Origin of the sequence: Streptomyces sp. NPDC097617, assembly GCF_044761485.1 — a bacterium.
GTDB lineage: Bacteria > Actinomycetota > Actinomycetes > Streptomycetales > Streptomycetaceae > Streptomyces.
Map to the genome: position 1 here is coordinate 56324 of NZ_JBIWCL010000031.1, position 46629 is coordinate 102952.

General features: G+C 71.9%; 70 protein-coding genes and 1 pseudogene (1 of these 71 running past the window's edge). 61 read left to right on the plus strand and 10 right to left on the minus strand.

The genetic code is table 11. From position 1 onward, the window contains the following. The 4 genes and pseudogenes from ACIQZO_RS34795 to ACIQZO_RS34810 all read right to left on the minus strand — a co-directional run. A protein-coding gene (locus ACIQZO_RS34795) for an O-methyltransferase (RefSeq protein WP_403634276.1) crosses the window boundary here: on the minus strand, window positions 1-43 show its start. Its footprint begins 620 nt before the window's first position; the window shows 43 of its 663 coding nt (coding positions 1-43); it begins with the start codon at window positions 41-43; its stop codon lies off the left edge, out of view. 54 nt (window positions 44-97) lie between these two features. Then, window positions 98-1519 carry an amidase gene (locus ACIQZO_RS34800; RefSeq protein ID WP_403634452.1) on the minus strand — a complete coding sequence of 474 codons (1422 nt, stop codon included), beginning with the start codon at window positions 1517-1519 and terminating at the stop codon, window positions 98-100. A 207-nt stretch (window positions 1520-1726) separates the two neighbouring features. Next, a pseudogene (locus ACIQZO_RS34805) lies at window positions 1727-2323 on the minus strand (alpha/beta fold hydrolase); the annotation flags it as partial. A 130-nt stretch (window positions 2324-2453) separates the two neighbouring features. Next, a complete protein-coding gene (locus ACIQZO_RS34810) occupies window positions 2454-3704 on the minus strand; it encodes an MFS transporter (protein WP_403634278.1) in 1251 nt (416 codons plus the stop codon). Between the two features lie 313 nt (window positions 3705-4017). Between ACIQZO_RS34810 and ACIQZO_RS34815 the strand changes: the two genes are divergently transcribed. The 3 genes from ACIQZO_RS34815 to ACIQZO_RS34825 all read left to right on the plus strand — a co-directional run bounded on the left by ACIQZO_RS34815 (window position 4018) and on the right by ACIQZO_RS34825 (window position 8066). Beyond that, the gene (locus ACIQZO_RS34815) at window positions 4018-5112 is read left to right on the plus strand and encodes a LacI family DNA-binding transcriptional regulator (protein WP_403634281.1); all 1095 of its coding nucleotides are present in this window, start codon (window positions 4018-4020) and stop codon (window positions 5110-5112) included. Between the two features lie 161 nt (window positions 5113-5273). Then, window positions 5274-6473: a thiolase family protein gene (locus ACIQZO_RS34820; RefSeq protein WP_403634284.1), complete on the plus strand. Its 1200-nt coding sequence runs from the start codon at window positions 5274-5276 to the stop codon at window positions 6471-6473. 153 nt (window positions 6474-6626) lie between these two features. Next, window positions 6627-8066: an aldehyde dehydrogenase family protein gene (locus ACIQZO_RS34825; RefSeq protein WP_403634286.1), complete on the plus strand. Its 1440-nt coding sequence runs from the start codon at window positions 6627-6629 to the stop codon at window positions 8064-8066. Window positions 8067-8505: 439 nt separating this feature from the next. Here the strand turns inward: ACIQZO_RS34825 and ACIQZO_RS34830 are convergent, their stop codons facing one another. Further along, on the minus strand, window positions 8506-8967 hold the full coding sequence (locus ACIQZO_RS34830) for a hypothetical protein (RefSeq protein WP_403634289.1): 462 nt from the start codon (window positions 8965-8967) through the stop codon (window positions 8506-8508). Between the two features lie 124 nt (window positions 8968-9091). After that, a complete protein-coding gene (locus tag ACIQZO_RS34835; protein ID WP_403634291.1) occupies window positions 9092-9580 on the minus strand; it encodes an XRE family transcriptional regulator in 489 nt (162 codons plus the stop codon). Window positions 9581-9827: 247 nt separating this feature from the next. Here ACIQZO_RS34835 and ACIQZO_RS34840 point away from each other — a divergent pair, with 247 nt between their 5' ends. The 17 genes from ACIQZO_RS34840 to ACIQZO_RS34920 all read left to right on the plus strand — a co-directional run bounded on the left by ACIQZO_RS34840 (window position 9828) and on the right by ACIQZO_RS34920 (window position 19110). Further along, entirely contained in the window at window positions 9828-10082 is a 255-nt protein-coding gene (locus ACIQZO_RS34840; protein WP_403634294.1) for a helix-turn-helix domain-containing protein, read from the plus strand. Beyond that, window positions 10079-10402, plus strand: a complete 324-nt coding sequence (locus ACIQZO_RS34845) for a hypothetical protein (RefSeq protein ID WP_403634297.1) — start codon at window positions 10079-10081, stop codon at window positions 10400-10402. The genes ACIQZO_RS34840 and ACIQZO_RS34845 overlap by 4 nt, the downstream gene beginning before the upstream one ends. A gap of 262 nt (window positions 10403-10664) precedes the next feature. Continuing rightward, the gene (locus ACIQZO_RS34850; protein WP_403634299.1) at window positions 10665-11723 is read left to right on the plus strand and encodes a hypothetical protein; all 1059 of its coding nucleotides are present in this window, start codon (window positions 10665-10667) and stop codon (window positions 11721-11723) included. Continuing rightward, window positions 11720-12790 (plus strand): YqaJ viral recombinase family protein, encoded by a 1071-nt coding sequence (locus ACIQZO_RS34855; protein WP_403634302.1) that lies wholly within the window; start codon window positions 11720-11722, stop codon window positions 12788-12790. Before ACIQZO_RS34850 ends, ACIQZO_RS34855 begins: the two co-directional genes overlap by 4 nt. A 2-nt stretch (window positions 12791-12792) precedes the next feature. Next, the gene (locus ACIQZO_RS34860; protein WP_403634304.1) at window positions 12793-13794 is read left to right on the plus strand and encodes a recombinase RecT; all 1002 of its coding nucleotides are present in this window, start codon (window positions 12793-12795) and stop codon (window positions 13792-13794) included. After that, window positions 13791-14510: an exonuclease domain-containing protein gene (locus tag ACIQZO_RS34865; protein ID WP_403634306.1), complete on the plus strand. Its 720-nt coding sequence runs from the start codon at window positions 13791-13793 to the stop codon at window positions 14508-14510. Before ACIQZO_RS34860 ends, ACIQZO_RS34865 begins: the two co-directional genes overlap by 4 nt. Further along, window positions 14507-14746, plus strand: a complete 240-nt coding sequence (locus ACIQZO_RS34870) for a hypothetical protein (RefSeq protein ID WP_403634307.1) — start codon at window positions 14507-14509, stop codon at window positions 14744-14746. The genes ACIQZO_RS34865 and ACIQZO_RS34870 overlap by 4 nt, the downstream gene beginning before the upstream one ends. Further along, window positions 14739-15431, plus strand: coding sequence for a hypothetical protein (locus tag ACIQZO_RS34875; RefSeq protein ID WP_403634310.1), 693 nt, complete (start codon window positions 14739-14741; stop codon window positions 15429-15431). The genes ACIQZO_RS34870 and ACIQZO_RS34875 overlap by 8 nt, the downstream gene beginning before the upstream one ends. Then, on the plus strand, window positions 15428-15967 hold the full coding sequence (locus ACIQZO_RS34880; RefSeq protein ID WP_403634313.1) for a RusA family crossover junction endodeoxyribonuclease: 540 nt from the start codon (window positions 15428-15430) through the stop codon (window positions 15965-15967). Before ACIQZO_RS34875 ends, ACIQZO_RS34880 begins: the two co-directional genes overlap by 4 nt. A gap of 3 nt (window positions 15968-15970) precedes the next feature. Then, window positions 15971-16321, plus strand: a complete 351-nt coding sequence (locus tag ACIQZO_RS34885; protein WP_403634316.1) for a hypothetical protein — start codon at window positions 15971-15973, stop codon at window positions 16319-16321. Next, complete coding sequence (locus ACIQZO_RS34890) at window positions 16321-16545, plus strand: hypothetical protein (RefSeq protein ID WP_403634317.1); 225 nt, start codon at window positions 16321-16323, stop codon at window positions 16543-16545. The genes ACIQZO_RS34885 and ACIQZO_RS34890 overlap by 1 nt, the downstream gene beginning before the upstream one ends. Before the next feature lie 285 nt (window positions 16546-16830). Continuing rightward, window positions 16831-17184, plus strand: a complete 354-nt coding sequence (locus tag ACIQZO_RS34895; protein WP_403634320.1) for a WhiB family transcriptional regulator — start codon at window positions 16831-16833, stop codon at window positions 17182-17184. After that, on the plus strand, window positions 17165-17422 hold the full coding sequence (locus ACIQZO_RS34900) for a hypothetical protein (RefSeq protein ID WP_403634322.1): 258 nt from the start codon (window positions 17165-17167) through the stop codon (window positions 17420-17422). Before ACIQZO_RS34895 ends, ACIQZO_RS34900 begins: the two co-directional genes overlap by 20 nt. Window positions 17423-17450: 28 nt before the next feature. Continuing rightward, window positions 17451-17906, plus strand: coding sequence for a hypothetical protein (locus ACIQZO_RS34905; protein WP_403634324.1), 456 nt, complete (start codon window positions 17451-17453; stop codon window positions 17904-17906). Continuing rightward, entirely contained in the window at window positions 17896-18153 is a 258-nt protein-coding gene (locus ACIQZO_RS34910; RefSeq protein ID WP_403634326.1) for a helix-turn-helix domain-containing protein, read from the plus strand. Before ACIQZO_RS34905 ends, ACIQZO_RS34910 begins: the two co-directional genes overlap by 11 nt. A gap of 26 nt (window positions 18154-18179) precedes the next feature. Beyond that, window positions 18180-18521: a hypothetical protein gene (locus ACIQZO_RS34915; RefSeq protein ID WP_403634329.1), complete on the plus strand. Its 342-nt coding sequence runs from the start codon at window positions 18180-18182 to the stop codon at window positions 18519-18521. A 271-nt stretch (window positions 18522-18792) separates the two neighbouring features. Further along, window positions 18793-19110 carry a hypothetical protein gene (locus tag ACIQZO_RS34920; RefSeq protein ID WP_403634331.1) on the plus strand — a complete coding sequence of 106 codons (318 nt, stop codon included), beginning with the start codon at window positions 18793-18795 and terminating at the stop codon, window positions 19108-19110. 8 nt (window positions 19111-19118) lie between these two features. Here the strand turns inward: ACIQZO_RS34920 and ACIQZO_RS34925 are convergent, their stop codons facing one another. Further along, the gene (locus ACIQZO_RS34925; protein WP_403634332.1) at window positions 19119-19343 is read right to left on the minus strand and encodes a hypothetical protein; all 225 of its coding nucleotides are present in this window, start codon (window positions 19341-19343) and stop codon (window positions 19119-19121) included. Window positions 19344-19481: 138 nt separating this feature from the next. Between ACIQZO_RS34925 and ACIQZO_RS34930 the strand changes: the two genes are divergently transcribed. The 17 genes from ACIQZO_RS34930 to ACIQZO_RS35010 all read left to right on the plus strand — a co-directional run bounded on the left by ACIQZO_RS34930 (window position 19482) and on the right by ACIQZO_RS35010 (window position 27445). Further along, window positions 19482-20933, plus strand: a complete 1452-nt coding sequence (locus ACIQZO_RS34930) for a hypothetical protein (RefSeq protein WP_403634335.1) — start codon at window positions 19482-19484, stop codon at window positions 20931-20933. Continuing rightward, window positions 20930-21373 (plus strand): hypothetical protein, encoded by a 444-nt coding sequence (locus ACIQZO_RS34935; RefSeq protein WP_403634337.1) that lies wholly within the window; start codon window positions 20930-20932, stop codon window positions 21371-21373. Before ACIQZO_RS34930 ends, ACIQZO_RS34935 begins: the two co-directional genes overlap by 4 nt. Beyond that, window positions 21370-21561 (plus strand): hypothetical protein, encoded by a 192-nt coding sequence (locus tag ACIQZO_RS34940; RefSeq protein ID WP_403634340.1) that lies wholly within the window; start codon window positions 21370-21372, stop codon window positions 21559-21561. The genes ACIQZO_RS34935 and ACIQZO_RS34940 overlap by 4 nt, the downstream gene beginning before the upstream one ends. Further along, window positions 21561-22061, plus strand: a complete 501-nt coding sequence (locus tag ACIQZO_RS34945) for a DUF6011 domain-containing protein (protein ID WP_403634342.1) — start codon at window positions 21561-21563, stop codon at window positions 22059-22061. Before ACIQZO_RS34940 ends, ACIQZO_RS34945 begins: the two co-directional genes overlap by 1 nt. Continuing rightward, window positions 22058-22309: a hypothetical protein gene (locus tag ACIQZO_RS34950; RefSeq protein ID WP_403634345.1), complete on the plus strand. Its 252-nt coding sequence runs from the start codon at window positions 22058-22060 to the stop codon at window positions 22307-22309. Before ACIQZO_RS34945 ends, ACIQZO_RS34950 begins: the two co-directional genes overlap by 4 nt. Next, window positions 22306-22536, plus strand: a complete 231-nt coding sequence (locus tag ACIQZO_RS34955) for a hypothetical protein (protein WP_403634348.1) — start codon at window positions 22306-22308, stop codon at window positions 22534-22536. The genes ACIQZO_RS34950 and ACIQZO_RS34955 overlap by 4 nt, the downstream gene beginning before the upstream one ends. Continuing rightward, complete coding sequence (locus tag ACIQZO_RS34960) at window positions 22533-22904, plus strand: hypothetical protein (RefSeq protein WP_403634350.1); 372 nt, start codon at window positions 22533-22535, stop codon at window positions 22902-22904. Before ACIQZO_RS34955 ends, ACIQZO_RS34960 begins: the two co-directional genes overlap by 4 nt. Window positions 22905-23058: 154 nt before the next feature. Then, a complete protein-coding gene (locus tag ACIQZO_RS34965; RefSeq protein WP_403634352.1) occupies window positions 23059-23520 on the plus strand; it encodes a hypothetical protein in 462 nt (153 codons plus the stop codon). Next, window positions 23517-23876 carry a hypothetical protein gene (locus tag ACIQZO_RS34970; RefSeq protein WP_403634355.1) on the plus strand — a complete coding sequence of 120 codons (360 nt, stop codon included), beginning with the start codon at window positions 23517-23519 and terminating at the stop codon, window positions 23874-23876. The genes ACIQZO_RS34965 and ACIQZO_RS34970 overlap by 4 nt, the downstream gene beginning before the upstream one ends. After that, window positions 23873-24025, plus strand: a complete 153-nt coding sequence (locus ACIQZO_RS34975) for a hypothetical protein (protein WP_403634358.1) — start codon at window positions 23873-23875, stop codon at window positions 24023-24025. The genes ACIQZO_RS34970 and ACIQZO_RS34975 overlap by 4 nt, the downstream gene beginning before the upstream one ends. Continuing rightward, window positions 23989-24372, plus strand: a complete 384-nt coding sequence (locus tag ACIQZO_RS34980; protein WP_403634360.1) for a hypothetical protein — start codon at window positions 23989-23991, stop codon at window positions 24370-24372. The genes ACIQZO_RS34975 and ACIQZO_RS34980 overlap by 37 nt, the downstream gene beginning before the upstream one ends. Before the next feature lie 17 nt (window positions 24373-24389). Then, window positions 24390-24800, plus strand: a complete 411-nt coding sequence (locus ACIQZO_RS34985) for a hypothetical protein (protein WP_403634363.1) — start codon at window positions 24390-24392, stop codon at window positions 24798-24800. An 80-nt stretch (window positions 24801-24880) separates the two neighbouring features. After that, on the plus strand, window positions 24881-25441 hold the full coding sequence (locus ACIQZO_RS34990; protein ID WP_403634365.1) for a hypothetical protein: 561 nt from the start codon (window positions 24881-24883) through the stop codon (window positions 25439-25441). Window positions 25442-25614: 173 nt separating this feature from the next. Beyond that, on the plus strand, window positions 25615-25794 hold the full coding sequence (locus tag ACIQZO_RS34995) for a hypothetical protein (RefSeq protein WP_403634368.1): 180 nt from the start codon (window positions 25615-25617) through the stop codon (window positions 25792-25794). After that, a complete protein-coding gene (locus tag ACIQZO_RS35000) occupies window positions 25794-26135 on the plus strand; it encodes a hypothetical protein (protein ID WP_403634370.1) in 342 nt (113 codons plus the stop codon). The genes ACIQZO_RS34995 and ACIQZO_RS35000 overlap by 1 nt, the downstream gene beginning before the upstream one ends. Window positions 26136-26159: 24 nt before the next feature. Beyond that, window positions 26160-26801, plus strand: a complete 642-nt coding sequence (locus ACIQZO_RS35005) for a hypothetical protein (RefSeq protein WP_403634373.1) — start codon at window positions 26160-26162, stop codon at window positions 26799-26801. A 167-nt stretch (window positions 26802-26968) separates the two neighbouring features. Continuing rightward, a complete protein-coding gene (locus ACIQZO_RS35010; RefSeq protein ID WP_403634375.1) occupies window positions 26969-27445 on the plus strand; it encodes a hypothetical protein in 477 nt (158 codons plus the stop codon). A gap of 191 nt (window positions 27446-27636) precedes the next feature. On the opposite strand, the gene ACIQZO_RS35015 is transcribed toward ACIQZO_RS35010, so the two are convergent. Then, the gene (locus tag ACIQZO_RS35015; protein ID WP_403634378.1) at window positions 27637-27978 is read right to left on the minus strand and encodes a helix-turn-helix domain-containing protein; all 342 of its coding nucleotides are present in this window, start codon (window positions 27976-27978) and stop codon (window positions 27637-27639) included. A gap of 157 nt (window positions 27979-28135) precedes the next feature. On the opposite strand from ACIQZO_RS35015, the gene ACIQZO_RS35020 reads away from it, so the two are divergent. The 10 genes from ACIQZO_RS35020 (at window position 28136) to ACIQZO_RS35065 (ending at window position 33972) form a co-directional block, all read left to right on the plus strand. Further along, complete coding sequence (locus tag ACIQZO_RS35020; RefSeq protein ID WP_403634381.1) at window positions 28136-28555, plus strand: hypothetical protein; 420 nt, start codon at window positions 28136-28138, stop codon at window positions 28553-28555. Window positions 28556-28667: 112 nt separating this feature from the next. Further along, window positions 28668-28793 carry a hypothetical protein gene (locus ACIQZO_RS35025; protein ID WP_403634384.1) on the plus strand — a complete coding sequence of 42 codons (126 nt, stop codon included), beginning with the start codon at window positions 28668-28670 and terminating at the stop codon, window positions 28791-28793. Continuing rightward, window positions 28790-28978, plus strand: a complete 189-nt coding sequence (locus tag ACIQZO_RS35030) for a hypothetical protein (protein ID WP_403634387.1) — start codon at window positions 28790-28792, stop codon at window positions 28976-28978. The genes ACIQZO_RS35025 and ACIQZO_RS35030 overlap by 4 nt, the downstream gene beginning before the upstream one ends. A 79-nt stretch (window positions 28979-29057) precedes the next feature. Further along, the gene (locus tag ACIQZO_RS35035) at window positions 29058-30191 is read left to right on the plus strand and encodes a hypothetical protein (protein WP_403634390.1); all 1134 of its coding nucleotides are present in this window, start codon (window positions 29058-29060) and stop codon (window positions 30189-30191) included. After that, window positions 30188-30856: a nuclease-related domain-containing protein gene (locus tag ACIQZO_RS35040; protein ID WP_403634393.1), complete on the plus strand. Its 669-nt coding sequence runs from the start codon at window positions 30188-30190 to the stop codon at window positions 30854-30856. Before ACIQZO_RS35035 ends, ACIQZO_RS35040 begins: the two co-directional genes overlap by 4 nt. A 3-nt stretch (window positions 30857-30859) precedes the next feature. Next, on the plus strand, window positions 30860-31000 hold the full coding sequence (locus ACIQZO_RS35045; RefSeq protein WP_403634396.1) for a hypothetical protein: 141 nt from the start codon (window positions 30860-30862) through the stop codon (window positions 30998-31000). Further along, window positions 30997-31938: a hypothetical protein gene (locus ACIQZO_RS35050; RefSeq protein WP_403634399.1), complete on the plus strand. Its 942-nt coding sequence runs from the start codon at window positions 30997-30999 to the stop codon at window positions 31936-31938. The genes ACIQZO_RS35045 and ACIQZO_RS35050 overlap by 4 nt, the downstream gene beginning before the upstream one ends. Window positions 31939-31964: 26 nt before the next feature. After that, window positions 31965-32366, plus strand: a complete 402-nt coding sequence (locus tag ACIQZO_RS35055) for a hypothetical protein (protein WP_403634401.1) — start codon at window positions 31965-31967, stop codon at window positions 32364-32366. Further along, entirely contained in the window at window positions 32366-33709 is a 1344-nt protein-coding gene (locus ACIQZO_RS35060; protein ID WP_403634404.1) for a hypothetical protein, read from the plus strand. The genes ACIQZO_RS35055 and ACIQZO_RS35060 overlap by 1 nt, the downstream gene beginning before the upstream one ends. Before the next feature lie 89 nt (window positions 33710-33798). Continuing rightward, entirely contained in the window at window positions 33799-33972 is a 174-nt protein-coding gene (locus ACIQZO_RS35065; protein ID WP_403634407.1) for a hypothetical protein, read from the plus strand. Window positions 33973-34066: 94 nt separating this feature from the next. Here the strand turns inward: ACIQZO_RS35065 and ACIQZO_RS35070 are convergent, their stop codons facing one another. After that, window positions 34067-34342, minus strand: a complete 276-nt coding sequence (locus ACIQZO_RS35070) for a hypothetical protein (RefSeq protein WP_403634410.1) — start codon at window positions 34340-34342, stop codon at window positions 34067-34069. Between the two features lie 145 nt (window positions 34343-34487). Here ACIQZO_RS35070 and ACIQZO_RS35075 point away from each other — a divergent pair, with 145 nt between their 5' ends. The 7 genes from ACIQZO_RS35075 to ACIQZO_RS35105 all read left to right on the plus strand — a co-directional run bounded on the left by ACIQZO_RS35075 (window position 34488) and on the right by ACIQZO_RS35105 (window position 39391). Next, window positions 34488-34799 carry a hypothetical protein gene (locus ACIQZO_RS35075; protein WP_403634413.1) on the plus strand — a complete coding sequence of 104 codons (312 nt, stop codon included), beginning with the start codon at window positions 34488-34490 and terminating at the stop codon, window positions 34797-34799. 32 nt (window positions 34800-34831) lie between these two features. Beyond that, window positions 34832-35332: a hypothetical protein gene (locus ACIQZO_RS35080; protein ID WP_403634415.1), complete on the plus strand. Its 501-nt coding sequence runs from the start codon at window positions 34832-34834 to the stop codon at window positions 35330-35332. A gap of 41 nt (window positions 35333-35373) precedes the next feature. Next, entirely contained in the window at window positions 35374-35898 is a 525-nt protein-coding gene (locus ACIQZO_RS35085) for a hypothetical protein (protein ID WP_403634418.1), read from the plus strand. Between the two features lie 248 nt (window positions 35899-36146). Continuing rightward, on the plus strand, window positions 36147-36506 hold the full coding sequence (locus tag ACIQZO_RS35090) for a hypothetical protein (protein WP_403634420.1): 360 nt from the start codon (window positions 36147-36149) through the stop codon (window positions 36504-36506). 25 nt (window positions 36507-36531) lie between these two features. Further along, window positions 36532-37191 (plus strand): hypothetical protein, encoded by a 660-nt coding sequence (locus ACIQZO_RS35095; protein ID WP_403634423.1) that lies wholly within the window; start codon window positions 36532-36534, stop codon window positions 37189-37191. Between the two features lie 35 nt (window positions 37192-37226). After that, the gene (locus tag ACIQZO_RS35100; RefSeq protein WP_403634425.1) at window positions 37227-38018 is read left to right on the plus strand and encodes a hypothetical protein; all 792 of its coding nucleotides are present in this window, start codon (window positions 37227-37229) and stop codon (window positions 38016-38018) included. 215 nt (window positions 38019-38233) lie between these two features. Beyond that, window positions 38234-39391 (plus strand): hypothetical protein, encoded by a 1158-nt coding sequence (locus ACIQZO_RS35105; protein ID WP_403634428.1) that lies wholly within the window; start codon window positions 38234-38236, stop codon window positions 39389-39391. A 74-nt stretch (window positions 39392-39465) separates the two neighbouring features. Here ACIQZO_RS35105 and ACIQZO_RS35110 read toward each other — a convergent pair whose 3' ends face one another. After that, window positions 39466-39765: a sigma-70 family RNA polymerase sigma factor gene (locus tag ACIQZO_RS35110; RefSeq protein WP_403634431.1), complete on the minus strand. Its 300-nt coding sequence runs from the start codon at window positions 39763-39765 to the stop codon at window positions 39466-39468. 183 nt (window positions 39766-39948) lie between these two features. On the opposite strand from ACIQZO_RS35110, the gene ACIQZO_RS35115 reads away from it, so the two are divergent. From ACIQZO_RS35115 to ACIQZO_RS35145, 7 genes are all read left to right on the plus strand, one after another. Then, a complete protein-coding gene (locus ACIQZO_RS35115; protein WP_403634433.1) occupies window positions 39949-40599 on the plus strand; it encodes a hypothetical protein in 651 nt (216 codons plus the stop codon). A gap of 61 nt (window positions 40600-40660) precedes the next feature. Further along, window positions 40661-41089 carry a hypothetical protein gene (locus tag ACIQZO_RS35120; RefSeq protein ID WP_403634435.1) on the plus strand — a complete coding sequence of 143 codons (429 nt, stop codon included), beginning with the start codon at window positions 40661-40663 and terminating at the stop codon, window positions 41087-41089. Window positions 41090-41194: 105 nt separating this feature from the next. Then, window positions 41195-41485, plus strand: a complete 291-nt coding sequence (locus tag ACIQZO_RS35125; protein ID WP_403634437.1) for a hypothetical protein — start codon at window positions 41195-41197, stop codon at window positions 41483-41485. Between the two features lie 148 nt (window positions 41486-41633). Next, window positions 41634-41900 (plus strand): hypothetical protein, encoded by a 267-nt coding sequence (locus ACIQZO_RS35130; protein WP_403634439.1) that lies wholly within the window; start codon window positions 41634-41636, stop codon window positions 41898-41900. Window positions 41901-41956: 56 nt separating this feature from the next. Further along, a complete protein-coding gene (locus tag ACIQZO_RS35135) occupies window positions 41957-45076 on the plus strand; it encodes a ParB/RepB/Spo0J family partition protein (protein ID WP_403634441.1) in 3120 nt (1039 codons plus the stop codon). 209 nt (window positions 45077-45285) lie between these two features. Further along, complete coding sequence (locus ACIQZO_RS35140; RefSeq protein ID WP_403634444.1) at window positions 45286-46116, plus strand: rRNA adenine N-6-methyltransferase family protein; 831 nt, start codon at window positions 45286-45288, stop codon at window positions 46114-46116. Between the two features lie 117 nt (window positions 46117-46233). Continuing rightward, window positions 46234-46500, plus strand: coding sequence for a hypothetical protein (locus ACIQZO_RS35145; RefSeq protein WP_403634446.1), 267 nt, complete (start codon window positions 46234-46236; stop codon window positions 46498-46500). The last annotated feature ends 129 nt before the right edge of the window (window positions 46501-46629 follow it).

The window sequence follows — 46629 nt, forward strand, 5'->3', positions numbered from 1 at the left end:
CGTCGAAGTATGCGTCGACGGCCGTCCACGTCTGCTGAAGCATGGGTCGCTCTTTCCGGTGGGATGGCGCCTGCCGATTCCCGGCACTTGTTAGTTCCTAATTGGAACTTACGTGAGGGGGCGGCCGCAGGGCCGACCAGTCCTCCGCCGCCTCCAGTTGCGCGGCCAGTCCCAGCAGCAGTGGCTCCGAGTGTGCCGGGCCCAGGAGTTGGGCCCCCATCGGCAGTCCGTCGGCCGTGAGCCCCGCCGGGACGTTCACCCCCGGCCAGCCCAGGACGTTCCACGTCCAGGCGTACGGGCAGGCCGCGATCATCGCCCGGTCCGTGGCCATCGCCCCCAGCCCGGCCAGCGCGCCGATGCGCAGCGGCGGGGTGGCCGTCGTCGGGGTCAGCACCACGTCGAAGCGGCCGAAGATCTCGCCGACCCGCCGCCCCAGCACCGCCTCCGCCCGGCGCGAGACCCGCAGGGCGAGCCCGCCCAGCACACGGGCGGTCCGTACGGCCTCGTGCGTGCGCGGATCCAGCAGCGCGGGATCCGGCACCCGCGCCACCCAGTCCCGTACGCCGCTGGTCGCGCGGGGTACGAAGGTCAGGCCGATCGGGCCGTAGCGGGGGTCCTCCGGGACCACCTCGTGGCCCAGCGACTCCAGGCGCGCGGCCAGCCGCTCCACCGCCGAACGGATCTCCGGGTCCAGGGACTTGGGCGTCGCCGTGAAGGCCGTCCCGAAGGAGAGGGCGATCCGCAGCCGACGGGGCGTACGGCGGGCCGCCTCCACCGCGCGGATGGGCGCCGGGCGGTGCAGGTCCTCGGGGTGCGGGCCGCTCGCCGCGTCCAGCAGGAGCGCCGCGTCGGCGACGGTGCGCGCCAGGACTCCGTTGACCGTGAGCCCGTGGAAGGACTCCGGCTCCGGCCAGGTGGAGATGCGCCCGCGCTGTGGCTTCACGCCCACCAGGTGGGTCCAGGCCGCGGGGATCCGTACCGACCCGGCCCCGTCGGAGCCCAGCGCGGCCGGGACCAGGCCCGCCGCCACGGCGGCCGCCGAGCCGCCGGAGGAGCCGCCCGGCGTGTAGGCCCGGTTCCACGGATTGTGGGTCTGGCCGAAGGCCCCGCCCTCGGTGAAGGGCCACTGCCCCAACTCCGGCGTCTGGGTCTTGCCGACGATCACCGCGCCGGCCGCGCGCAGCCTTCGTACCGCCTCGCTGTCGGCGGTCTTCGGTGCGAAGGCTCCCGGGCAGCCGAAGGAGGTCGGCTCCCCGGTCACGTCCATGTCGTCCTTGACCGCGAGCGGGACCCCCAGCAGCGGCAGCCGCTCGCCCGCGGCCAGCCGCCGGTCCGCCGCGTCCGCCTCGGCGAGCGCGGCGTCGGCGCGCACGCTGCGGAAGGCGTTGAGCCCGGGCTGGGCCGCGGCGATCCGGTGGAGTGTCTCCTCGGTCAACTGCCGGGACGTGACCGTCCCTTCGGCGAGCGCTCCGACCATGTCCACCAAGCCGGAGGCCGTCGAGATAGCTGTATCCGACATCGCGAACCACTCCCCATTACCGATCGGTAGGGAGACCGTAGTGGGGAGTGGTCGCACAGTTCTAGAGTCCGCCCTCTCCAGAGCCGGCTCCTCCAGAGCCGGCCCTCTCTGGATCCAGCCCTCCAGGGAGGCCATGAACCCGTCGAAGTCGTCCCGGTGGATGGTGTGCCCGGCCCCCGGGACCGACCGCACCTCGAAACCGCGGCTCCCCAGCAACCGCGCCCGCTCCCCGTCGATCAGGGTGCTCGGGTCGGCGAGCCGTACGAGCGGGGGGACCACGGGCGCGGTCGGCATCAGGTCGGCGCCGATCAGCGGGGTGAGGTCACGGGCGGTCCGCTCGTCCCAGACCGCGAGGGTCTCCAGTTCGATGTCGACGTCCGCCTCCTCCCAGCGCGGACTCATCGCCCGTATCTGCTCCTTGGTCGCCGACTTGAACTGCGCGAACAGTTCCGGGCCGAAGCCCTCGGCGGGGGCGGCCAGGTGCCATGCCGGGTCGCAGAACACGGCCCGGGCCGGGCGCAGCCGGTCCACCGCGAGCGACAGGGTCAGGCCGCCGAGGGAGTGGCCGATGGCGAGTTCGGCGCCGGCCGGGAGGGTCTCGACCACGTCGTCCGCGTAGAGCGCGGGGCTGTACGCGCCGCGGCCGCTCGCGCCGTGGCCCCGCAGGTCCACGGCGATGACGCGGTAGCCGCGGTCGGCGAGGGCGGGGCCGACCCGGCGCCAGGTGCGGTGGTCGGCCATCATGCCGTGGATCAGGAGGGCGACGCGGTCGCCCTCGCCCCAGGTGTGGGTGTGCAGTCGCACGGTGGTGTTGCCTTTCTTGAGTGGCTCTCGACGTCCAATTTCGGTCGAGGTACGGACCAGGGCCGCGGGTGGGGTGAGGTGGGCCGAGTTGAGGTGCCGTGAGGTGAGGTGCGGTGAGGTGGCGTACGGCTCAGCGCACGCTGCGGATCGGCTTCACGGCCAGTGCCCCCGCCACGGCCAGCGCGGCCGCGACGATGAAGAGCGCGGTGTATCCGCGGCTGAGCGAGACGATGACCGAGGCGATGAACGGCGCGATGATCTGCGGTCCGGCATTGGCGATGTTGAGTACGCCCATGTCGCGTGCGGCGTCCTCGGCCTTGGGCAGCGCCATGGTCACGAGGGCGGTGTCCACCGCCATGTAGCAGCCGAACGCCAGCCCGTTGACCGCGGCGAAGCAGAGCATCGCGGTCCAGCTGGTCGACACGGCCGGGATGACGAGCGCGACCGCCGAGAGCAGCGCGGAGGCGCCGACGAAGAGCTTGCGGCGGTCGAACCGGTCGGAGAGGTAGCCGCCGAGGACCGTGGAGACGACCATCGTCACGCTGGTCAGCGGCATCAGCACCGCCACCGCCGCCTCCGGCTTCATGCCGTCGGGCAGCACGGTGTGGTCCTGGAGGATGTAGAGCTGGTAGCCGCTCACGGCGAAGTACCCGAGGACGAGCAGCGCCCGCCCGATGAAGACCCACCGGAAGTCGTGGTCGCGCAGCGCGCTCGTCAAGGCGGCGAGCTGCGCCTTGACGGGCATCGGGGCGCGCGCCGGTAGCCGCTGCTCGCGGCCGCAGGCGGTGAACAGGACGGCCGCGCCCGCCACCAGTGCGCCGAAGACGAGGTACCCGGTGCGGTAGTCCTCGGAGAAGGCCGCGCCGATCAGGGCGCCGAGGGTGGAGCCGAAGGGCAGGCCGAGCCCCACGGCCGCGGAGGCCCTGCCGCGGGCGTCCACGGGCACCCGGTCGGGGACGACGGAGGTGATGGCCGCCTGGTAGACGTTCATGACGGCCTGTCCGAGGCACCAGGCGATCGTGATCAGCAGGATCGTGTCGGCGAGGCCGAGCAGGAACATCGCCGGTACGGCGGCGAGTCCACCGCCGAGGATCCACGGGTTGCGCCGTCCGCTGCGGTCGGACAGGGCGCCGGCGACGGGGTTGAAGACCGTGGCGAAGATCGCAGAGACCCCCGCGATCAGGCCGAAGTTCGCGACCTCGTTCGCCGGGTCGATGTCCTCGACCTGGAGTGCGAGCAGGACTCCGGCCACGCCGATGTAGAGCGCGTACATGGCGCTGTTGCCGACGAGCAGCAGGGGCAGCAGGCCGCGCCGTACGGGGCCGGGAGGCGCGCCCGTGTCGGCGGCGGCTGAGCCGGTGTCGGGGGAGGAAAGGGCCACGGTGCCCTCCTGGGCAGATGCGGATGGACAGGGGTGGATGCGGGTGGACGAGGGTGGTGGAAGCGGTGCCGGTGCGGTGCGAGGTGCGGTGCGAGGTGCGGTGCGGGGTGCGCGCCGCCCTGTCGCGACGGCGGGGGTGCGACGGAGCGCGACAGGGCGGCGGCACGGCGGGGTACGGCGGTGACACATCGGCCGAAGGGGGATGTGACGCCGTGGTTACACGTGTCAATGACTCGTGTAACCACTGTGTGGCATTCGTTTCCGGCCATCCGCTAGCCCTGGGACGCAATCGGTCTGGAAAGATGCCACGGCAATGTCTCAGTCATCGAAATCGCCGAAGCCGCCGATCCCGGCCGCCGGATCGGCCCGCGGATCGGCTTCCGGATCGGCCGCGCGAACGGCCCCCGGACCGATCGCCCCGCCGCCCCCCGTTCCGACGAGCGCCGATGTCGCCCGCCTCGCCGGCGTCTCGCGCGCGACGGTCTCGTACGTCCTGAACAACGCGGAAGCCGTACGCATCAGCGAGCCGACCCGGCGCAAGGTCCGCGAGGCCGCCGAGGAGCTCGGGTACGTCCCGCACGCGGCCGCCCGCAGCCTGCGCGCCGGACACACCAGGATCGTCCTGCTGCCCACCTCCCACGTGCCGATCGGGCCGCTCTACAGCACCTTCCTCAACGAACTCCAGTGGGCGCTGCGCCGCCTCGACTACACCGTGGTGCAGTACGGGAGCCTCGGACTCAGCGGCGACGAAGCCGTCCGGGCCTGGGCGGAACTGCGCCCGGTGGCGGTCATCTCCCTCGGCGAGATCACCCTCTCCGCGCGCAACGTCGCCACCCTCAAGCGGGCCGGGGCCCGCGCGGTGATCACCATGGGGCCCGTCGGCGTGCCCGGGGCGCACGCGCTCGTCATGGACCAGCAGGAGGTCGGCGTCCGGGCCGCGGCCCACCTCGTCGAGCGCGGGCGCGCGCGGATCGGTGTGGTGGTGCCGGAGGAGGAGGGCCTGGAGCTGTTCTCCCTGCCCCGGCTGGCGGGCGCCCGCTCGGTCGACGGAGCCGAGGTCTCCGCCCTGCCGATGGCCTACTCCGAGGAGTCGGCCGCGGCCCTCGCGGCCCGGTGGCGCGGGCTCGGGCTGGACGCCGCCTTCGCGTACAACGACGAGTACGCGATGCTGCTGATGAGGGCCCTCCAGGACGAGGGGCTCCGCGTTCCCGAGGACGTGGCCGTCATCGGCGCCGACGACCTGCTGATCGGGCGGCTGCTGCGGCCCCGGCTGAGCACGGTACGACTGGAGATGCCGACCGGTGCCCATCTGGCCTCTCTCGTGGACCACGCGGTGCGCGAGCCCTCGGAGGTCACGGAGCGGCACGACCTGATGGCGGCCGCCGCCATTCCCCGGGAGTCCACCTGACGGTGCCCGCGCCCGGGGCGCCCGGGGGAGCCGTTGACAGGCGGTGACCTGCGGACGGAGACTGCGGGCGCGCCCCACCGGGCGTGCCCGGAGGCGTGTCCTGGTGCCCACACCGGCACCGACGCGCCACCGCCCGTACGGATCCGCCCAGGAGAGACCCCATGAGCATCCGCACCGTCCGCGACGTCTACGTCGTCGACGCCGTCCGCACCCCGATCGGCAAGTTCGGCGGCGCCCTCGCCGGGGTCCGGCCGGACGACCTGGCCGCGCACGTCGTGCGCGCGCTCGTGGACCGTACGCCCGAGCTCGATCCGGCGCGTATCGACGACGTCGTCTTCGGCGACGCCAACGGCGCGGGCGAGGACAACCGTGACGTCGCCCGGATGGCGGTGCTGCTGGCGGGGCTGCCGGTGAGCGTCCCCGGGGTCACCGTCAACCGGCTGTGCGGGTCCGGCCTCGAAGCCGTGATCCAGGCGGCCCGCGCCATCGCGCTCGGTGACGCCTCCGTCGCCATCGCGGGCGGGGTCGAGTCGATGAGCCGCGCCCCCTGGGTCGTGCAGAAGCCCGAGCGGGCCTTCCCGGCCGGGCACCAGCAGATGTGGTCCACCACCCTGGGCTGGCGGATGACCAACCCGCGGATGCCCGAGGAGTGGACCGGCTCGCTCGGCGAGGGCGCCGAACTCGTCGCCGACAAGCACGGCATCACCCGTGAGGCGCAGGACGCCTTCGCCCTGGACAGCCACCGCAAGGCGGCGGCCGCCTGGTCCGCCGGGCTGTACGACAACGAGGTCGTCCCGTACCCCGGCGGCGACCTCCTGCGCGACGAGTGCATCCGGGAGGGGTCCACGCCCGAGGCGCTGGCCCGGCTGAAGCCGGCCTTCCGCAAGGACGGCACCGGTACGGTCACGGCAGGCAACGCCTCCCCGCTCAACGACGGGGCCGCCGCCCTGCTGTTGACCGACGAGGAGGGCCTGGCGGCCACCGGCCGGGAGCCGCTCGCCCGGATCAGCGCCTCGGCGGTCACCGGCATCGAGCCCCAGCTGTTCGGCCTGGGCCCGGTGGACGCCGTGCAGCGGGCGCTCGCCAAGTCCGGCCGCGGGCTCGCCGACCTCGCCGCCTTCGAACTCAACGAGGCTTTCGCCGCGCAGGCGCTGGGCTGTCTCGCGGCATGGCCGGAGCTCGACCCGGCCGTGGTCAACCCGCGCGGCGGCGCCATCGCCATCGGCCATCCGCTCGGTGCCTCCGGCGCCCGGCTGGCCGGGTCGGTCGCGCACCAGCTGGCGGCGGCGGGCTCCGGCACCGGTATGGCGGCCCTGTGCATCGGGGTCGGGCAGGGCATCGCGCTCGTCCTGGAGCGCTGACCCCCACCCCACTGGCGCGTCGATCGTTTCCGGTCAGCGATCGGCCTCAACTGCCCAATAACTGAACAGAAGTGGAGCCTCCGGTCTGGCACGATGGCGCGTGCTGCCGCCCCCCCCGCCACCCCCGCCCATCCCCACCGGAGGCCCCGCGCCATGCCGCTCCTCGACCCGACGCTCTGGCAGGACGGACCCACCCTCACCGGCGGCGCCGCCCCGGTCGTCGAACCCGCTACCGGCCGCACCCTCGCCACCATCGACCTCGCCGCCCCCGCCGATGTCGCGGAGGCCGCCATACGGGCCCGCGCGGCGCAGCGGGACTGGGCGCGCGCCACCCACCCGGAGCGGGCGGCCGTGCTGCGCCGCGCCGGGGACCTGTTCACCGCCCACGCCGACGAGCTGCGGGAATGGCTGGTCCGCGAGTCCGGCTCGATCCCCGGCAAGGCCGACTTCGAGCTGCACGTCGCCGCGCAGGAGTGCTACGAGGCCGCGGCGCTGGCCTCGCGCCCCACCGGGCAGGTGCTGCCGAGCGAAGCGCCCCGGCTGTCCTTCACCCGCCGGGTCCCGGCGGGGGTGGTCGGGGTCGTGGCCCCCTTCAACGCCCCGCTGATCCTCTCCATCCGCTCGGTCGCGCCCGCGCTCGCCCTCGGCAACGCGGTGCTGCTCAAGCCGGACCGGCGCACCGCGGTCTGCGGCGGCCTCGCCCTCGCCGCGGTCCTCGCCGCCGCCGGACTGCCGTGCGGCCTGCTGCAGGTCCTGCCCGGCGGCGCCGCAACGGGCGCCGCGGTGGTCGCCGACCCGGGAGTCCAGGTGGTGTCCTTCACCGGATCCACCGCGGCGGGCCGGTCCGTCGGAGAACTGGCGGGCCGTCATCTCAAGCGCTTGCACCTGGAGTTGGGCGGCAACTCCGCCCTTGTCGTGCTCCGTGACGCCGACATCGGGTCCGCCGTCGCCCAGGCTTCCTGGGGCTCCTTCTTCCACCAGGGCCAGATCTGCATGACCGCCGGACGCCACCTCGTGCACGCCTCGCTCTACGACGAGTACGTCGAGCGGCTCGCGGCGCGCGCCGAGGAGCTCGCCGTCGGAGACCCGTACCGCGAGCAGGTCCACCTGGGCCCGCTGATCGACCGCGCCCAGCTGGACCGCGTACACGCGCTGGTGGAGGCCAGCACCGAGCGGGGAGCCAAGCTCGTCGCCGGCGGCACCCACCGGGACCTCTTCTACCGGCCGACCGTCCTCGCGGGCGTCGCCGACGACACCCCCGCCTACGCGGAAGAGGTCTTCGGCCCGGTCGCGCCCGTACGGTCCTTCGCGACGGAGGAGGAGGCGGTCGCGCTGGCCTCGGCGGGCCCGTACGGTCTCTCGCTCGGGATCGTGACCCGGGACGCGGCGCGGGGGATGGAGCTGGCCGAGCGGATCCCGACCGGGATCGCGCACATCAACGACCAGACGGTCAACGACGAGGCCGTCGCCCCGTTCGGCGGAGTCGGAGCCTCCGGCACCGGCGCCCGCTTCGGCGGCGAGGCGAACCTGGACGCCTTCACCGAGCTGCGCTGGACCACGGCGCGCAGCACCCCGGCCGGGCACCCGTTCTAGCCCGCCCCCTTTCGAGGCGGAATGCGCGGGACAGGTCGTTCGTTCAAGGAGCAGACGGCTCAATCAGGAGGTCTGGAAACCGTGGCTACAGTCGAGCTCACCAAGGAAGCGATCAACAGTAGCCGTCTGACCTGCGGTCTTTCTCTGACCTGCGTCGCAAACGACTTGGACCTTCCCGCGTCATCCCGCATTGCCCCGCATCGGCCCGTCTGACGCGCCTTCATGTTCCCACGGGAACAACGACGCAGTCGTGGGGTGAACGCTCGGATGGACTGCGCAGCTCAGGCCAATGATGAGGTGAGGCCCGTGGTTGGTGCTGCGGCCTTGGAGCCCAGTCCGGCCAAGACGGCCGAAACTCGCCCCTCCGCAGAGAGCCTTGACGTTCTGTGGAGGGGCGGAGTCGAACTGGCGGGGACCGCCTCCCGCCACGTCGGGAGCGCTAACAGGGGTCTCCGCATGCCTGCTCGTGTGTCGGGTTCTCTTGGTGAGTGGCGCGGGCTGGCATGCGGATCAGGTGCGCTTCCTTCGCTGGCTCCGCCGGGTGCGCAACGCGGGGGCGGAACGTCTCCGCGTACTGCTGGAGGGAGTCGCTGACGACCCTGTTGTAGTCGTCGGTCACTTCGTCGTGTTCGTCCTGGAGCCTGGCGCGGGCCTCGCGCTCCTCCAGGACGAGGTGGAGCAGCTGTCCCATCCTGGCCTCGGAGTCGTTGGCGGCGGCATTCAGGGCTTTCTCGCGCTGCGCGATCTCCGTCATGCGCTTGGTCATCTCGCCAGCGAATCTGGTCCGCTCGACGGCAGCCGTGGTGTGTTCCTGCCGGGTCTGCTCGGAGTGCTTCTCAAGCCACCCTCGCATGATGTGCAGGCCGAGCAGGGTGCAGGTCAGTGTGGGCAAGACGTTCATAACGACGAGCACCATCATCCGGTCGCTGATAGGGAGTCGTGGCCATAGAGCGACGGTGACCGTGGCGATCGCCCCTGAGATGACCCCACCGGTCCAGACGATGGCGGATTTACGACGCATCCTGCTACCTCCCCTGTCCCACGGCCTCCCCCTCGGCACCATTGCGGACGTCGAACTCGTTCTGCAGGCGGATGGCCTGGGTGACGCTGCTGACGAGCATGCTGCGAATCCCGGGCTCTGTGATCCCCCACATGTCGGCCGCTTCGTCGGGAGTCGGAGGCTGTGTGCGTGAAGTAGCAGAGGTTACATTCAACTCTGCGTCTTTTGGCCAGATTTGACGGGAGATCACCCCTGCGGAGACCAGGAGCGTTCGAACGTCCGCATTGAGCGTTCGAGCAATCGGTTCCAGTTGATGGGGCATTGGAAGGGTTTTTCCGTCGAGCATCCGGCCGACGGCTGAGGGGCTCATCGTTCCGATGTCGCGGGTGAGGATGGCTCGGCCGCCTTGGCCGGCTCGAATGTCGTATCCCGCCTTGATCGCTAGCTCGGCGACGATCTTGCCGAAACGCGCAGCCTTGGCTGCGCTGCTGGTGGTGTGATCCGTACTCCGCATACGCGGGAGGCTAGCGCGCGAGCATGCCAGTCGGGAGTGGCTTGCATGCGTGCAAAGGCGCAGGTAGGGGGCGTGCGAAGGCATCGTCGCAGCCGGGAGCCCTACCCACCCTCCCGGATCCCGAAATTATTCATATAAAACCACTCTTCGTGTCTGGCTTGCATGCGTGCAAGTCGTGACTCTACGTTGTGGCTTGCATGCAAGCCGTGCACGCATGCAAGACGTGGAATCACACAAGGGGGGTCCAATGGCAACGCCTCTGCGCTTCCGCGCGGATGTCCTCTCGAAGAAGGCCCAAGCGGTCGGCGACACGACGAACTTCGACATCGCTGTCCGCACCGGCGTCAGGGAGTCGACGATCTCCCGCCTCATGGCGGGGCTGACCATGCCGACCGTTGGGACGCTCGGGGCCATCGCCGTCGCGTACGGAACGACGCTCGACGACCTGGTCGCCGGCCTGGTCGCGAAGGTCCCGGTGTCGCGCACCGAGGAGGCGGCGTGAGCCGCCGCTCCTACTGCCGGTGCACGCGAGTCCGGAACTTCAACTACGAGCAGGCGGCCCGCAAGTTGGGCTGCTACCGCCGGTGGTTGGAAGACAACATCTCACGCCTGCCTCACCAGAAGTACGGGTCGGCGCCCGTGTTCTGCGAGTGCGAACTCGCTCTGATCCAGGAGATGCACTCGGTCATCTCGGACGCCGCCCTGGAACACGCTGCGGCCCTCGCCGACGAGCGCGGCCAGGCGGCAGAGCCCGAACCGGTGCTCTCCCTCAAGTCCATTCGCCCTGCCGGTGCGTCTCGACGCGCCCGTACCGCCTCCTAGGCGGCAGCTCCGGGGACGACGGGCCATGCCCGGCCTTGATCGCCGCCCCGGCGCCGCCAGGAACCTCAACCACTCGAAATCGAGGAACCGTGAGCAAGAACTGTAGCCCTCCGCATGACCCGCGCAGGTGCCAGCTGTGCGCCCCGCTGCGGCACCCGGCACACGCCAAGACGAGGCGTGCCCTGTCGGCGAGCCTGACGGCGCCGCGTACCCCGCTCGACGACGCCCTCGGCGGCGGCCGTGAGAACGGCGGTGCCAGCTGATGACGCGCACCCTCATGGTTGATCACGCCGCCGTCGCGGCGGCGGCCAAGGCTGCCCCGGGCGAGTGGCAGCACGTCGGCGTGTACCTGTCCACCAGCGTCCCCAGCATGGCCAACGCCGTACGCCGGGCGACCCGCCTCAAGGCGTACGCGCCGGGCGGGACCTTCGAGGCCTACCACGCACGGGTGGAAGCCGGCGAGGCCCTGTGGGTCCGCTACGTGGCCTGGACGCCCAACCTGGAGCCGCGCCCGCTGACCATGACGTACCGGGTGTGCGACCGGGGGTCCAGCAGCGGCTACACCGGGGTCGGGATCGTGACGATCACCGTCGCGGCTTCGTGTCCGGAGTGCGGTGGTCCTCGTGGAAGGGCCGTTCCCTACCGCTTCTGCGAGGACGGCGAGTGGTACACGGTCGACCGCTGGACGAACCCGTGTGGCCACCTGGACGCGTACGCCGCCGTACTCACGGAGCACCGCCGACTCCAGGACGAGCGGGACGTCGAGGAGCAGCGGGACGCCGCGCGGGCGCTCAAGGCGGGTCCGGCGAACGCCGGCCCGTTCACCGGTGCGGTGGTGCTCCTGAACTCAGCGGCGGCCGAGACCCGGGGGCTCACCGCCCGGCAGGCCGCCCAGTTCCTGGCACGGCACGGCCACCACGAGGCGGCCGACCTCGTGGAGGAGGAGCTGACGCGGCAGGCCGGGCAGCGCTGGTCCGCACGCAAGGCTGCGGTGTACCTCGCGGAGACCGGGGCCGCGCACGGCGCCGTGTTCGGCGGAGGCGACTCCGACGCGGCTGTGACGCCGGCGCCCGCCCCGAAGGCCGCCATCCGCGTCCTGCCGCGTGACCCCCGCCCGATCGGCGTCGTCGCCGAGCCGCGCATCGCGGCGAGCGACCAGCCGGAGTGGTTCCGGGCCCGCCTGTCGGACGCCTTGAAGGCGGTCGAGCGCGGCGACGACCCGGCCACCGCGGCGTGGACCGCCACGGACCGCGTGGGGCTCGCTGCCGAGATCGAGGCCCTCGCCGGGCTCCGCCGCCTCGCCCGGAAGGACGCCAGGTGATCCAGACGGATATGGCCCTCTTCGACATGCCGACACAGAGCCCGGCACTGGCCGATGCGCCGACGGCCCGCCTCCTGCTGCCCGCCGACGCGTCCCACGAGGAGTGGGAAGCCGCGCGGCGGCTCGGACTCGGTGGCTCCGACATCGCCGGGATCCTCGGCCTGGGCGGCCGCTACACCGGTCCCCGCCACGTCTTCGAGGAGAAGCACGGCAGGTCCACGTTCCGCGAGAGCGAGGCCGCCGAGATCGGGTCCGAGATCGAGGACTTCATCGCCCACATGTTCACCAAGCGGTCCGGCGTCGCCACGTCCGAGGCACCCGGGACGCTCGTGCACGTCGGTCACCCCTGGATGAGGGTGAACGTCGACCGCCTGACGTTCGAGCGGCCTGGCCCGGCCTCGGGCGTCTTGGAGTGCAAGAACCGCAGCGAGTACCAGGCGGACCAGTGGGAGGACGGGGCTGTCCCCGATGCCCCCGCGATCCAGTGCCACTGGGGCATGGCCGTCGGCGGCTGGGACCACGGCTTCGTGGCCGCGCTCGTCGGCGGGAACAAGCTCCGCTGGTCCCGCCTGGAACGCGACGAGGAGATGATCGAGTACCTCGTCGACTACTGCGGCCGGTGGTTCGAGCGCCACGTCGTGGAGGGGATCGAGCCCCCGGCTGACGGCCTGGAGGCGACCTCCGACCTGCTCGCCAAGCTCTGGTCCGTGAAGGCCGAGACCATCGCCGAGATCGGTGTGGAGCAGGCCAAGGCGCTGCGCGCCCGGCACGCCGAGGTCAAGGCCCGTGAGAAGGCCATCAAAGAGGATCTGCGGCTCGTCGAGAACGAGATGAAGCTGCTCACCGCTGACAACGAGATCGCGAAGTCGGGCGGTCAGCCGGCCTGGAGCTGGAAGGCCAACGGCACTTTCGCCAGCAAGCAGTTCGCCGAGGCGCACCCCGAACTGGCCGCCGAGTACACGCACATGGCGCCCGTCCTCGACGTCGACCGGCTCAAGGGCGAGAAGCCCGACGTCTACGCGGAGTTCCGGGCCCGCCGCCTCATCGTCCCCGCGAAGGGAATCTGATCATGTCTCTGTCCACGCTCAAGGACCGCGTCCGCGCGGCGACCACCGAGCAGCCCGCTGCCGACGCAACCGTGCAGGACCTCGCCGAGGACGTGAAGGGGCCGGTCCCGGCCCAGCTGCACACGTCGGCCCAGGCCGAGGGCGACGACGTCGCCGACCAGGCCCTGGCCTGGCTGGAGCAGTACGGCAACGACTTCACGCGGGCCCTGCCGTCGCACATCGACGTGAAGGTGTTCCTGTCCGCCGTACGGGCCGCCCTGCCGGGACTGGTCCACTGCACCCCGGCGTCGCTGCGCCAGGCGCTCCTGACCTGCGCCCGGTTCGGCCTCATCCCCGACGGCCGCCACGCGGTCATCAAGCGCGAGGGCAAGACGGCCGTGTTCGTGCCGATGGCCCAGGGCTACGTCGAGCTGATGTACCGCTCGGGCCGGGTCGGCTCCGTGCACGTCGGGATGGTCCACGAGAACGACGAGTGGAGCTTCGAGCCCAGTGCTCCGGCGCCCTTGGACTTCACGCACAAGCCGCGCGTCGACCTCCCGAAGAAGGAGCGCGGCGCCCCGATCCTGGCGTACGCCTTCTGCTGGATGGCCTCCGGTGCCCGCTCCCAAGTGATCGTGCTCAGCCGGGAGGACGCGGAGGAGATCCGCGACGAGTACAGCGCGGCGTACCGGCGGGCGGTCGAGTCGGGCAAGGCCGATTCGTTCTGGCACACCGACTTCAACGCCATGTGGAAGAAGTCGGCGCTGCGCCGCCTGCACAAGGTCGTCCCGATGTCTGCCGAACTGGTCGCCCTGCTCAAGGCGGACGAGGCCGGGGACGCCGGGGAGGTCCAGATCATCCACGCCCCGGCCGAGGAGACGCACCTCCAGGACGACGCGGACGAGGCTCACGAGCGGGCCGAGGAGTCACAGAGCCCGCAGGAGACCCGCAACCGGCCGCTGCCGCGCAAGCGGTCGCAGCCCCGCCGGACGACCCGCAAGGGCCGCAAGGGGGCCCGTCGGTGACCTGGACCTCCGGTCCCCTGTGTGGGTTCGATCTGGAGACGACCGGGGTCAGCCCCGAGTCTGACCGGATCGTCACGGCCGCCGTCGTCTCGTACGACGGCGGCCGGCCCGCCCGGTCCCGCACCTGGATGGCTGACCCCGGGGTGGAGATCCCGCCCGGGGCGACGCGCCTTCACGGCATCACGACCAACCAGGCCCGTGCGGAGGGGCAGCCCGCCGCCCTGGTGGTGGCCGAGGTCGTTGCCGCCCTGGTTGCCGCCGTCGAAGCCGGCCAGCCGCTCGTGGTGATGAACGCGCCGTTCGACCTGACGATGCTGGAGCACGAGGCCGAGCGCCACGACGTGCGGAGCCTGTTCTCCGCGTCGGTGCCGCTCGTCTTGGACCCGCGGATTCTCGACAAGTACGTCGACCGGTACCGGCGCGGAACGCGCCGCCTTGAGGACCTGTGCCGGACGTACGCGGTGGTCCACGGCGGCGCACACGACGCCGGGGCCGACGCGGTCGCCGCGTGCGCGGTCACCCGGGCCATCGCCGACAAGTTCCCGTGGATCGGGAAGGCGCCGCTGGAAGAGCTGCACGAGCAGCAAGTCCGGTGGGCGGCCGACCAGCAGGCAGGGCTCCGCGCACACTTCGCGGAGACCCCCGGCAAGGAGTACCGGGTCGCCACCGTCCGTACGGACTGGCCGCTCGTCCCGTCGGCGAGGCGGAGCCCGTGAGCGCCGCCCTGGCCGGATGCATGGCCGCCCTCGCCGTGATCGCCCTCCTGGCGCCGCTGCTGCGCGGGGCACGTCGGCAGCGCCCGGCCTCGGCCGTGTTCCGGCGCGGCCCGCTGTTCGCGTGGTGCCCCGCTGAGGCGCGCGAGACCCCGCACACGCTCGACGTCGGTGTTCGCCGGTGCCGCTCCTGCAAGACCTCCACCTCGACAAAGACGTCAGGAGAGACCCATGGATGAGACGTTCGGCCCGGAGTACGTCCGGCCCGCGCAGCCGGACTGCACCCGCTGCGGATGCTGCACCGCGGCCCTGTGTGAGAAGGGCCGTACCAGCGTGATGCGCTGCCTGGGCCACGTCGGCGACGCGTTCCGCGAGACGGTGGCGAGTTGCCCGTGCTCGGCGGAGTCGACGAAGCACACGTCGGCGTGGATGTTGGCGCAGGTCCGGGTGACGCGGCTCGCGCAGGAACTGCCGATCCCGGAGGCGGCCGAGCTGCTGCTCCGGGACCTGGCGGGCGGCAAGGTCGTCGCGGAGCCGGGCGAGCCGTTCCCGCAGTTGAAGGTGCGGGGTCTGGCGCAGCTCGTCCACGGGATGCCCGCGATCACGCCGCTGGGGCTGACGTACCTGATGGCGAAGGACGAGGTGCGGGCGGCCACCGCGGTGCGCGTCGTGGACGTCGACAAGAAGACGCGGACCGCGAGGGTCGAGGTTGTCGCGTGGCGGCCGGACGAGCCGGTGACGGTCCTGATGGATCAGATCGCCACGGACAGCGGGCTCGACGTCGACTCGCTGCCCGGCCGGTGGCTGACGGCTGACGCGAACTGCCGCGCGGAGAACGCCGACGGCCTGGTCCTGACCGGCTACCGCAACTCGGCTCCTCTGCCCGCCGGCTGGATGGGCGTGGACGACGGCGAGGACCAGTGAGCGCGGCACCGGCAACGCCTGGAGAAGGCCCCGGACCGGTCCGGGCGGCGAGTCTCCTGCCCTCCGGTGGCCGGGAGTTCGACCAGGAGCGGGCTCGGCTCCTCGCAGGGGCGCTCGCGCCGGGCGTCACCGAGTACGAGTTCCTCGTCATGAACGGTGACCCGGCGAGCAAGGCCCGCCCCCGGTTCGGGAACGGGCGGGCGTACAAGACGGAGGCGGACACCGCGGCGGAGACGAAGACGGGGTGGTCGCTGCGGCGGTCGTTCCGGCAGCCGTGGAGCGGGAACCTCGCCCTGGCGTGCGTGTTCTTCCGCCCGGACCGGCAGCGGATCGACGTCGACAACATGGTCAAGCACGTCGCGGATGCCGGAAACGGCATCGCGTGGCTGGACGACGCGCAGATCACGGCCGTGTACGGCGTGGCCGAGCTGGACGTCGAGCACCCCCGGACGTTGATCGTCGTCGCCCGCCACGTCTCGTCGCTGGACCGGTCAGACCTGGTGGGCAAGATGCCCCGGCCCCGCAGGACGGGGTGAGGCGTGACATCGGACGAGATCTCTGCCGCTCTCGACTCCGCCGGTGAGTCCCTGCCGGGCGCTGCTGCGCCCGGCAAGGCCCGCCCCGGCCCTGCCGCCTCGTGGAAGGACGCGTTCGCCCTGCGGACCGTCGCCGTCGACGGCGGCCACCTGCACTGGACTGGGCCGACCGGGCAGCGCGGTACGCCCTTGGTCGCCTGGCACGGGCAGGTCGAGACGGGCTACCGGCTGGCCTTCCGCTGGCACCACCAACGGGAGCCCGTGGGCAACGTACGGCCGACGTGCGACTACCCGTGCTGCCTGGCCGGGGCCCACCTCGCCGACCGCTTGATTCGTGAGGGGGACGCGGAGTGATGCACGGCTCGACGTGGGACAAGGGCGTCGACCTGGTCGCGGTGGAGCGCGCCGCGCTGTGCAGGGGCGTCTGTCCGCCGCTGAACGACGCGGAGCAGCGGCGGGCCGTGCAGGTCATGACCGAGGCCGGACAGTCGGCGGCCGTGATCGGGGCACGGCTGGGGTTGGCCGCCCGCACGGTGGACCGCTGGCACGGGGAGATGGGGCTCTCGCCATGTGGCTGATCGACGTGTTCCTGGCCTACGTCACCGCGATGGACGCGGTGACCACGACGGCCCACGTGTGGTGGCCGCTGCTCCTCGGGACGGGCTCCCTCGGCGTCGGCGTCCGGCGTTCCCCTCGCCGTGGACGGCACCGCCCGTCGTGTCCGGACGCGTCCGGACACGACGGGGACGACCCCTCGGAAATAGCCGCCCCGGCGACCGCCCTTAGCCCTGACCAGCACGGACACGGGTCCGGACATGTCCGCGCGACCTATCCGGACACGACGACGAAGCAAGGAGCTACCGATGCCGCGAATCCCTCACCCCAACGACCACCGGACTCTGCCCCGGGCGCATCACTGGAGCGACGACGCGGAGTGCGCCGGGGCCGAGACCGCCGCGTTCTTCCCCGTCGGCAGGGGCGGCGTACCGGCCTCCGTGCTGGCCGGCGACGCCAAGGCGATCTGTGTCCGCTGCCCCGTCCAGGCCGAGTGCCTGGGGCACGCCCTGACGTACCGCGAGGACTACGGCGTGTGGGGCGGCCTCGACGAGGAGGAGCGCGCCGACCTCCTGCGGCAGGCCCGGCGCGCGGCGGAGAAGCAGCGGCGCAAGGAGCGGGAACTGGAGAAGGGGGCGGCCGATGCCACCACGGCGGCGTAGGGAGGCTCCGAAGCTGTCCGTCCCGAAGCTGAACTCGTCGTCGCTCCCGGTCAACGGGCTGCTCGACTGGGGGACGTCGAAGCACTGGGACTGGCAGGAACAGCCGTGCCGGTACTGCGGGTACCCGACGCACCTGCGGGACGACAAGGGCATCCCCTCCGACAAGGTGTGCGCCGAGGAGTCCCTGGCCGACATCGCCGGGATCGTCCGGACGCACAGCGTGCAGGGGCAGCTGTGAGCAGGGGCAGCTGTGAGCAGGGGCAGGCGTGCTGAGCCCGGGACTGCTGACGCTCTGGACGCGGGAAGCGCTGGAGGCTGCCCGCGCCCAGGACGACGCCCTCACCGTGGAGATCACCGCCCGCATCGCAGACCGAGGCGACGCGCTCGACCTGCTGGCCACGTGCCGGGTGATGGCCCACGCGGCCCGCCTGGCGCTCCTGACGCTGCACTGCGGCCCCGACTTCGACCGGGGCGAGGCGTGGGTCCTGGACCAGCTCGGCGACGCCGCCGACGACCCTGCCGGCCTGTTCGCCGCCCGCCTGGTTACCGCGTACGCGAATCGAGACCACGACCACGTCACCGCCCTCGTGGCGGCGGCCGGAGCTTCACCAGCCGAGCGGGCTGAGTCGCTTCGGTCGCTCGTGACCTACGCGGCCGAGCTGGACGCTCGCGCCGCTCGACACCACCACCCCACAGAAGGAACTGAGCACCATGAGCACTGACCTGACGACCCCTTCGCAGGAGCGGCGCGGCGCCCGCCACGAGCTGACGCGGCGGCCGAGGAGGCGCGGCGACGACCGTGACCAGCTGCGTCAGACCCTGGCCGACGCCTACTCCGACGGCGGAGTCTCGATCCGCGCCCTGGCGGCCGAGCACGACCTGTCGTACGGGCTGGCGCGGACGCTGCTGCTGGAGGCCAAGGTCGAGCTGCGCCATCGGCCGCGTCGGCTGACGGCGGCCGGCCAGTGAACGAGCGGGAGCGCACGACCCGGGCAGTGACCGGAGCCTTGATCGTCTTCGCTGTGCTGCTGGTCCTGCTGGCCGGCTGCCAGGCGATCAGCGGGGACGACGGCGACGACGGCAACGGCGACGGGTGCGACTGGTTCGCGCTCGTCGCCGTGGAGGCCCCGATGTCGGCCAAGCCCCGACCGGCCGCGCCGAAGGCACCCGCGGCCGAGCCCAAGGCTCCGTCGCTGGAGAAGCGGCTCCCGGCCACGACCCGACCGGCCACCCCGCCCCCGATGGGGCGGCCGTCGGTGAAGCAGCCGGAGCTGTCCCCGACCGCGAGCAAGAAGCCGAGCCGCCGCCACGGCATCGACCTCGACCTCTGCGACTGACCTGGAGCCGTGGCGCCCCCCCCCCCCCCGGGGGGGGCGCCCCCCCCCCCCCACCCCCCCGACCGCCGCGTGCACCGGGCGCCCCCCGCCGCGCCGGCCCCCCCCCACACCGGGGGGCCGACACCCCCCCGCGGGCGCGCCCCCCCCGCGCGACAACCACCCCGCCCCCCCCCCACCAACCCCACCCCCCGCCGGGCGGGGCCCCGGGCCCCCCCCCCCCCCCGCCCCGGGGCCCCCCCACGGCCGGCTCGCCACTGGAAGGAGACCGCGGATGAACAGGCGCTCCACCTGCTTCGACTGCCACCGCGAAGTCCTGTGGACCGTCACCGACGCCGGGAAGCGCCTTGCCGTCGACCCGGAGCCGGACGAGACCGGGAACACCGCGGTCTACCGCGACGGGACGGGCACCCGTCGGTCGCGTCGGCCTTCCGAGGAACTGCCGCTGATGGGCTGGGAGAAGTTGTTCGTTCCGCACGTTGCGACGTGCCCGGCCCGGCAGCGTCAGGCCGCGCAGAAGCGCCCGGTGGCCTTGCCGACGGGCGTGCTCGACCTCGCCGCGTACCGCCGCAGGGCGGGCGGCCGGCGATGAACCAGATGTCAGGCGCTGGACGGCTCGGGGGTCTCGCCGAGTGCGACGAGGGCGCGCTCATAGAACTCGGGCGTCACGAGGCAGATCCTGCGGCGGCCCCGGACCGTGAGCGCGGTGAAGATGTCCCGCTCGCGGGCGTCCTCGATCAGCGTCGTGAGCTGGGCGCGGGCGTGGGTCAGCGGGAGTTCCTGGACGCCGTCCTGGGCGAGCACGGGCTTCGTGGCAGCGGTCATGACCAGAGTCTAAGCGATCACCACAGTCTCCACTATGGCCATTCTTGCCAAACTTTAAAGTTTAGGCCATAGTGATCTAGGGATCAGGCACATAACGCCTGGTCAGAACCCACCCGAGCACGACCGAGAAGAGACACCATGAGGAAACGGAGCGGTCGCCCGCCCCGGTTCGCGCAGGTGCCGAACGAGACCGTTGACGACTCCAAGAACCTGGACCTGACGGCGCTCGGGCTCCTGACCGTGTTCCTGCGCCACCGGGACGGCTGGGACATCACGCTCGCCGACATCGGCCTGGAGTACGGCTATGGCGAGGACACCCTGGCGAAGACCATGGGGATGCTCCAGGTTGCCCGCTACGTCGTGAAGGTCCGCGTGATGGGCGCGCTGAACCAGTGGCGCACGGAAATGGCCGTCTACGCCCCGCCGGCGACCGACGCCGAGGTTGAGGAACTGCTCGCGGTGATCCGCGACGAAGACCCCCAGGCACGACGCGTAGAGGTCATCCCGCCCACCGCCACGGCGTTCAGGAAGGTCCAGGCGAGGCGCGGGAAGTTGGGCCAGAAGGGCGGCCCCCGGCTCCGGGAAAACCCGGACTCGGGGCCGACCTGGGACAACGCCGCATCGCCGCAGGTCAGCCCCGACTCCGGGTTTTCCCGGGACCCGGAGGACCCCCGAGTCTCTAAGGAGACGATCACCCAGAAGACGAGAGAAGACTCCGCTGTTGCTGACGCCGTAGGCAAAAGTGCAGGTGGTTGTGCACGTGCGGACGAGTACGACGGCGCGGCGGACGAAAGCGGTCAGGCCGAAGGCGGCTCCGCCGCGTCCCGAACGAATCTCCCCACCCAGCGCACGAAGTCACCCCGTCCCGCCACGACGAAGACCCGGCCCCGCAAGGAGTCCGCAGGGTTCGAGATGGTCCGCGCCGCGATCCCGGGCGCTGTTGCTGCCCCTGGCACGAAGCTGTTCCCCGGGCTGCACCGGGCGATCAACGACCTCCTCGACGGCAACGTGGCGGCGGGGATCCCGCGACGCACCCCGGAGCAGGTCATCGCCAGGCTGAACAGGCGGTGGTACGGCGAGCACGCCGAGACCCGGGCGGCGGCCGGCTACCGCGGCTGCGACCAGTGCACCGCCTCCGGCTGCTCTGCTCTTCGCAGGGGCCTCGAGAACCCTGAGGGGTGCGACCGCATCCGGAACAGAAACTCGTGGCTCGCTGCCGCGCTCCTGAACCAGGACTGCCCCGACCCCGGCTGCGAGGACGGGCTGATCATCGGCGGCGGCGACTGCCGGGCTTGCCAGGAGCGGGCCGTGGAGCGCCGCCAGATCGCCCGCGCCGCCACCGAGATGTCCGCCCGCTGGGAGGTCGAGACCGAGGCCAGCGGGACGGCACAGGCCGCCGTGGACGCCTGGACGGAATCCGAGGGCGCCGAGGAAGGCCGGTACCGCCGGGTCCTCGGTGACGCAGGGGTCTGGGGCGCACGGCTCGACCACCAGGTGAACCAACACATGAACGGCTGGCGGGAGAAGAACCCCCGCCCGGTCTCCCACGCAGCTCGGGGCAACGACGAGCGACAGGCGGTAGGCGCGTGAACCCGGACTTCCTCCCCGCGATCGGTGCCTCCCTACGGGCTCTGTGCGAGTTCGCGACCCGGCACGACGTGAACGACCAGACGCTGACCGAGCTGGCCGCCGAGATCGAGAAGGCCCGCGCGGCCGTCGCCGGAGCCCGGGGCGCGGTGCGGGCGAACCGCTGCGTGCGGCACCCCGGCAGCCCGTTCGACCCGACCGCCGAGAACGGCTGTCTGCTCTGCGGGCCGACCGTGCGTCGGCCGGCCCGCCCCATCCCGGAGGACTTCGTGCCCGGCGACGTGCTGCTGCACGTCGAGGAGCACGGCCAGGACGCGGCCACCGAACGGTACGGCGCGCAGGCGGTCGCCCGCGCGCTGATGCTCAGCGGCCGACACCCGTCCAAGACCCAGAGGCGCGGCATTCCCGCCACGCAGCAGGACAAAGGAGAGACCGATCGATGAAGGCCCCGAACGACCCGCGGCCCGTCCGCGTGCTGCCGCGCGGCGAGTGCCCGGTCTGCAACATGACGTACCACCTCACGAGCAGCGGGAAGGTCGGCCGCCACAACGGGATCACGCTGTCCGGGTTCTCGACCGGCCAGCGTTGCCCCGGCATCGGCCGCGCCCCCTACGTCGCGCCGGGTGCCTGATGGCGGCCCCCGCGCTCGACTGGCCCGAGCTGGACGCCATCGAGGACGGCTACTACGCGGTTCTCGCCCCCGACGACCCGGACACCGTCACCTACTGGCGGCGCACGCGCACCGCCAGTACGAACGCGCTCAAGCCCTGGCCGGCGAAGGCCTGGTACGGCCCGGCGGTTCCCCGGCGTGCCGACGTCCCGCAGGAGCGCGCCGCCCGCGAGGTGTTCGTCGCCGCGTGGTCGCGGAGTCGGCGGACGTACCTGGACCAGGTCGTTACCGCCATCGCGGCCAGCCCCGAGGCCGCCGCGCGGTGCTTCGCCGACCTGAGGTTCCGCTGCTGGAGCTGCGGCCGCGTGCTCAGCGACGAGACGTCGAAGACGCTCGGCATCGGCCCGGAGTGCCGCAGCGGCATGGACCCCGCGGCCCTCGCCCGGTACTGCACCCCGGAGGTCGGCCGGCTCCACGCCGAGCACCTGGCCTTGCTCCGCGCCACCGAGGCCGCGAAGTGACCCGCCTACCCGGCGGGTACACCGCAGCGGAGTCCCGCGCGCTGGCGAGGACCAACCGCCCGGCGTCGCAACACCTGCGCTCCGGCACCGGGATGCTCCACCTCCGCCGGTCCGGCCCGGAAGACGACGGCTACTCGTACCACTACGCACGGTGCGGCTGGTACACGGACCTCGGCCGTGAGGCCATCCCACTGACGATCAGCGCTGACCCGAAGGTGTGCAAGCGCTGCGAGGTGTGCGAGCCGTGACCGGCCAGTCCCTGCCACGCGGCGCGTACACCGCGACGCCGTGCCGGTCGTGCCGGAACCCGAAGCCGGTCCGCTGGTACCTGTGCGGCGCTTGCTGGGCCGCCTTGCCCGAACTCGCCCGTAGGGCGCTGAACAAGCGCGACGGTAAGGCCCTGGCCCGGCTCCGCGAGCTTCACGCCCACATCGACAGCGAACAGCCCCTGGAAGACCTGGAGATCACGTCATGACGTGGAACGAACGCATCGGCGTCGCCGAGGCCCTGGACGCCGCCGACTGGACCGGTGACACCCTCGACCCGCGCGGCCTGCTCAAGCACGAATCCGGCGCGGTGTGGGCCGTCGTCAACGAGACCGGCGGCTGTGCCCTGGACCTGCCCGGCGCCGGTGCCAGCATCGCCTTCGCGGCGAAGATCCCGGACGCCGTGGTGATCGCCGCCTGCCTCGCCGCGTCCGGCCAGCTCGACCCCGGCCAGGCCCGCGTCGACCTGGAGGAGCGCGCAGCCTGGCTGGGCTGCCTGGAGTTGGCCGGCCTGGACAACTGGCCGGGCGTCGACGTCGCCCGCGAGATCCGCGCGAAGCGGCAGACCGGCAGGTGAGCACCCTGTCGACGCCGGAGGAAGAGGCGCAGAACCGTACCGCGGCCGTCGTCGCGCTCCTTGCCGTATGACCGAGCATCACGGGTCGCCCGCCCCGCAGCAACCGGGGCGGGCGGCCCGGACCACCGTACGACGACCGGAAGGACCACACCCGATGCCCGCCCCCGACCCGAAGGCCATCCTCCAGGCGCTCGCGTACGGATTCACCGGCGAGTTCCAGCGCGGCCTGGACACCCTCCAGCCGATCGTGGACGCCGGACCCCACTCCACGTACGCGCTCCTCGGCTCCCTCGCCGAGACCGCGTCCAAGGAGGCCAGAGAGACCAACACCCCCGGAACCACGTACGGGATCGCACTCGAAGGCCTCGAAGGGGCCGCCAGCATCGACGACCTGCCGCCGCCCGTACGGTTCGCCGCCCGCTTCATCACCGCGTGGGCCAACCGCGACCACGACGCCACGGACGCCCTGTTCTGGGCGATCGCCGAACCAGCCGTCCGCGACGGCACCGACGCCCTCGGCGACTGCATCACCGCGGTGTACGCAATGGCCGTGCCCGCCGCCGAGCACATCGTGCGTGAGCAGCGCCGCCTCCGCGAGGAAGGACGCACCGAGTGAACAACGCCCGGACGGTGATGATCTCGCTGTACGCGGCGGGCTACCTGGTCGCGATCTTCGTTGGAACCTCCGCGATCGACGCCGGCGAAGACCTGTACGCCGTCGCCCTGTTCGGCACGTCGGTCGGGCTGCTCCTCGGCATACATCGCGAGTGCCGCAACGCCGCCCGCCTGGTCCGCGTCGTCGCCGCCTACCGGCACGGCGCCGAGTTCCCCGGCCCGGTCGCCGACCTCGCCGCGATCGAGCGCGCGACCGCCATCCCGCCCGGCTGCCGCTGCGAGACCTGGTGGACCAGCCTCGGCGGCCACCACTCCCTGACGTGCCCGGCATTCCCCGCCCGAAAGGACACGAGGTGAACCAGCCGCCCCCCACCCTGGCCCCCGAGAACGGCGCGAGCCGTCTCGAGCGCCTGGCCGCCGTCGACTACGACCAGGACCGGGGCGAGACCCCGCTCAGGCGGCCCGAGCTGTGCCCGCCCAGCGCCCCGACGAGCCCGTCGTGGTGACCGGCGCGTACGGCGACCCGCTGCGGTGGAACGAGGTCCCCGCCGAACTCACCGCGGCGGTCGTCGCCGACCTGACCGCCTGCGGCTGGTCCGCCGCTCACGCCACCGAGCACAGCATCGTCGTCCCGCTGGAGCGGCGCGCCTTCGGCCTGCCCGACGCGGCCGCCCGTGGCGAGCACCTGTACGCGGTGTGGGGCGGAGCCCGACCCGAGTGGTCCTGGGGCACCGCCCACCCCGACGCGCCCGCTGGCGGAACGCTTGCGCCGCTCCTGGCCCCGCCGGACCAGCCGGCCCACATCTCCGCCCAGATCATCCGGGTGCTCCGCACCGGCCGCACCCTACCGTGACCCGAAGGGACCAACCCGTGAAGATCCATCAGCCGCCGATCCTGGACGAGCACTGGGAGGGCTACGAACTCGCCGCCGACGGCACCCACCGGTACGTGTGGATCTGGCAGGGCTTCAACATCCGGCTGATCGCCTTGCCGAAGAACGAAGACGGCGAATGGGCCTACGACCACGGGTGGTGCTACCCGCGAGACCCGCAGCTCGTCGCGGACAGCGTGGCCGCCTGGGACCCGGGCACCCAGGACGAGCCGATGGGCTGGCACAAGCGGCCCACCGACCCCGCCCGGCGCGCACCGCGCCGCGACGAGGACCCCCGCTACAACCGGGACCGCTGCGTCCACGGCCGCTACGTCGAAGAGGGCTGCCGGACGGTCAACTGCCGCGACGTCCTCAACCACGAGCGCTCGCGCGGAACCCGACCCCGCTGAACCCCCTACTATCCCCGGCCCTGTATGAGGAACTGCGGTTCCTTGCGCAGGGCCCGCACCCCGAACCGAAGGATCGGCAGATGACCCACCCCGACACCGCAGCCCCCAAGGCCGAGCAGCCCGAGACGGTGCTGCCGCCGTTCTCCGGCGACGAGACCGAGTGCGCGATGTGCTCGAACCTGGAGGCGTTCACCGTCTTCCGGCACGCGACCGCCCACGTGATCGAGGAGTACAACGGCCGCCTGGAGCGGCGCGGCCCGCTGCCCAAGCGGCTGGAGCGCCGCTGCCAGCGCTGCGACTACCAGTGGGACGAGGCGCTGAACCCGTCGCCCGGCGCCCGGCCGGCCACCGCCCAGGAGCTCGTCTACGCGCTCCAGCAGTCCCACGCTGGGTGGCCGCTCGACGTCTCCCCGGAGTGCGCCCGCTACATGGCCGACCGGATGGCGGAGATGCTGCACGTCCTGATCCGCCTCGACCACCCGATGTGGCTGCCGCGCCCCGGCCGCCCGCTCCTCGTTCCGCCCCCGGCGGCAGCGGTCCCGGAGGACAGCACGGGCCTGACGTCGGGCGTGCCGATCCTCACCCACGACCAGGCGCGGCCACCAGCCGGGCCGACCGGCTTCGTGCGAGTCGGCCCGTGAGCACGTCCGGACAGCGTTCGGACGTATCCGGAGGGATGGTCCGGACGCCTCGGGACATCGAGGAGACATCTGACTGCGGACCCCTGCCCACCAGGTCGGACGCTGTCCGGACACGTCCGGACAGCGAGGGTCCGGACAGTGATCCAGGTGTCCGGTTCGCATACCGCGCGCGCGTGCCCCGCCGCCTGGTCGGCGCCGCCCTCGCCGAGGCGTTCGGCCATCTCGCCGAAGCGCTCCACCCGCCCGAGGAGCCCGCGCCGCCGGCGTCCCCGGAGCGTCGCGACCAGATCGCCGAGGCGGTCGGTGTTGCCTTCGACCTGACCCCCGACATCCTTCGGAAGGACCCGAGTTGATGACCCCCGAGCAGGCCTCCGCCCGCGCCGCGCTCATCCTGATCGGCCGCCTGGTGAAGCTCCACGGCCTGACCGTCGAGGAGGCCGTCACCGCGGTCGCCCAGCGCCGTCGCCGGGAGGACGGTCCGCACACGCACCTGGTCGTCGCCGAGGCGCGCGCAGTCATGGCTGAAGCCCTCGCACCCGTCCGGGCGTTCATGAAGGCCCTGCGCCCGGTGATCGAGGCCTCCGCCGCGGCGATGACCGAACTCCGCAGTGCCCTGCGCCAGGCCGCCCCGGCGGCCCGCCGCGACCGCCCGGCCTGGACATCGCCGTACGGCCCGCCGCCCCGGCGCCGCTGACCACCACCAAGGAGGAGACTTCGCGTGCGCGATGACGAGATCGTTTCTCACCCGCCGTCGTACTCCCGGTGTCTTGCGGTACGGATCACCCCGTACACCGGCGACGGAGGCGAGCCCGCCCACGACCAGGCGATCACCCACCGGTTCGATGAGGACCCGGTGATGCTCGGCTACGTCTACAGAACCCGCGAGCCCGCCATCCACCAGAGAACCGGTCCGTTCCCGTACGCCCCGGCCGCCCCGGGCCTGGTCGCGTTCAGCGCCCCCGACGACCACCCCGACCCTCCGGCGCTGTCGCGGCTCGCCCAAGGGCTGTGGCAGCGCCGGGGAACGTGGGTGGCTGTCGACACCTGGTCGAAGACCCCGGGCGGGGAGACGCTCTACACCCTCGTCCCGCAGTGGAAGTGCGTCGACCTGGACGAGCACGAGGTGCCCGCCCCGCCCGACCATCACGTCTTCGCACTCGGCGAGGCCACCGCCACCCGCGGCGCCCGGCAGTGGCCTCGCCCCGACGGCCGGACCTACCACGTCGAGTGGAGCACCACCCTGTTCCTGTCGACCGATACCAGCGTGCCCCCGGCCGGCGGATTCCCCGCCCCTCGCCGGGCGCTCGTCGCCGAAGGCGGCCCCGAGACCGTCGTCCCACTCTGGCGCCGGACAACCTGACCAGCCCGGACACCGTCCGGACGCCGAGAGCGGCCCTTCCACCCCACCCAGGGAGGAAGGGCCGCTCTCGTGCGCCGTGATGTCCCTCAAGCCTCCAGTGCCCACCGCTGGGCACTGGCGCCGCGCCCGCGCGGCAACCCTGGAGATTGACCGACAAGGAGCCTCACGTGAACAGCAACTCCACAGGCGCAGCAGCCGCGTTCGCCGCCGCTTACGCCGCGCTCACCACAGCCCACGAGGTCGGTGACTACCTCGTGCAACGGGACGACGACGCAGCCGCGAAGGGTAAGCACGGCCCGGAAGGTGCCGCCGCCTGCCTCCGCCACGTCTGCTCGTACACGGCCACCCAGGCGCTCGCCCTGTACGCCGCCGACCGGCACCTCCGCCTCGGCCTCGACTGGCGCCGCGCCGCCGCCGGCCTCGCCGTCTCCGCCGTCACCCACTACGTGGCCGACCGCTGCGCCGGGCACTGGGCTGACGACTCCGACGACGCCCCACTCCTCGTCCGCGCCGCCCACGCAGCCGGCAAGGGCGGCTGGCTCTGCCGCGACCCCCGCGCCGGGGCCTTCCTCGACCAGGCGTGGCACAAGGGATGGATCGGCCTCGCCGCCGCCATCAGCGCCGGACACCGGGCACGCCCCTGACCGGCCCGGACACTGTCCGGACACGACGACGGCCCCCGTTCCCTTAGCCGGGAGCGGGGGCCGTTCGGTGTGCCGCACATCCTCAGCTCGCGACTTGCCCCTTCCGGTTGGAGCAGTGCACTGGCGTTCCGTGGACGTGGACCGCGAGATAGTCAGGGCCTGCGGGCTGGACGATCTCTCCTCCGGCCGTCTCAGTCGCCGACCTGGCCGCCGGATCCTCCGCCATCGTCATCCCTCGCCTTTCGTGGCCGGGTCTTGCCCGACCCGGAGTAGCCACGCTCGATGTCCTGGACGGTGGAGGGGGACACGCCGATCTGCGCGGCTAGCTTCCGGACCGATACTTCCTGGGCTCGCTGGCCGAGTACGTAGTCCCGGCGGAGGTCGCTCAGCTCTTTGATCTTCGGCCCGTACGCCCGCAGAAACGTGCTGATCTCTCTGGCGCGCAGCGCCTCGTCCTCAAGGGACTTGAGGGCTTCAAGAGCGTCGAACACGCGCTGTGCCACCTCCCCGCCATCTGCCTGATCGTCGGCCATTCGGTCTCTTTCCGTCATAGCCGCTTGCCCGACTGTATGGGAGTCCCATACAGTCGGGCAAGCAACACCACGTTGCGTACAAGTCGGCCCCCGGTCGGGGCCTCAGAAACGCCGACCGGGGGCCGCGCCAGACACCTGCCACACAGGAGCTGACGCCGTGCCCAACTCTACTGATCTGAATGCGCTCGACGTGGCGGAGGCGGCACCCCGCGTGCTGCTCGCCGTCGCCGAGCACTTCACCGAGGTCAACCCGACCGAAGAGCTGGAGCAGCACCTGCTGCTCCTCGCCATCGGCGCGGAGGCGTACGAGCTGTCGGACCGCAGCCTCAGCGGCGGCGCCGACAAGCTGGCCCGCGCCGCGTTCGCTCTGGCCCCCGAGCTGCGCCAGGACATCACGCGCGGCGAGTACGCCCTGCTCGCGCGCGGCGTCCTCGCGGAAGCTGGCCACGAGTGGACCGAGGACGACAACGCCCCCGCGATCCCGAGGATCACGGGCATCCCGGGGCCGCGCAGGGAGCCGGTCCCGACGAAGAGGCCGTCCGTGCCCACCCAGCCGACCTCGAAGGCGGCCCGCTGATGACCGCCCCGAAGTGCTGTCGGCGCACCATGCGCCGCGACGGCCGCCAGTTCGTGTGCGCGAAGTGCAAGGCCTGGACGGACGCCGTCCTCCGCGCCGTGGCGGTGCGCTGATGAACGACACGACCACGACCCCCGCCGCCGAGGACAAGGACGCGACGTCCGCCGAACTCCTCGCCCGCGCCCAGGCCGATCGCGCGGAGCAGATCAGCAAGGAGAAGGCGCGGGGACACCGATGAAGATCGTCCCCGACTGGATCCGAGGCGGCAGCGACCGCCAGCTCGCGGCCAGCAACTACTCGGACCGCGAGCCCGCCACCGACCGGGCCGCCCGGCAGCGGCGCCAGAACCACCGCGCCCGCGTGTTCCGCGACGGCGACGCCGCCGGTACCGAACCCAGCCGACGCCGCTTCGGCAGGACGTAACCCCAGACCGGGCCGGGCCCGCCCTCTTTCCTCCGAGGGCGGGCCCGTCCTGCGCGTGCACCACCCGGAGAGGAACACCATGGACCAGGCCCCCGAGCAGCAGGCGCGCATCGAAGGCGTGAAGTACCGGAAGATCCGCCTGTACCGGAGCGTGACCACCGAGATCGACGGCATCCCGTCCACCCGCCGCGAGCCGTACGACGGATGGGAGCCGGTCCCGCCCCGCGAGTGGGACGAACTGATCCTGCGCGGCGTCACCGGAATTGCGATCACCTTCACGGTGATCGCCGTGATCGGCGGCACCGCGAGCCTCGGCGGCCTCCTCGGCCCGCTCGTCCCCACCGTCATCGCGTACGGCATGGGCTCAGTGTTCGCCATCGCCTGGATGTACTGCCTCGGCATCGAGTGGCTGAACCGGACCGCCCCGGGCAAGGCCCGCCCCGCGAAGATCGGCGGCTGGTTCTTCCTGCTGCTCAGCATGGGGGCGGTCGCCGCGTACGGCCACACGTTGAACCAGCCCTGGGCGGGCGGCTTCGGCGCGTGCGTCGACCTGGTCGCGAAGGGCTCGTGGTGGCTGCTGCTCCGCGAGTACGCCGTCCCGCTCGACGCCGGTGTCGCGCACTGGGTAGACGAGCAGGAGCAGAGGTTGGCCGGGCGCGCGCTGCTCGCCGGCCGGGTCCGCCGCCTCAACCGGCGTGCGGCGTACCAGCGGGCGGTCGGCGGAGCCGAGTACCAGGCCGCCGACGCGATCCTCGGGCGCACCGAGGCCGCACGCAGCCTCACCGAGGCGGCAGCCGAGCCCGCACCCGAGCCTGTACCCGCACCCGCGGTCGTCATCGCCCCGGCGGCGCCCGCTGTTCCCCCGGCCGCGCCCACCCCGGCCCCGGTGCCGCCCGTCGCCCCAGCGGCCCCTGCCCCGGTCACCCCGCCCGCGAACCAGGGAAGTTCAGTCCCCCCGGTTCCTCCGGCGGACCAGCAGCACGACCAGGGCGCCGAGCAGTCGACGCCGGTTCCGCCCGTGTCCGACATCAGCCGCCCCGCGATCGCCGCGATCTGCCGGAAGGAGATCGGCGCCGACGCGGAGGTCACGGACGCGGGCCTCGTCGCCGCCGTCCTCGCGGCCGGCCACCCCGACAAGTCGGCCCTCGCCGACACCGTCCGACGCACCGCTCAGCGCGTCGACCCGACCCGGAAGAACCGGAAAGTCTCGTGACCCTCATCGTCATCCTCGCCGTGGCCGCCGCCGTCGCCCTGTACTTCCAGGACCGGCAGCGGCCCGGCGCGGGATCCTCGGCCGCCGCCGAGGCCCGCCGCCTCCGCAGCCCACTGGTTCGCCTCGCCGCCCTCGTCGGCATCCAGACCGCGCACGGCCGCCGGGCGAACCAGTGGGATGCCGGGGCGGTGGGGGAGAGGGCCACCGCGGCCCGGCTCAAGCCGCTGGTCCGGGAGGGCTGGACGGTCCTCCACGACCGCGCCCTGCCCACCGGCGACGCGAACGTGGATCACCTCCTGGTGAGCCCGTCCGGAGTCGTGATCGTCCTCGACAGCAAGAAGTGGTCCGCACGTTGGCCGCTCAGGGTCGAGTCCGGCCGGCTCATGCACGGCGACCGCGACGTGAGCGCGCGACTGAACGGCATCCGGCACGAAGCCCGCGCCGTCTCCCGAGCGCTGAAAAGTCCGGTCATCGCGCTCGTGTCCATGGAAGGTCCGGCGGAAAGTCCGGACCCCAGAAGGGAATGGATGTTCGATTCTCTTCGGATCGTCCCCGCCGACCGCATCGTGCCCGTCCTGCGCGCCATCGGGCGTCGCCACCGCGCGACGGGCCCGCACCCGGGCGCCCGCGCCGCAGCCCTCTTCCCTGCGTACCGAAGGAAATGACCCGTGATCCATCTCGTACTGCTCGGCGGCCTCGTCGGCCTTCTCTTCGCCGTGTACGCGAAGGCGAGCGACCTCCGGTTCATCGGCGCCATGACCGCCCTCGCCGGCCTCTTGGCCGCCCTGACTGACTGGGGATCCTGGTGAGCGACACCACCGACGAGGAGACCAGCGAGGCCGAGGCGCCCGAAGGCGAGAAACCGTTCCGCGCCCGGGACGTCTTCCAGTTCCGCCGCCTGCCCAAGAACACAGGGGAGGCGGCGGCGGGGGAGCCCGAGGAAGAGCCGGAGGCCGAGTCGGAGGACGAGCCGAAGATCCCGCCGGAGCCGAAGGACCCTCCGCCCGTCGCCGCTCCGGGCCGCTCTGACGGCGGGCACCGCATCCCCAACTGGTGGGAGCCCAAGGCCTCGCTCAGCAGTGACGAGGACGCCGCCAGGCGCTCCCGGGCTGCGGTCGGGACCGTGAAGTGGATCAACGGTGTCCCCCACCACGTTCCTCCGGTCGCCGAGACCTGCGAGCACCCCAACCCGCACGAGGTCCGTGCCAAGCCCACGAACGAACTCGTCGCGTACTGGTGCTCCGGCTGTGAGACACAGCTCGAAGTCCCGGACGAGTACGACGAGCTGGAAGGGATCTCCGGCGACGAGGGTGAGGAGGGTGACGACGAGCCCGCCGACGAGGTGCCGTCCGCCGTCCGCCGCCGCTGGGGCGTCCGTGGCACCGGCGAGAAGACGTACAAGCGCCCGGTGTTCGGCAAGGACTCAGCCGGTCAGAAGAAGTCGCTGATCGAGGCATTCACCGAGATGCAGCCCAAGACGAAGCACCTGCTCTACAACGGGACCGCCCTCGGCGCGGGCTTCTATCTCGGCGTCCCCCAGTTCTTCACCGCCGAGGTCGCCTACCTGGCCGCGACGTACGACTCCTGGACGGACTTCTACGTCGCCATCTGGTACGGCGTCGCGGCCGGCATCACGGTCCTCGACTACCGCACCCGCGGCTGGTTCCCCCTGTTCTCCTGGGCCACCCGCATCCCGCTCGTCTCGATGATCGTCGGCGCCCTGTACTACGGCATCCCGGCCGCCTGACCGCCCACACCCGAACGGAAAGCAGCATGAGTCTGATCCCCGCCTTCGGCGCCGCCGGCCTCGCCCTCGGCCTCACCGGCATCCTCTTCTTCGGTACCACCACCGGCGGCAAGGTCAAGCCGCTCGGCTGGTGGTGGACCCTGTTCCTGTCCATGGTCGCCGGGGCCGCCTACAAAGCCGCCGGGACGCCCTTCGACCTCGTATCGAGCTTCATCAACGACCTCATCGGCCTGTTCGGCAAGGTCGTTCCGGGCGTCGCCATGGCCGGCGTCGCTCTGTTCCTCACGGGCGTGATCCTCTACAAGAAGCTCACGACGAGGCAGGTCGCTGTGATCGGCGTCGCCTACTGGTACGTCGCATCCGGCGCGGGCGGAGCGTTCTCCCTCATGGCCGAGAAGATCGACACGATCATGCAGAGCTTCTCCTGATGGGCGCCCACCTCCACGCCGTCCCCGACCCCGAGCCCTACGAAGCCCCGAGGGTGGGGGAGTGGCCTGCCCCGATCGCCATCGTCTCGTCTCCTCCGGCAGACGACGAGCCCCTGGACGACGCCCACCCCGCCATCGAGGACGGGGGCCGCGACGACGACCAGGACGACGCCGACGACGAGGAACCCGACGACGAGATCGCCGAGGACGAGGAACCGCGGTGCGGCCTGATCGCAGGGCTCCAGCCGTACTACGACGTCCGCCCGCTCGCAGAGCTGGGCCCGCTCGCAGTCGAGGCGACCAAGGCAGCCGGACCGCCACTCCGCCGAGGCCTCGGCCGAATCCTGCGCGAACTGCCGCAGATGCTCGCCTGGTACGGCCGGGGCATCCGCGTGCTCCTGGTCCTCATCGTCGGATGGCTGTCCGGGAAGTACGGCGAGCGCGGGAGCCTCGGGGCCCGGTTCGTGGGCGCCGGGTTCGTCGTCTACGCCGTCGTAAAGCTGTGTGACGAGTACCAGCACGCCTGGATGGTCGCCACCCTCGCGATCTTGTCCACCATGGCAATGGCCGCGACGGGCCGCATCCAGATCCCAGCCGGGAAGCCCGCGAAGAAGGGGGAAGGCGGCGCGAAGAAGGGCGCCACCGAAAAGGGCAAGGAAGAGGTCGCGAGGGCGACCGCCGAGACGACGAAGGAGGCCGCGTCCGAGGCTCCCCGGAAGGGCCTGATGGCTCGCCTCCTCGGCCGCGCGGCGGCCCCCGCTAAGGAAGCCTCAGTGGAGGAGGCCCCGGTGGCCCCCGAAGTGGGCGACGGTGAACCCCAGGAAGAGGGCACGGAAGAGGGTGCGGAAGAGGCCGGAGAGGACCCGGAAACGGGCGGTGAGGAGACCCCCCAGGAAGACCCCCTGACGGCTCTCCTTCGAGCCTCGATCGGGAGCGAGAACGGGGTGCATCTCAGCACCCTCCGGCCCCTCATGCGGAAGCACCTCCCCGGCCTCTCCCAGGCCACCAACGAGGAGCTGCGGAACCACCTCACCGCGGCCGGCTACGACCCCTCCCGTAAGTTCCGCGCGCTGGGGGTCGCCGGGCGGTCCGGAGTGCACCGAACCGAGCTGCCGCCACTGCCCTCCCCCGAAGGCGGTCCAGGGGCACTCTCCGGACCGCTCTCCACCCCCGGAGAGTGCCCCCGACCTGCGAACTCTCCGGCGGCCGGAGAGGAGCGGAGAGCAGCCGGAGAGGTGTCGGAGAGGTGGACCGCCGAGCAGAAAGCGCGCGGGTTCCGATCAGTCCCCGACCCCGCCAACGGCCCCTCCGCCTCAAGGATCGAGCACTACGACGGACGCTGACGCTCGGTCATCGAAGCAGCGCAAGGCGTAGCCGGAGGGGCCCTCGTTCCGCCATGATGGAGGTGATCTGAATGAGGAGGGAAGCGGCGATGAGCCACACCCAGCACACTCCGCATGGGCAGTGCTGCTGCTGCGCCCGAGCGGACGCCGCGAAGCCGGAGCCCGCGCCGTTCCGCTTCTCCGACGTCCCGCCGGGGCAGTGGTTGATCGGCAGCCTGATGATCCTCGCGATCGTCGTGACGATCGCGATCCGGCACCTGTAGGCCACCCTTCCCCGCCGAGCTGCGGGCATGCGAGAGGCCGCACGCGAATCGTGTGCGGCCTCTCGCATGCCCCGATCGCGCCGGAGCCGTCTGGTCAGCTGTCGTCGGTGGAAGCCTTGCGCTGGCGGAGCCCGGGGACCTTGTACTCGCGGGCGATGCCGGTGATGGTCCCCTCGGTCCACGGCGTGTGCGGAGCGAGCGCGCCATGGGAGACGTTCGCGGTGCGCAGCTCCTCGGCGACGGCCTGGCGGGCGGCGTGCCGGGTCTTCTCCTCAAGCGCGACGGCGTCCTCCCACTCCTTGATCGCGGCGAGCATCGTCGCGCTGGGCTGGTAGTCGGCGTGCGTGTTGCGCGGTCCGGTTCGGCTCATGCCACGAGTGTTCCACAAGCCAGTTACGGCAAACCAGGTTCGGACAGCTCGTTCCCGTAATTCATTCCGGTTAATTGGTTTCGCGTAAGTCATTCCGGAAAGAATGTTGGTGTAACCACTCACCACCCCACCCGGAAGGCATCACGTGTCCGACAACACCCCCCGCACCTACGTGGAGCGCCTCGCCTCCTCCTCCCCGCTGGCCGCCGCCGCGTTCGCCCTGAACCGGCTCGGCAGCGGCAGCGAGCGGAACGTGGAGATCCTCGCCCTCCGCGACCGCGCCGGCCTGGTCGCCGTTCACACCACGGAGGACTTCGACCCGCACTTCGCGGAGCCGGACGCCGACTCGGCGATCTGCGGACTGGCCGTGTACCGCGTGCTGAACGCCGAGCAGTTCGGCCGGATCTCGGTCCTGTGCCGCAACTGCGAGTCCGCCGCCATCGCCCGCCTCGCCTGACTACCAGCCAGCCCGCACCGAGGAGCCTCACCATGTACAACGTCACGATCGAGCACCCCGCCCTCGAAGAAGACCGGCACTTCACCGCGGTCGGCTCCGGCGAACTGCGCAACATCGTTTGGGGCGTTGCCCGCGCCCAGGACCGCCCCATCGCCGACACGGACGCGGAGGGCCGCGAGATGATCCACCAGGTCGGCGACCTCCGGTCGGCCGCCGACATCAAGGGCGAAGGCAGCCTGCTCGTCCGCGAAATCACGGTCACCGTCCGGCCGGCCGTCTGCGAGACCGCGCACGACGGCGAGGACGCGGTACTCCTCGGCAGTCCCGCCCGGTGCGACGGCCGGTGTCAGCCCCGGCGCCGCTTCGACCGCAACTCGATGCTCGACCTGGCGATGGCGCTGGACGACGCGGGCCTCGACGCGTCCGGCGGCTGCGGCGTCTGCGGCCTGGAGGCCGGGCAGATGTGCGTCGCGTGCGGGCACTGCAACTGCGACCGGCACGACTCCTGCAAGCGGCCGACGGCCGCCGAGTAGCTGGCCAGCACCCGAGCCCCTCTCCACCGCGAAGGACCGACATGGACAAAAACCCCACGTCCGACAGCATGGCGACCACGTTCCGGGCGGCCCGCGACAGCGCCCGGACGGCCGCGAAGGCCGCCGCGCACGTCGCGAGCCTCTACCTGATCGAAGCCAACGGCGGCCGGGGCGCCATCCACGAGACGTGGAAGGGTGAAGGCCCCGAGTCCTGGTGCCAGATGGCGGCCCCCGGGATCACGGCGCACATCCTCGCCAAGTCCTTCGGGGACCGGGCCCGCGTCGTCTTCCGCGCTCTGACCGACGCCGAGTACGAGCGCATCAGGGTCGTGGCCGAGGACCGGAACTCCTGCTACCACGACGAGGACTGCGAGTGCGATGACACTCCGTGGCCCCCGCTCGGGGAGCTGGCCAAACCCGGCGTGAGCGAGGTCGGGTTCCGTGACGGCGGGCTGCGCGGCCGGGTGACTCGGGCGGCCGGCTCCTCGACGCTCGAACTCGCCCTGGATGACGAGCCGGTGAGCGAGGTCGCCACCCTGATCCGACTGGTCCGCACCGACCACTGAGGCTCCACCTCGACGTCCCGCACGACGCCCCGCTCTCCCCTGTGGAGGGCGGGGCGTCGTGCTGTTCAGCGCCGTTCGCTGAACAGCGCTGAACAGCGCTGAACAGCCCTTGGCCTGCGCGGACGTCGTCCAGGTCATGCGCAGGTTTGCCAACTCTTTGCTGAATCACTTTCCCGTAATGGATTATCCGAAATGAATTACGGAAATGATGTTGATGTAACCACTCACCACCCCCCAAAGGACAGGCCATGAGCGCACCGGACACCACCCCCCACCCCGCCCGGTGCCTCAAGTGCCGCAGGGTCCTGCGGAAGCCCTCCCCGGACGGCCTCGGCCCCAAGTGCAGGCGCATGGTCCGCCGCACCGCCCGCCTCAACCCCCCGACCGCCTTCCAGCCCTACCAGCTGGCCAAGGCGGTCGAGCTTCTGGAGATGGGCGGCCTCGTCCCCCTCCGCTCGAACCGCGTGTTCCTCGTCGTCTCCGACGACGGCAGCGAGATCTACCGCACCGCGGCCACCGGCCAGTGCAACTGCCCGGCCGGCCTGCGGGCCACCTCCCCCTGCTACCACGGCGCCGCCGCGCACCTCCTCGCCACCGCCCGCGCCTGACCGCCATCACGAGAGGACACCGAGCATGAACCAGCAAACGAGCACCGCCCAGCGCGCCCGCCTCCTCGCCGGAATCATCCGGGGCCGCGCCGTCGGTCACCCCGACGCGAAGGCCCTGCGCCTCATCGCCCGCCAGCTCGGCCAGGCCAGCGCCGTCCTGCGCGGCCTCGACGGAGACCACGACATCGCCGACCGCGCCGAGGCCATCCTCTGGCGCGCCCGGATGGCCGCCCCCGAGAGCTTCCCGCCCGTGGTCATCGGTTACGTCTCCGCCCCGCTGGCCGGATACCTCCCGGGCCTGGACGACCTCATGCCCGCCAACCCGGAGCATGTCCGCAGCGAGCACACGCTGCGTGCCCGCCTCCTCGACGTCCTCGGCACCGGCCTCCTCGGCAGCAGCGACGACCAGGAGGCGACGGCCGCCCTGGTCGGCCTGCTCGACGTCCACACCGCGCACGCCGCCCTGGCCGCCGAGGTCGAGATCCACGGGCGGGCCGACGCGTACCCCACGGTCTACCGGCCGCACACCGGCTCGCGCGCAGCCCAGCACCTGCCCGGCCGGCTCACGGTCTTCGACGGCGGCCAGGTCCTCGCCGAGCTGAACGTCCCGTACGGCATCACCCCTGGCGAGGTCTGGCAACTCATCCGGGACATCGAGCCCGCCCGCCCGCTCATCGCCGCGTGACGCACCCACACCCGACGACCTAGGAGGACCCGCCCATGTTCCGCGAGACCATCACCCACGCGCACGACGTCACCGAGGGCACCGCCAGCGAGGCGCACGGCCTCCTGCTCCTGCGCCAGGCCGTACGGCGCGGCTACGCGATCGAGGCGACCCGCGAGGGCGGCGCCCTCATCACCTGGACCCGACGCCAGCTCGGCTCCGGCGCCCTGCTGCACCGCTCGATCACCCTCGTCCCCCAGATGCCCGTGGGGAACCTGACCGACGCGGTCGTGCGCGACCTGACGACGATCGACGAGGTGCGCCCCGCCCGGTACATGGAGAGCGGCGCCGGGCGCCGGTACATCCTGGCTGGGCTGGTCGAGATCAGCCCGATGGCCACCGCGGCGCTCCGCGCCCGCAAGCTCGTCACCGCCGAGGGAGACGGCCGAGTGCGCCTCACCCTGACGGCCCGCCTCGGGCTGCTCGCCCTCGCGCACCGCACGACGACCGCCGAGCCCACCGGGTGGTCGCGGCCCGCCGACCTCGGCCGCCAGGCGGTTACGGCCGGGCTCAACCGGCCGGGCCGCCGCGCCGGGATGATGCACTCCTCGGTGAGCACGGCCTCATGCTCCTGCGGTCGCCTCCAGGGCTTCGGGGGCGACCGCAACGAGGCCCGCCGGCTTGCGACCCGCCACCGCCACGACGTGGCCGCCGAGTTCGTCACCGGCCTTCCCTTGAGCTTCACCGACGCGGTCACGGCCCCGGCACCGGTCCCGGCCGAGCCCTCGGCGCGCGAGGTCGGCCGCGAGGACCGCCAGTACTGGGCGGACGTGTACGACCAGGGGTGACCAGCCCATCCGGACAGCGCGTCCGGACGCTGTCCGGACGCGCTGACCAGTGAGAACGTGAGCCCTGCGGACACCGGCCCGGACAGCCGGGCAGGTGTCCGGACACGTCCGGGCGGCCAGATCTCCCGCTCTTTCCCGGGTCGTACCCGGTGCCTCAGCGGGTCACCAGAGTTAGTCATAGTGTCCATCCACTAAGTCTTATGCCGGGAGCCCCCTTGAGTCCCACCACCCCACCCCGGACCCCGACCGTGGCCATCGCGCGCATCCTGCGCGGTCTTGGCCTCGTCCAGGGCGACAACTTCCGCGTGACCGGCGACTACCGCAACGGCGAGCACATCGGCACCTTCGTCCTCCCCCTCACCCGGCACTCGGACGAGACGATCGCCGCGTACGCCGACGAGATCGAGCGCCTGTCGAGCGAGGGCCCGCTCCCGTTCCGCGTCTCGGTGCGCTACCCGAGCGGCGACCGCCCGATGACCGGCGTCGCGAACTACGGCGCCCGGATCCGCGAGGAACCGCCCGCCCCGGCCGCGCCGACGACCCCCGAGCCCATCCCGGAGCCGGAAGCAGCCGAGCCGGAGCCCGCGCCCGAGCTGCCCCCGGCCGGCTCGGTGGCGAGCAAGTTCCTCGAGGGAGCCCGCGAGCGGGCATGGGCCAGGGCCCGCGCGAACAAGCTCGGTTGGTCGACCGCCCAAGCCGACCTGATGGCCGCCGCGGCTGCCGTCCAGCTCCAGTACCGGCAGGACGGCGTGCTGCGCTACTTCCCCCGGCCCGGGTACGCCGGGCAGCCCGTCGCGGAAGGCCGCCTGACCCCGCTGGTGAACGCCGGATTCCTCGCCATCTCCGAGCCCTTCGGTACCGGGTACAAGCGGGTCAGTGTCACCGCCGACGGCCGCGAGGCGCTGCACCTGTGGCGGGTCTACCGGCCGACCCCCGGTCATGAAGGGCCCCGGATGGACCGGGAAGCTCTCCACCCGCTCCTCGGCGGCGAGCTGGCCACCAGCCAGAGCGCGGCGGCCGACGAGCAGCACCGGCATCGCCTGGCCCGCCGAGAGGTGATGTACGCGGCCATGGAGGAACTGCACGCCTGGGAGGCGCGCGACGAGCGCCTGTGGAACGTGTGGGCCCGGGTGCAGGGCATCACGCACCGCCTCGGCCGCAGCCGGCCCGTGGGCTGGGTGCCGACCGACGAGGAGATCGAGGCGCACCGCATCGACCCCGGCCTGGTCGCCGAGCTGCGCGCCGAGGTCGGACGCCCGACGCCGAAGCCGGAGTTGCCGCAGACGCCCGAGCTGCGACCGAAGGGGTTGCCCCCGCTGACGGTCGCGCCGGACGACGTCGAACAGCTCGGCCTCTTCGTGGACGCGTCGTGAGCCGTCAGCGCGACGAGCGCCCGCCCGCCGCCCTCTCCGGGCAGCGGGCGGGCGCTCCTCTTTCCCCCAGGGGGTCAGTCGGTGGCCGTGGCCTTCGCGGCTGCGGCTCGCCTGTTCTGGGTGGCGCGGTGCCCGGCGGCGATGTCGTGGACGCGCTGCGGGGTGACCTCCAGGGGGCCGGACAGGGTCTTGGCGCTGTGCTGCGGCATGTCGAGCAGCGCGCGGACCGTGTGCTGCCTCTCCGATCGGATCCAGGCCGAGAGGTCGGGTACGGCCTTGAGCGCGCGGCCGAGGATCTGCGCGCGGTCGACAGTGGGCTCGCCGGCCAGCTCGGCGAGGGCGGCGAAGACGGCGGGAAGTTCGGGGCGATCCATGCCAGCAGCCTAGTGCCTGCCCACTATGGCGCGCGTCACGCGAGGCGCGCCGGGTTGACTGCGAAGGGCTCTGACCTGCGAAAACTTTCCTGATTTCTTCCCGTCGCCCCGGTACCCCCAGGGGGATATGGCGTTAGTCATAGTGTCCACCCACTAACACACACCACCTCGCAAGGAGCCACCATGGACGCCAAGATCGCCCTCAGCCGCCTCACCAGGCGCGCCAACTCCACCTTCGAGGAGGCCGGTGCGGCCCGTCAGCGCCTGGCCGACGCGCTCACCTTCCAGGGTGCGCAGCTCGACGGCCTCATGGACGCCGTCCTGGTCGCCGAGGGCAAGGCGAAGCCCTGGATGCAGCTCCTGAACCGCATCGACCGCCTCGGCGTCCGCGAGGGCCTGGCCAAGCAGCGCGAGGAGTGCCTCGAGGTCCTGCTCCACTACGGCCTGTCCATGAGCACCAGCATGATCCGCAACGCGTCCCAGCTCGCCGAGCAGGACGGCCTGCGCCGCTTCCTGGACGCGACCGACACGATCGAGATCGACGAGGACGAGACCCCGGCCGAGGCGGCCGTTCCGGAGATGGAGCCCGTCGTCATCGACGGCCTGGGAACCACCGTCCGCCAGCAGGTGCAGACCCTGGAAGCCATCCGCGGCAACGGCGTCAAGGTTCACGCGGCCGGCAAGGTCACCGTCGAGGACGGGAGCACACCCCGCCTGGCGATGGTCGAGTTCACGATCAGCAAGGGATGGGCGCAGATGGACAGCACCGGCCCCGCCTCCGAGGGGCAGCCGGTCACCCTCACCCCGGCCGGCGAGGCGATCCTCGCCAACTGACCAGCAGCACCCCGGGCGGGGCCGACCGGCCCCGCCCTCCTCCTCCCAGAAGGGCCCACCCATGCGCGCCACCGCGACCCCCACCGCCCGCGAGGCCAGCGACCTCGGCGACGCCATCGGCAAGATCGCGGCCTTCGCCGCCCAGTCGCTCCACGAGTCCTTCCCGCGCCTCGACTTGGAGGGCCTGGTCGACACCTTCACCGGCACCCGCGCCGTGCGATTCATCGGGCGTCGCTACCTGGCCGCCATCGAGGAGGGCAAGACGCCCGGCGAGGCGGCCGGGGAGGCGGGTAAGGCACTGATCTACGCCTGGGCGGAAGCGCGACTGGAGGCCGGCGCCCAGCTCGACCGGGAGGCGGACGCCAGCCCGTGGGGGCCGATGGTGCTCTGCTGGTGCGGGACCGAGGTCCGCGACAACGCGGAGGCCCGGCAGGGACACCACGGCGGGTGGCACACCGACCAGCGCCCGGCGAACTGGTCGGCCGTCTGACCTGCAACTTTCTCCGATCTCCCGCGATTTACCCGGTACCTCAGGGGTGTTCGGAAGTTAATCATAGTGTCCACCCACTAAGCTCCAAGCCTCAGGGAGTCACCCATGACCGCCACCGCGAACAGCATCTTCACCACCGCCGACATCGAGGGCCTGGCTGACCTCATCGCGTTCGCCAAGGAGGAGCTGGGCCTGGACGACCTTCACCCGAACGTGGCGGCCCGGTACCGCGGCATCGCGGCCGGCCTGGCCTCCGAGGGCATCGAGCGCACCCCGAAGGCCATCGCCGAGTTCATCGCCCTGGTCGTCGAGGACACGGGCCACCTCAACCAGGTCGCCCCCTGGGTGTTCGTCCGCTACCTCGACACCGCCGACGACATCCTCAAGGAGTTCTGATCCACCCGGGGCCCGGCGACCCCGCCGGGCCCCGGGTCCCTGAACTGCAACTTTCTCCGATTTCCCGCGAATCACCCGGTACCCCAGGGGTGTTCGGGAGTTAGTCATAGTGTCCACCCACTAAGCCCCAACCTCCAGGGAGCTCCACATGGCCAGCATCGACCCCACCGCCATCGCCGCCATCTTCACCGCAGCGGCCACCGCCACCAGCTGGCAGCGAACGAACCTCGGCCTCAACACCCGCGTGGACCACGGCGGCTTCACCTGGACCGTCCAGCTCCCCCCGGAGAGCGGCCGGGCGTACATCTCCGGCAGCAGCGGCTGGGGCGGCGACACCTGCGAGTACATCGAGGCCACCTGGGGCGAGACCTTGTCCATCGTCGACGCCGCCACGATCGCCACGCGCGTCCGCTGACCACCCCGGGGCGGGTCATCCGGCCCGCCCCTCACCCACCCAAGGAGGTACGCCCCGTGGCGACCATCGAGATCAACCACACGCGAGCGGAGGGCACGATCCTCACCGGCTCCCGGAAGGGCGACGGGATCTTCGAGATCGTGCGGAACCACGGCTTCTGGTTCTCGCGCGACGTGGAGGGCCTCTACGTCCGGCGGTCACAGGACAAGGAAGCCGACATGTGGCGCATCAACCGCGCGGCCGAGGCCCTGCGCGCGGCCGGCCACGAGGTCACGATCGCGATCAACGAAGAAGAGCGCCGGTCCTTCGCGGAGGCCGAGGCTGACCGCGAGGAGCGCGCCGAGGGCAGGGCTGACCGGTTCGGCGACCGTGCGGGCCGGGCTGTCGCCTCGGCCGACGCCCGGCGATCGGCGGCCGACCAGATCTCGAAGCGGTTCGAGATGGGGCAGCCGATCCTCGTCGGCCACCACAGCGAGGGCCGCGCCCGGCGCGACGCCGCGCGGATCGACACGAACATGCGGAAGTCGTTCGAGGACTGCGACCGCGCGGGGTACTGGGCCAACCGGGCCGGGGCCGCCGAGAACTACGCGAAGCACCGCAAGGACCCCTATCGCACCCTGCGGCGCCTGGAGCGCCTGGGCGCCGACCTGCGACAGCAGGAGCGGCACCACGCGGAAGCCGTCGAGAAGGGCTACGACTCCGTCGACCGGCACGCGCGGCTGATCCGGGACTTCAAGGAGGAGATCGCGTACTGGGAGGCGATCGTGGCGAAGGCCGAAGCCGAGGGCGTGAAGATCTGGAGGCCCGGGGACTTCGCGCCCAGGGACTTCGTGCTCTACTCCGGCACCTGGTACCAGGTGGCCCGGGTCAACCCCAAGACGCTGTCGATCGCGTGGAACCTGCGGCTGGCCTCGAAGCAGGTCATGACCTTGGAGGACGCCACCTTCGAGGACGGTCAGCTCTGGACGCACGCGGCGGACTACACCAATGCCCGCGCGCGGTGCCCCGAGGCGGCGATGCTCGCCTTCCTCGCCGACGGGAAGGTCCCCGGCACCAAGGCGGCTCGCGCGGCCTCGGAGGAGCAGCCGGCCAGCGTGGTGCGCGAGGCCCTGGAAGGGGCGAAGACGAAGGCGCCGAAGAAGCGCACCGACCCGAAGGCGGCGAAGCGGATCTACGTCACCTGCCCGATGAGCGGCGCCGAGGCGACCCTGACGTGGCTCAACGGGGGCAGCCGCCCGCACAAGGACTTCGAGCCCGTGAAGATCACGCCCAAGGAAGGGGAGACGTTCCGCCGCGCGGTCTGGTCGCAGGTACTCCAGGCCGAGATCACACGACTCCTCGGCGAGCACGGCTACGAGTGCGGCGCGGACGACTGGGTGGTGTCCCGGGACCGCAGCGGCTTCGTGCGCAGCATCAAGCCGAAACCGCAGACGGAGGAGCCCGCCGCGGTGGTCGCCGAGCAGCCGGCTCCGGAGCCCGCCGTCGAGGAGGAGACCCCGGCGGCAGCCGACACCGGCGAGGAGCCCGCCATCGAGGAGCAGCCTCCGGCCGAGGAGCCCGCACCGGGGCCCGAGACCCCGAAGGTCTGGAGCCGGGCCGACTTCAAGAAGGGCGACTGGGTGCAGGCCGATGGGCGCTGGCACGAGGTCTTGCGGTCCAACCCGAGGAGCGTGTCCGTCCCCGGCCCGGACGTCCGGCTCATCCAGTGGGACATGGTGACCGGCCGCAGGAGCGCGGCCGAGATGGCCGAGGTGCAGGCCCTGGCCGCCGAGACCGGCGAGGACCAGGCGCCGGCCGACGCGCCCCCGACGGAGACTGAGGCGGGCACGAAGGGGACCGAAAAAACCGCGTCTGACCTGCAATTTCTCTCGTCCAGCCCGGTACCCCAGGGGACTTCCGAAGTTAGTCATAGTGTCCACCCACTAAGCTCCACACCGCACAGCGAGAGGCCGGAGACCATGACCGACATCACCGCCACCGCCACCGCCGAAGTAGCCGAGGTCACCGAGAAGGCCTCCGCGACGAAGGCCACCCGGACCAAGGCCGTCGCGAAGAAGGCCCCGGCCGCGAAGAAGGTGGTCGAGCCCACGAAGGTCAGCAAGCGCCGCGCGGCCGTCGCCGAGAAGGCGGCCGAGACCGCCGAGAAGGCCAAGACGGTCCAGAAGACGATCCCGATCGACCGGATCGACCGCGACCCGAACCAGCCGCGCGAGTTGTTCGACCAGGCGAAGCTGGAGGAACTGGCGGGCTCCATGCGGAAGCTGGGCCAGCTCCAGCCAATCAGCGTCCGGTACGACACGGGCACCCGGCGGTACACGATCATCATGGGCGAGCGCAGGTGGCGCGCGGCCAAGATGGCCGGCCTCACCGAGATGACCGCCCTCGTCCTACACGGCGCGGTCGGCGGCTCCCGCGAACTCCTCGCAAAGCAGGTCGCCGAGAACGTCGGCCGCGCGGATATGACGCCCATGGAAGAGGCGAAGTCCTTCAAGGACCTGGAGGCAGCCGGGTACACGATCGACGAGATCGGCGAGATGTGCGGCCGGTCCCCGGCCTACGTCGGGTGGCGGATCGACCTGCTCAAGCTGTGCGGCTTGGTGCAGGACGCACTCGCCAAGGGCCTGCTCGGCGTCAACCTGGCCTGGTACGCGGCACAGCTGAGCCCGCAGAACCAGATGCGCTTCCTCAGCCGGTACACCCAGGGTGGATTCGCCAGCGACCGGGACGCGGAGGCATTCGTGAAGGCGTGCCGCACCGAGGAGGAGCGCCGCGAGTCCCAGGGCAGCTTCTTCGTCCTGAGTGAGGAGAACCCGGCCAAGAAGGGCGACGTCCAGGAGTCGCTCCTCGGCGACCATGACGTCCCCGAGGAGGAGCGCGAGCGCATCATCTCCGAGCGGTCGAAGCTGACGAAGAAGATCGAGCGCCTGTCGGCCGCCGGCGAGATCCTGGCCGAGCTGGCCACCGCGGACCCGGAGGAGCTGGCTCTCCTGCTGGCCGGAGCCGCCGGAGGCGTCGAGGTCCACAGCAAGCGCATGGCCCACCTGCGCAAGCTCACCGGCCAGGTGATCGGCAACCTGACGAAGGCCCAGGCGATCGCCTCGGTGCGGGCCGGTGGCATCGAGATCAACCCGGCCGCGGTGGCCGAGGGCACCACGGAGGCCGAGGCCGCCGTCTGACCTCCCTTCGACAGGCCCGGCCCTTAGTGTCCAGACACTAAGGTCCGGGTGGGGAGGACCGGCGCGCCCTCACGGAAGTGCGCGGCGCGCCCCTCCCTCAACCCCCGCCCCGCCCGTCGCGGCGGCCGTAGCGGGACACGCAGCCTCACCAGCACCGGCCCGCCGGTACGGGCAACACCACCCACCCGACAGTGAACCGAAGGAGCCTCATGCGATTCCCGACCGACGTCCTGGCGATCCTGACCGACCCCCGCACCGTGATCCGCGACAACCGGGTGCACATCCCCTTCCAATTCGAGCTGCCGGTCTGGAGGCGGATGAACGACATCCTCAAGGAGATGGGCGCCACCTGGGAGAGCCGCAAGGCGATCCGCGCGCACGTCTTCCCGTACCGGATCGAGGAGTTCCTGCGGCACTGCCTCGCAGCCGGCGAGTACCCGTCGAAGTACGAGCAGGGCTGGTTCCCGACCCCGCCGAGCCTGACTATGCAGATCTGCGACCTGGCCGGGGTGTACCCCGGGATGACCGTCCTGGAGCCCTCGGCCGGCTCGGGCGCCATGACGTCCGAGCTGGCCCGCCGCGGCGGCCTGGTCGACAGCGTCGAAATCGACACCAGGCGGGTGGAAGTCCTGCGGGAACAGGGCGACTCCCGGAAGGTCATCGCTGGCGACTTCCTTGACCTGGACCCGCTGGACTACTCGGAAGGGTTCGACCGGGTGGTGATGAACCCGCCGTTCTCCAACGGGCTCGACCACATCAAGCATGCGATCGGGTTCATGAAGAAGGATGGCATCCTCGTCTCGGTCATGTCCCAGGGCTTGATGTGGTGGAGCGACAAGGCCGCCGTGGAGTTCCGCGAGCTGGTCGAAGAGGTCGGCGGCGAGATCGAGGCCCTGCCCGACGACTCGTTCGCCATGTGCGGGACGAACATCAAGACGTGCCTGCTGTTCCTCCCGGGCTACCCGGGCGGGCCGCTGCGGACCCATGACTGGCACCAGCGGCAGCCGAAGCAGCTCGACCTCTTCGACTTCGCCGCGTAGGGCTCTGACCTGCAACTTTCTCCGATTTCCCTGGTCGCACCCGGTACCCCCAGTGGGATCACGCGTTAGTCATAGTGTCCACCCACTAAGTCGCCACCCACCCAGAAAGGCCCCACTGTGAGCGACCAGACCACCACCACCGACACCGACACCGACTTCGTCTACACCCCTTACGTCCCCGAGTTCGTCTCCGACGAGCCCATGGAGATCTCGGGCAGCGACATGGGCTACCTCATCAAGTGGATGAGGGCCCAGCTCACCGCCCAGGAACGGCACGACAACAACTCGGACCTGTGCCAGGCCCTCAGCTCGATCCTGCGCCAGGCCAACGAGGTCTACGGCTCCGAGCCCGAAACCCGGGAGACCTGCATCTGCTACGGCTAGCCCCCCTCCCGGGGGGGGGCCCCCCCCCCCCCCCCCCCCCCCCACCCCACCCCACAAACCAGTAGGGTGATGGGGCGGGCCCCCCCGCCCCCACCCCCCGGGGCCCCCCCCCCCGGGGCCCCCCGGGCC

Excerpts from the sequence above, each read along its gene's own strand:
- ACIQZO_RS34800 (WP_403634452.1), bottom strand. The coding sequence starts at position 1,519 with ATGTCGGATACAGCTATCTCGACGGCCTCCGGCTTGGTGGACATGGTC.
- ACIQZO_RS34815 (WP_403634281.1), top strand. The coding sequence starts at position 4,018 with ATGTCTCAGTCATCGAAATCGCCGAAGCCGCCGATCCCGGCCGCCGGA.
- ACIQZO_RS34820 (WP_403634284.1), top strand. The coding sequence starts at position 5,274 with ATGAGCATCCGCACCGTCCGCGACGTCTACGTCGTCGACGCCGTCCGC.
- ACIQZO_RS34825 (WP_403634286.1), top strand. The coding sequence starts at position 6,627 with ATGCCGCTCCTCGACCCGACGCTCTGGCAGGACGGACCCACCCTCACC.
- ACIQZO_RS34830 (WP_403634289.1), bottom strand. The coding sequence starts at position 8,967 with ATGAACGTCTTGCCCACACTGACCTGCACCCTGCTCGGCCTGCACATC.
- ACIQZO_RS34835 (WP_403634291.1), bottom strand. The coding sequence starts at position 9,580 with ATGCGGAGTACGGATCACACCACCAGCAGCGCAGCCAAGGCTGCGCGT.
- ACIQZO_RS34840 (WP_403634294.1), top strand. The coding sequence starts at position 9,828 with ATGGCAACGCCTCTGCGCTTCCGCGCGGATGTCCTCTCGAAGAAGGCC.
- ACIQZO_RS34850 (WP_403634299.1), top strand. The coding sequence starts at position 10,665 with ATGACGCGCACCCTCATGGTTGATCACGCCGCCGTCGCGGCGGCGGCC.
- ACIQZO_RS34860 (WP_403634304.1), top strand. The coding sequence starts at position 12,793 with ATGTCTCTGTCCACGCTCAAGGACCGCGTCCGCGCGGCGACCACCGAG.
- ACIQZO_RS34875 (WP_403634310.1), top strand. The coding sequence starts at position 14,739 with ATGGATGAGACGTTCGGCCCGGAGTACGTCCGGCCCGCGCAGCCGGAC.
- ACIQZO_RS34890 (WP_403634317.1), top strand. The coding sequence starts at position 16,321 with ATGCACGGCTCGACGTGGGACAAGGGCGTCGACCTGGTCGCGGTGGAG.
- ACIQZO_RS34895 (WP_403634320.1), top strand. The coding sequence starts at position 16,831 with ATGCCGCGAATCCCTCACCCCAACGACCACCGGACTCTGCCCCGGGCG.
- ACIQZO_RS34900 (WP_403634322.1), top strand. The coding sequence starts at position 17,165 with ATGCCACCACGGCGGCGTAGGGAGGCTCCGAAGCTGTCCGTCCCGAAG.
- ACIQZO_RS34910 (WP_403634326.1), top strand. The coding sequence starts at position 17,896 with ATGAGCACTGACCTGACGACCCCTTCGCAGGAGCGGCGCGGCGCCCGC.
- ACIQZO_RS34920 (WP_403634331.1), top strand. The coding sequence starts at position 18,793 with ATGAACAGGCGCTCCACCTGCTTCGACTGCCACCGCGAAGTCCTGTGG.
- ACIQZO_RS34925 (WP_403634332.1), bottom strand. The coding sequence starts at position 19,343 with ATGACCGCTGCCACGAAGCCCGTGCTCGCCCAGGACGGCGTCCAGGAA.
- ACIQZO_RS34930 (WP_403634335.1), top strand. The coding sequence starts at position 19,482 with ATGAGGAAACGGAGCGGTCGCCCGCCCCGGTTCGCGCAGGTGCCGAAC.
- ACIQZO_RS34940 (WP_403634340.1), top strand. The coding sequence starts at position 21,370 with ATGAAGGCCCCGAACGACCCGCGGCCCGTCCGCGTGCTGCCGCGCGGC.
- ACIQZO_RS34945 (WP_403634342.1), top strand. The coding sequence starts at position 21,561 with ATGGCGGCCCCCGCGCTCGACTGGCCCGAGCTGGACGCCATCGAGGAC.
- ACIQZO_RS34960 (WP_403634350.1), top strand. The coding sequence starts at position 22,533 with ATGACGTGGAACGAACGCATCGGCGTCGCCGAGGCCCTGGACGCCGCC.
- ACIQZO_RS34965 (WP_403634352.1), top strand. The coding sequence starts at position 23,059 with ATGCCCGCCCCCGACCCGAAGGCCATCCTCCAGGCGCTCGCGTACGGA.
- ACIQZO_RS34990 (WP_403634365.1), top strand. The coding sequence starts at position 24,881 with ATGACCCACCCCGACACCGCAGCCCCCAAGGCCGAGCAGCCCGAGACG.
- ACIQZO_RS35000 (WP_403634370.1), top strand. The coding sequence starts at position 25,794 with ATGACCCCCGAGCAGGCCTCCGCCCGCGCCGCGCTCATCCTGATCGGC.
- ACIQZO_RS35015 (WP_403634378.1), bottom strand. The coding sequence starts at position 27,978 with ATGGCCGACGATCAGGCAGATGGCGGGGAGGTGGCACAGCGCGTGTTC.
- ACIQZO_RS35025 (WP_403634384.1), top strand. The coding sequence starts at position 28,668 with ATGAACGACACGACCACGACCCCCGCCGCCGAGGACAAGGACGCGACG.
- ACIQZO_RS35030 (WP_403634387.1), top strand. The coding sequence starts at position 28,790 with ATGAAGATCGTCCCCGACTGGATCCGAGGCGGCAGCGACCGCCAGCTC.
- ACIQZO_RS35035 (WP_403634390.1), top strand. The coding sequence starts at position 29,058 with ATGGACCAGGCCCCCGAGCAGCAGGCGCGCATCGAAGGCGTGAAGTAC.
- ACIQZO_RS35055 (WP_403634401.1), top strand. The coding sequence starts at position 31,965 with ATGAGTCTGATCCCCGCCTTCGGCGCCGCCGGCCTCGCCCTCGGCCTC.
- ACIQZO_RS35060 (WP_403634404.1), top strand. The coding sequence starts at position 32,366 with ATGGGCGCCCACCTCCACGCCGTCCCCGACCCCGAGCCCTACGAAGCC.
- ACIQZO_RS35065 (WP_403634407.1), top strand. The coding sequence starts at position 33,799 with ATGAGCCACACCCAGCACACTCCGCATGGGCAGTGCTGCTGCTGCGCC.
- ACIQZO_RS35070 (WP_403634410.1), bottom strand. The coding sequence starts at position 34,342 with ATGAGCCGAACCGGACCGCGCAACACGCACGCCGACTACCAGCCCAGC.
- ACIQZO_RS35080 (WP_403634415.1), top strand. The coding sequence starts at position 34,832 with ATGTACAACGTCACGATCGAGCACCCCGCCCTCGAAGAAGACCGGCAC.
- ACIQZO_RS35085 (WP_403634418.1), top strand. The coding sequence starts at position 35,374 with ATGGACAAAAACCCCACGTCCGACAGCATGGCGACCACGTTCCGGGCG.
- ACIQZO_RS35090 (WP_403634420.1), top strand. The coding sequence starts at position 36,147 with ATGAGCGCACCGGACACCACCCCCCACCCCGCCCGGTGCCTCAAGTGC.
- ACIQZO_RS35095 (WP_403634423.1), top strand. The coding sequence starts at position 36,532 with ATGAACCAGCAAACGAGCACCGCCCAGCGCGCCCGCCTCCTCGCCGGA.
- ACIQZO_RS35100 (WP_403634425.1), top strand. The coding sequence starts at position 37,227 with ATGTTCCGCGAGACCATCACCCACGCGCACGACGTCACCGAGGGCACC.
- ACIQZO_RS35110 (WP_403634431.1), bottom strand. The coding sequence starts at position 39,765 with ATGGATCGCCCCGAACTTCCCGCCGTCTTCGCCGCCCTCGCCGAGCTG.
- ACIQZO_RS35115 (WP_403634433.1), top strand. The coding sequence starts at position 39,949 with ATGGACGCCAAGATCGCCCTCAGCCGCCTCACCAGGCGCGCCAACTCC.
- ACIQZO_RS35120 (WP_403634435.1), top strand. The coding sequence starts at position 40,661 with ATGCGCGCCACCGCGACCCCCACCGCCCGCGAGGCCAGCGACCTCGGC.
- ACIQZO_RS35125 (WP_403634437.1), top strand. The coding sequence starts at position 41,195 with ATGACCGCCACCGCGAACAGCATCTTCACCACCGCCGACATCGAGGGC.
- ACIQZO_RS35130 (WP_403634439.1), top strand. The coding sequence starts at position 41,634 with ATGGCCAGCATCGACCCCACCGCCATCGCCGCCATCTTCACCGCAGCG.
- ACIQZO_RS35140 (WP_403634444.1), top strand. The coding sequence starts at position 45,286 with ATGCGATTCCCGACCGACGTCCTGGCGATCCTGACCGACCCCCGCACC.